This is a genomic window from Streptomyces sp. NPDC045470 (assembly GCF_040646595.1).
Lineage (GTDB): Bacteria > Actinomycetota > Actinomycetes > Streptomycetales > Streptomycetaceae > Streptomyces.
In genome coordinates this window covers 56,234-113,904 of the sequence record NZ_JBEZAN010000005.1, presented here as the reverse complement: position 1 = coordinate 113,904, position 57,671 = coordinate 56,234, and the positions used below count along the sequence as shown (strand labels likewise).

At 73.7% G+C, this 57,671-nt stretch carries 40 protein-coding genes (2 of these 40 running past the window's edge); 23 read left to right on the top strand and 17 right to left on the bottom strand.

What is annotated here, in order from left to right:
- Positions 1–1,680, bottom strand: partial view of a helix-turn-helix domain-containing protein gene (locus tag AB0A97_RS17850; protein WP_361150440.1) — the 5' portion only. Its footprint begins 300 nt before the window's first position; 1,680 of the gene's 1,980 nt are visible here — the first part of the coding sequence; the start codon lies at positions 1,678–1,680; its stop codon lies off the left edge, out of view.
- A gap of 312 nt (positions 1,681–1,992) precedes the next feature.
- Here AB0A97_RS17850 and AB0A97_RS17845 point away from each other — a divergent pair, with 312 nt between their 5' ends.
- A complete protein-coding gene (locus AB0A97_RS17845; RefSeq protein ID WP_361150438.1) occupies positions 1,993–2,340 on the top strand; it encodes a hypothetical protein in 348 nt (115 codons plus the stop codon).
- A gap of 40 nt (positions 2,341–2,380) precedes the next feature.
- Here AB0A97_RS17845 and AB0A97_RS17840 read toward each other — a convergent pair whose 3' ends face one another.
- On the bottom strand, positions 2,381–2,539 hold the full coding sequence (locus AB0A97_RS17840) for a hypothetical protein (RefSeq protein WP_167745392.1): 159 nt from the start codon (positions 2,537–2,539) through the stop codon (positions 2,381–2,383).
- A 538-nt stretch (positions 2,540–3,077) separates the two neighbouring features.
- On the opposite strand from AB0A97_RS17840, the gene AB0A97_RS17835 reads away from it, so the two are divergent.
- The 12 genes from AB0A97_RS17835 to AB0A97_RS17780 all read left to right on the top strand — a co-directional run bounded on the left by AB0A97_RS17835 (position 3,078) and on the right by AB0A97_RS17780 (position 16,593).
- Positions 3,078–3,872, top strand: coding sequence for an SDR family oxidoreductase (locus AB0A97_RS17835; protein WP_361150435.1), 795 nt, complete (start codon positions 3,078–3,080; stop codon positions 3,870–3,872).
- A 31-nt stretch (positions 3,873–3,903) separates the two neighbouring features.
- Positions 3,904–5,220, top strand: a complete 1,317-nt coding sequence (locus tag AB0A97_RS17830; protein ID WP_361150432.1) for an erythromycin esterase family protein — start codon at positions 3,904–3,906, stop codon at positions 5,218–5,220.
- Positions 5,221–5,336: 116 nt separating this feature from the next.
- Positions 5,337–6,638 (top strand): hypothetical protein, encoded by a 1,302-nt coding sequence (locus AB0A97_RS17825; protein WP_361150429.1) that lies wholly within the window; start codon positions 5,337–5,339, stop codon positions 6,636–6,638.
- A gap of 326 nt (positions 6,639–6,964) precedes the next feature.
- Positions 6,965–7,726 carry a DeoR/GlpR family DNA-binding transcription regulator gene (locus AB0A97_RS17820; protein WP_031000158.1) on the top strand — a complete coding sequence of 254 codons (762 nt, stop codon included), beginning with the start codon at positions 6,965–6,967 and terminating at the stop codon, positions 7,724–7,726.
- Between the two features lie 268 nt (positions 7,727–7,994).
- The gene (locus tag AB0A97_RS17815; RefSeq protein WP_361151071.1) at positions 7,995–9,332 is read left to right on the top strand and encodes a sugar ABC transporter substrate-binding protein; all 1,338 of its coding nucleotides are present in this window, start codon (positions 7,995–7,997) and stop codon (positions 9,330–9,332) included.
- 115 nt (positions 9,333–9,447) lie between these two features.
- Positions 9,448–10,308, top strand: a complete 861-nt coding sequence (locus AB0A97_RS17810; RefSeq protein ID WP_361151069.1) for a sugar ABC transporter permease — start codon at positions 9,448–9,450, stop codon at positions 10,306–10,308.
- Complete coding sequence (locus tag AB0A97_RS17805; protein ID WP_361150427.1) at positions 10,305–11,171, top strand: carbohydrate ABC transporter permease; 867 nt, start codon at positions 10,305–10,307, stop codon at positions 11,169–11,171. Before AB0A97_RS17810 ends, AB0A97_RS17805 begins: the two co-directional genes overlap by 4 nt.
- Positions 11,168–12,160: a zinc-dependent alcohol dehydrogenase family protein gene (locus AB0A97_RS17800; RefSeq protein ID WP_361150425.1), complete on the top strand. Its 993-nt coding sequence runs from the start codon at positions 11,168–11,170 to the stop codon at positions 12,158–12,160. Before AB0A97_RS17805 ends, AB0A97_RS17800 begins: the two co-directional genes overlap by 4 nt.
- A gap of 189 nt (positions 12,161–12,349) precedes the next feature.
- Positions 12,350–13,333: a GNAT family N-acetyltransferase gene (locus tag AB0A97_RS17795; RefSeq protein WP_361150423.1), complete on the top strand. Its 984-nt coding sequence runs from the start codon at positions 12,350–12,352 to the stop codon at positions 13,331–13,333.
- On the top strand, positions 13,330–14,649 hold the full coding sequence (locus AB0A97_RS17790) for an extracellular solute-binding protein (RefSeq protein WP_361150420.1): 1,320 nt from the start codon (positions 13,330–13,332) through the stop codon (positions 14,647–14,649). The genes AB0A97_RS17795 and AB0A97_RS17790 overlap by 4 nt, the downstream gene beginning before the upstream one ends.
- A 64-nt stretch (positions 14,650–14,713) precedes the next feature.
- Positions 14,714–15,724, top strand: coding sequence for a sugar ABC transporter permease (locus tag AB0A97_RS17785; protein WP_361150417.1), 1,011 nt, complete (start codon positions 14,714–14,716; stop codon positions 15,722–15,724).
- Positions 15,721–16,593 (top strand): carbohydrate ABC transporter permease, encoded by an 873-nt coding sequence (locus tag AB0A97_RS17780; RefSeq protein ID WP_361150414.1) that lies wholly within the window; start codon positions 15,721–15,723, stop codon positions 16,591–16,593. Before AB0A97_RS17785 ends, AB0A97_RS17780 begins: the two co-directional genes overlap by 4 nt.
- Before the next feature lie 32 nt (positions 16,594–16,625).
- Here the strand turns inward: AB0A97_RS17780 and AB0A97_RS17775 are convergent, their stop codons facing one another.
- The 4 genes from AB0A97_RS17775 to AB0A97_RS17760 all read right to left on the bottom strand — a co-directional run bounded on the left by AB0A97_RS17775 (position 16,626) and on the right by AB0A97_RS17760 (position 23,824).
- Positions 16,626–17,255, bottom strand: a complete 630-nt coding sequence (locus AB0A97_RS17775) for a ScbR family autoregulator-binding transcription factor (protein ID WP_361150412.1) — start codon at positions 17,253–17,255, stop codon at positions 16,626–16,628.
- 199 nt (positions 17,256–17,454) lie between these two features.
- Positions 17,455–18,735, bottom strand: a complete 1,281-nt coding sequence (locus AB0A97_RS17770; protein WP_361150410.1) for a hypothetical protein — start codon at positions 18,733–18,735, stop codon at positions 17,455–17,457.
- On the bottom strand, positions 18,732–19,958 hold the full coding sequence (locus tag AB0A97_RS17765; RefSeq protein WP_361150408.1) for a hypothetical protein: 1,227 nt from the start codon (positions 19,956–19,958) through the stop codon (positions 18,732–18,734). The genes AB0A97_RS17770 and AB0A97_RS17765 overlap by 4 nt, the downstream gene beginning before the upstream one ends.
- Positions 19,955–23,824, bottom strand: a complete 3,870-nt coding sequence (locus AB0A97_RS17760; protein ID WP_361150406.1) for a tetratricopeptide repeat protein — start codon at positions 23,822–23,824, stop codon at positions 19,955–19,957. Before AB0A97_RS17760 ends, AB0A97_RS17765 begins: the two co-directional genes overlap by 4 nt.
- A gap of 167 nt (positions 23,825–23,991) precedes the next feature.
- Between AB0A97_RS17760 and AB0A97_RS17755 the strand changes: the two genes are divergently transcribed.
- Together AB0A97_RS17755 and AB0A97_RS17750 are read left to right on the top strand one after the other, a co-directional pair.
- The gene (locus AB0A97_RS17755) at positions 23,992–24,336 is read left to right on the top strand and encodes a trypco2 family protein (RefSeq protein WP_361150404.1); all 345 of its coding nucleotides are present in this window, start codon (positions 23,992–23,994) and stop codon (positions 24,334–24,336) included.
- Between the two features lie 258 nt (positions 24,337–24,594).
- Entirely contained in the window at positions 24,595–24,855 is a 261-nt protein-coding gene (locus tag AB0A97_RS17750; protein WP_361150402.1) for a hypothetical protein, read from the top strand.
- A gap of 105 nt (positions 24,856–24,960) precedes the next feature.
- Here AB0A97_RS17750 and AB0A97_RS17745 read toward each other — a convergent pair whose 3' ends face one another.
- The 6 genes from AB0A97_RS17745 to AB0A97_RS17720 form a co-directional block, all read right to left on the bottom strand.
- Positions 24,961–25,785, bottom strand: coding sequence for a SigB/SigF/SigG family RNA polymerase sigma factor (locus tag AB0A97_RS17745; protein WP_361150399.1), 825 nt, complete (start codon positions 25,783–25,785; stop codon positions 24,961–24,963).
- Positions 25,786–26,052: 267 nt separating this feature from the next.
- On the bottom strand, positions 26,053–30,279 hold the full coding sequence (locus AB0A97_RS17740) for a hypothetical protein (RefSeq protein WP_361150396.1): 4,227 nt from the start codon (positions 30,277–30,279) through the stop codon (positions 26,053–26,055).
- Positions 30,280–30,282: 3 nt separating this feature from the next.
- A complete protein-coding gene (locus tag AB0A97_RS17735; protein ID WP_361150394.1) occupies positions 30,283–33,936 on the bottom strand; it encodes a hypothetical protein in 3,654 nt (1,217 codons plus the stop codon).
- 141 nt (positions 33,937–34,077) lie between these two features.
- A complete protein-coding gene (locus AB0A97_RS17730) occupies positions 34,078–37,842 on the bottom strand; it encodes a hypothetical protein (protein ID WP_361150392.1) in 3,765 nt (1,254 codons plus the stop codon).
- A 279-nt stretch (positions 37,843–38,121) separates the two neighbouring features.
- Positions 38,122–38,736 (bottom strand): hypothetical protein, encoded by a 615-nt coding sequence (locus AB0A97_RS17725; RefSeq protein WP_361150389.1) that lies wholly within the window; start codon positions 38,734–38,736, stop codon positions 38,122–38,124.
- Between the two features lie 144 nt (positions 38,737–38,880).
- Positions 38,881–39,309 carry a DUF3224 domain-containing protein gene (locus AB0A97_RS17720; RefSeq protein WP_361150387.1) on the bottom strand — a complete coding sequence of 143 codons (429 nt, stop codon included), beginning with the start codon at positions 39,307–39,309 and terminating at the stop codon, positions 38,881–38,883.
- A gap of 137 nt (positions 39,310–39,446) precedes the next feature.
- On the opposite strand from AB0A97_RS17720, the gene AB0A97_RS17715 reads away from it, so the two are divergent.
- Complete coding sequence (locus AB0A97_RS17715) at positions 39,447–40,442, top strand: YafY family protein (RefSeq protein ID WP_361150385.1); 996 nt, start codon at positions 39,447–39,449, stop codon at positions 40,440–40,442.
- A gap of 63 nt (positions 40,443–40,505) precedes the next feature.
- On the opposite strand, the gene AB0A97_RS17710 is transcribed toward AB0A97_RS17715, so the two are convergent.
- Positions 40,506–44,705 (bottom strand): amino acid adenylation domain-containing protein, encoded by a 4,200-nt coding sequence (locus AB0A97_RS17710; RefSeq protein WP_361150383.1) that lies wholly within the window; start codon positions 44,703–44,705, stop codon positions 40,506–40,508.
- A gap of 327 nt (positions 44,706–45,032) precedes the next feature.
- Entirely contained in the window at positions 45,033–46,004 is a 972-nt protein-coding gene (locus tag AB0A97_RS17705) for a threonine/serine dehydratase (RefSeq protein ID WP_361150380.1), read from the bottom strand.
- 365 nt (positions 46,005–46,369) lie between these two features.
- On the opposite strand from AB0A97_RS17705, the gene AB0A97_RS17700 reads away from it, so the two are divergent.
- A complete protein-coding gene (locus AB0A97_RS17700; RefSeq protein WP_361150377.1) occupies positions 46,370–47,347 on the top strand; it encodes a hypothetical protein in 978 nt (325 codons plus the stop codon).
- A gap of 99 nt (positions 47,348–47,446) precedes the next feature.
- Here the strand turns inward: AB0A97_RS17700 and AB0A97_RS17695 are convergent, their stop codons facing one another.
- Positions 47,447–48,310, bottom strand: coding sequence for a helix-turn-helix domain-containing protein (locus AB0A97_RS17695; protein ID WP_361150374.1), 864 nt, complete (start codon positions 48,308–48,310; stop codon positions 47,447–47,449).
- 399 nt (positions 48,311–48,709) lie between these two features.
- Here AB0A97_RS17695 and AB0A97_RS17690 point away from each other — a divergent pair, with 399 nt between their 5' ends.
- The 3 genes from AB0A97_RS17690 to AB0A97_RS17680 all read left to right on the top strand — a co-directional run bounded on the left by AB0A97_RS17690 (position 48,710) and on the right by AB0A97_RS17680 (position 51,196).
- On the top strand, positions 48,710–48,904 hold the full coding sequence (locus tag AB0A97_RS17690) for a hypothetical protein (protein WP_361150371.1): 195 nt from the start codon (positions 48,710–48,712) through the stop codon (positions 48,902–48,904).
- A complete protein-coding gene (locus AB0A97_RS17685) occupies positions 48,901–49,125 on the top strand; it encodes a hypothetical protein (protein WP_361150369.1) in 225 nt (74 codons plus the stop codon). Before AB0A97_RS17690 ends, AB0A97_RS17685 begins: the two co-directional genes overlap by 4 nt.
- 259 nt (positions 49,126–49,384) lie before the next feature.
- On the top strand, positions 49,385–51,196 hold the full coding sequence (locus tag AB0A97_RS17680; protein WP_361150367.1) for an ABC-ATPase domain-containing protein: 1,812 nt from the start codon (positions 49,385–49,387) through the stop codon (positions 51,194–51,196).
- 352 nt (positions 51,197–51,548) lie between these two features.
- Here the strand turns inward: AB0A97_RS17680 and AB0A97_RS17675 are convergent, their stop codons facing one another.
- Positions 51,549–52,964 carry an amidohydrolase family protein gene (locus tag AB0A97_RS17675; RefSeq protein ID WP_361151067.1) on the bottom strand — a complete coding sequence of 472 codons (1,416 nt, stop codon included), beginning with the start codon at positions 52,962–52,964 and terminating at the stop codon, positions 51,549–51,551.
- Positions 52,965–53,388: 424 nt separating this feature from the next.
- On the opposite strand from AB0A97_RS17675, the gene AB0A97_RS17670 reads away from it, so the two are divergent.
- The 3 genes from AB0A97_RS17670 to AB0A97_RS17660 all read left to right on the top strand — a co-directional run bounded on the left by AB0A97_RS17670 (position 53,389) and on the right by AB0A97_RS17660 (position 56,447).
- Positions 53,389–54,186, top strand: coding sequence for a GntR family transcriptional regulator (locus AB0A97_RS17670; protein WP_361150364.1), 798 nt, complete (start codon positions 53,389–53,391; stop codon positions 54,184–54,186).
- Complete coding sequence (locus tag AB0A97_RS17665) at positions 54,183–55,736, top strand: MFS transporter (protein WP_361150362.1); 1,554 nt, start codon at positions 54,183–54,185, stop codon at positions 55,734–55,736. Before AB0A97_RS17670 ends, AB0A97_RS17665 begins: the two co-directional genes overlap by 4 nt.
- 87 nt (positions 55,737–55,823) lie before the next feature.
- On the top strand, positions 55,824–56,447 hold the full coding sequence (locus AB0A97_RS17660; RefSeq protein WP_361150360.1) for a GNAT family N-acetyltransferase: 624 nt from the start codon (positions 55,824–55,826) through the stop codon (positions 56,445–56,447).
- A 64-nt stretch (positions 56,448–56,511) separates the two neighbouring features.
- On the opposite strand, the gene gcl is transcribed toward AB0A97_RS17660, so the two are convergent.
- A protein-coding gene (gcl, locus tag AB0A97_RS17655) for a glyoxylate carboligase (protein WP_361150358.1) crosses the window boundary here: on the bottom strand, positions 56,512–57,671 show its 3' portion. Its footprint extends 619 nt past the window's final position; only the last 1,160 of its 1,779 coding nucleotides appear in the window; its start codon lies beyond the right edge, outside the window; the stop codon is at positions 56,512–56,514.

Below are 57,671 nucleotides of genomic sequence, written 5' to 3'. Positions count from 1 at the left end.
GACCTGCATCGCCGCCGGGGTGCAGGACACCGTGCCACCGCGGCCGTGCCGGGCCAGCAGGGCGGGGACCAGGTCGCGGATGTCCTCGGGCCGGTAGCGCAGCGGTGCCACCGCGACCGTGCACGGGAAGACGGCACTGTCCAGCGCCGGGGGCTCGGCGCCTGTCGGGGCGACCGCCGGGACGGGCCCCTGCCCGGGGGCCGTGTACAGGCCGACGACCCACGGTCCGGTGCCACGGTTGCGCCGCGCCCCGGTGAGCAGCGTCTCCAGCCGGGACATCAGCTCCCGGTCCGCCACTTCCAGATGCTGGAGCACCACCGTACCGTCCTCGTCCCGTAACGCCTCTTCGGTGCGGGACAGGAGGTCCGTGGTGTCCTGATGGGCCGTCAGGTCCAGCACGTGCAGCCGTTTCCGGGGCCGTACCCAGTGGTGGGCGGCGCGCACCAGGGCCAGCTTGCCCACCCCGGCCTCACCCACCACACGGGTCGGCAGCCGCTGGCGGCAGGCGGACGCGACGTCCCGGCTCGCCGAACGCCAGGACGGCGAGCGGCCGGCCAGGCCCGGCAGTTGCGCCGGGAGCGGCGCCGGGGGCGGCTGCGGACCGGTCCGCGTACCGGATGTCCGGTCCGCCGGGGTGGGAACCTCCTGGCCCTCCGCCGTCGTCATGCCGACGACGCAGCCGATCGGCCGGTCGGGCGGGCCGACCAGGGTGCAGCGCACCCGTACGTCGGCGCCGGAAGCCAGTCGCAGCGACACGTCGACGCGCTGCCTGCGGCTCCCCGCCGGTGCGGCCAGCAGGTCGGCGGCGAGCGCGCCCGCCTGGCACAGGTCCTGCGGCTCCAGGAGGCGTACCGCCTCGGTGTTGGCCGTCCGCAGGGTGGGGGTCACCAGGAGCACCGGGCCGCTGGTGCGGCGGCCCGCGGCGAGGAACGCGTCCAGGGCCGCGCGCTCCTTGCCGGAGTACCGGTCCAGCAGCCGTTCCTCGATGTCGGCGGCGGCCTGCCGTACCACCGCTGCCATCAGCGGGGAGGCGTCCTGCCGCAGGCACGTCAGGTTGACGACGCCTTCCTGCCGTCCGGTGAGCGGATTGCGTACGGGGATGCCGGCGCACGCGGCGCGCCGCAGCGGCTCGGCGAAGTGTTCGGCGCCGAAGACGGTGCTCAGGCGCCGTTCGGTGAGCGCGGTACCGATCCCGTTGGTGCCGACGGCCTCCTCCGCGTAACTGAATCCCGGGAGGAGGTGCACCCGGTCCATCAGGCGCACGACCGCCGCGTCACCACCCCGGCGGGACAGGACCCGGGCCGCGGAGTCGGCGAGGACCACGCCGGCGGTGCAGTCGGTGAGGAGTTGCTCGACGCGGTCGAGGACCGGCGCCGCCGCGGACAGGAAGCGGCTGTCCCAGTCGATGTGCTGCTCCACGTGCGGGACGTGCAGCCGGTCGGCGTCCACCGCGTGCAGACGGCAGCGTCTCCAGGAGGCGAGGACCGCTTCCCGGATCCGGGGGCACGGCGCACCGGGGGCCGCGGCGCCGGGGGCGGCAGGGGCCGCGGGAGCGGGGGAACCGGCGGGGCCGGCCGTGCCACGCCCGTCCGGTCCGCGCGCCGCCGCCTCCAAGGCACCGCTCAGCATCCGCTCGCGTGCCCGCATGGCCGCCTCTTCGGGGAACTGCCGGAAATCCATGGTTGCAGACATGCCCCGGGGGCCGAACCGCGATCCCCGCGAGCGGGCTCAATCGCACCACCGTGTACGGCACTTCCCTTGCCCGGCCCGAACACCCGCCGGGAGCAGGGGCGTTGCCGCCGCACCGTCTCACACTGAGACAGCACGCCCTACTGGCGGCGTGCTGTAATTCCGAGTGCGGCCGGACGACTTCGGGCGCCGTACGAGGCGTGCCGCGGCGCCCGGCGCAGGGACCCGGCACCGGCCCGGCACGAACGGCCGGGGCGGCCGCGGCGGGCCGCACGTACCCCGACAGACACCCGAGGACCGCCCATGCCGAGCTTGCCGCAGGAGCCGACCGTGACGCCGCGCTGGAACGGACGCCCTCATCCCGCCGACGTCTCCTCCGACGCGAGCCGGTGCCCGGACCCGTACGTGCTGCGGCTGACCGAGGCGAACCGGTCCGCGCTCGCCGACCTCTTCGCGTCGCTGGACATGCTGGAGAACCTGATCGGCCAGATCCGGGACCACGCGCACGACACCGTGGCGGGCGCCCACACCTGTCTCGCCCAGTCCCTGCACCAGGTGCAGACCAGCCTGGCGACCGTGGAAGCGCTCGACCAGCTGACCCGCCGCCTGCCGCCCCGGCCGGCACCGCCGCGCGAGGGCGGCAGGGCCTGAGCGCAGCCGCCCCGGAGGCGGGCCGTCCACCGGGCGGCGGTCAGTCCCGGCCCGCGCGGAGCTCGCTCCAGTCCAGCAGTTCGTTGGCCTCGCGCTCCGTCTCCTTGGCCAGCTGGCGCACCTGGGCCAGCACGTCGCCGTGCTCCTCGATGAGGCTCTCGTAGATCGGTGGGCCGGCGGGCAGGCGGGCAGCGGTCATGTGGGGTCAGTCCTCGAACCATTCAGCCGCACCGTCCCCCGCCCGTGGCGGGAGTGCGCGTGCGGAAACTACAACGACGCCGGAACCGCGGGCGGAGCGCGTGTCAGGCGGCGAGGAGGAAATCCTCCCGTACGCCTGGGCCGGGCAACCGGTGCCCGGCCGCGACCAGTGCCGCATCAACATCCTTCGTTCCGGTGGGAAGGCACCGCGAGCGGACGCGAACGCCCGTCGTCTGCGCAGCTCAGGACTGCCGTCCTCAGCACGCAGCACCCGCGATGTCCAGTACTGCTCGACGCAGGTTACCCAACACCACCGGGTGCGCCAACAACATCCTTTTCCTCTTCCCTCACATGATCGCCTTGACGCATCGCCGCAGTTACCCGCCCTACGGGACTCCATGCCGCACGGAGGGGGGAGATACATCACACGCCGCACACCACCCCCGTGCCCCGCGCGCCCCGCACACCGGACGCGCCGCACCCGCGATGCTGGCAGCGGACGTACACGACAGCGACGCACCAGCGAAGGGAGCCCGGACATGCACATCGACCTCTCCGGCCGGACGGCCGTGGTGACGGGTTCGTCCCAGGGCATCGGCCACGCCATCGCGACCGGCCTCGCCCGGGCAGGCGCCGACGTGGTGCTGACGGGGCGCCACTCCGGACGGCTCGACGAGGCCGCCGGGCGGCTGCGCGACACGGTGCCCGGCGCCACGGTGACCGGTGTCCCGGCCGACCTCGCCACCGAGACCGGCGCGCGGGAACTCCGGTCGGCCGTACCGCACACCGACATCCTCGTGAACAACCTCGGCATCTTCGGCGCGCGCCCGGCCCTGGAGATCACGGACGACGAGTGGCGCACCTACTTCGAGACCAATGTGCTCAGCGCCGTCCGGCTGATCCGGCTGTATCTGCCGGGCATGAAGGAACGCGGCTGGGGACGCGTGCAGAACATCGCCAGTGACTCCGCGGTCGTGGTGCCCGCCGAGATGATTCATTACGGGATGTCCAAGACGTCCCTGCTGGCCGTCGCCCGGGGCTTCGCCAAGGAGGCCGCCGGGACGGGCGTCACCGTCAACTCCGTGATCGCCGGGCCGACGCACACCGGCGGCGTCGAGGACTTCGTATATCAGTTGGTCGACCGCGATCTCCCGTGGGACGCTGCGCAGCGCGAGTTCATGCGGACGCACCGCCCGCAGTCGCTGCTGCAGCGGCTCATCGAGCCCGAGGAGATCGCCAACATGGTCGTGTACCTCAGCTCGCCGCAAGCGTCGGCGACCACGGGCGGCGCGCTGCGCGTCGACGGTGGTTACGTGGACTCGATCCTGCCCTGAGACCGCCGACCGCAGAGGAATGAGCGCCGATATGCCCGACACCCACCACGGCCGTCACCAGACGGCCGACGGCGACGGCGGGAGCCGGTTCGCCGGCCGGCTCCGCGAGCGGGCGACCGCGCTCCGCACCCTCGACCCCGAGGAGCCGCTGGACGATCTGGAGCCGCTGCGGGCGCTCATCGGTGACGCCCGGGTCGTCGCGCTCGGCGAGAACTCCCATTTCGTCGAGGAGTTCGGCCTGGCCCGCGAACGCGTGCTGCGCTTCCTCGTCCAGCGCTGCGGATTCACCGCCCTGGCCTTCGAGTTCGGCTTCAGCGAAGGCTTCGCGCTGGACGCGTGGGTGCAGGGGGAGGGCGCCGAGGAGGACTTCGCGCGGCAGACCGCGGCGACCGTTCCCATCGGGCTGTCGGGCCCGCTGCACTGGCTGCGCCGCTACAACCGGACCGCGACCCTGCCCGTACGGTTCACCGGTGTCGACGTGCCCGCGGCCGGGGGCTCCCTGCTCCCGGCCCTGACGCCGCTCGCCGCATACCTCCGCGAGGTCGATCCGGACGGCCTGCCGCTCGTGCAGGACGCCATGAAGACCGCCGAGCGGTTCGGTGCCGCCTCCATGGCGCTCGCCGCACCCGCCTGGTCCCGGCTGGGCACCGACGAGCAGGACACCCTGAGCGCGATGCTGGTCCGCCTGCGTATCCGGCTGCGCGCCATGGAACCGCTGTACGTCGAGCGCGGCGGCCGGCGCGAGTACGACATCGCGCTGCGCCGCGCCGAGGCGGCGTGCCACACCGACCACCAGTTCCGCGCCATGGCCGCGCTGTACGCGGGTGGCGGTTCACCGGCCGACACCTCGTCCCGTGAGGTGTTCATGGCCGACTCGGCCCGGTGGCTCCTGGACCGCGCCGCGCCCGGGACACGTGTCGTGCTGCCCGCGCACAACGCCCACATCCAGCGGACCTCCGTCTCGTTCGACGGCCGCCTCACAGGGCTGCCGATGGGCCTGCACCTGAGCCACGCGCTGGGCGAGGACTACTTCGCCCTCGGCATGACCAGCGTGCGCGGCCGGACCGCCGAGATGCACCTGGACGAGAACACCACCTTCGGCTTCCGCGTCGAGGACACCGCCCTCGGCACACCGGAACCCGGCAGCGTCGAAGCCGCCTTCGAGGAGGCAGGGCTCGGGTCCGGCATCAGCCTCGCCGGGCTGCGGGGGCTGCGGGGCACGGACGACGCCGACGGGCCCGACCGCATCCGTATGCAGAGCGGGTATCTGCACACCCCCGTGACCGAGGCCTTCGACGGCATCCTGAGTGTCCCGGCCTCCACGGTGGTCGACGACCTCGGCCTCTGAGCGACACCCGCGGCCCGACCGCCCCGCCCTGTCCCGAAGGCGGGACAGCGGCCGGACGCGGGCGGCACAGTGGAAGCCGGTGGCCCGTGCGGGGCCCGCCGGGGAGTGAGGCCGTCATGACGTACCGGCTGGTGGTGGCACGGGAGGCGCGGAGCCGGCTGAATGCCCTGCGCCGTGACGACGCCCCGGCGGCCCGGCTTGCCGGGGAGGCGGTCACCGCGTTCCTGGAGCAGGGCCCGCGGCTGGGGCCTCCGCTGGTGGTCCCGGTCGGGGCCGCTCTGCGGGCGGGCGAGCCCCGGGAGGCCCTGGACTACTGGTACCAGCGCCAGCTCACCCTGCTGCGGAAGGTGCGGCAGGCGGTGGCCGAGGTGGCGGCGTACCGCCGTCAACTCGACCACCGCATCACCGAGTTGACGAGGCAGGCCCGGCGGATGGCCGATCTGGGGGCACAGGCCGCCGCGTCGGGCCGGGAGAATCTCGCACGGGAAGCGGCGGACCGCTGGTCGGCGGTGCGCCACCAGCAGGTGCTGCTCCGTCAGTCGCGCGCCGACGTCGGTGAGCGGGAGACCGCTCTCCTCGCGATCAGCCGACGGGTGCAGAACCAGGCCGACCTCTTCCGGTCCCGCCGGGCGGGGGTGGAGGCGGTCCAGCGGGCCGGGCGCGCCCAGCAGGGCGTCCACGAGGCGTGCGGCGCGGCGGACGGGGCGGCCGGCACGGACGCGGCGTCGTGTGCCGCCGCGGACGGCGCGGTCGCCATGGCCCGGGCCGCGGCCGGCGACATGGTCGCCGAGGCCGAGCGGCTGGAGCGTGCGGTCCGGGAGCCGCTGGGTGACCGGCCGCGGGAGACGGAGCTGTACGAGCTGCGGCTCGGCGCGCTGACGGGCCGGGACCTGCGGGTGCTGTGCACCGTCGAGGCCGGGGAGGCCGCGGAGGCCGCGGAGGCCGCGGAGGCCGCGGGGCGCACCGGAGCCGCCGAGGCCGTGGTGCTGCTCGCCGTGGCCGCGGACCGCGCTCAGTGGTGGGAGTGGTACGAGTACGCCCTGCCGCTGGCCCGCGAGCGCCTGGCCAGGCGGGAATCCGCGGGCCGGGAGCCCGGCGCGGAGGACGAGACCTTCTGCGGCAGCCGGGACTTCCTCCGCGCCTGGTACCCCGGGCGGGACGAGGACCGGCACCGCGGCGCGGCGTTGCTCATGGCGCGGAACCGGGGGCAGCGGCTGGCGTCGGTGCGCCGCCACCGGGGGCTGACGCAGGAGCAGCTCGCCGTGCGGATGGGTGTTCCGGCCGCCCGGGTGGCGGCGGTCGAGGAGGCCGCACCGGGCTCCGTCGAGCTGCCCACCCTCGCGGCCTACGTGGCGGCCCTGAGCGGCCGGCTGGAGGTCGTCGCGGATTTCGACACGGAGCGGTTGATCCTGAGCTGATGCCTTCGGGCCGTCCTGGGCAGCCCTGGAGGGTCCTGGGCGGCCCCGGGGGCGGTAGGCCGTGGACCGGAACGGGTGCGTCCGCGTACCGGGGCCGGAGTCCGCGTACCGGGGAACGGGCGCGCACAGGAGGCGAACGGGCCGGGACAGGGCGTCATGCCCCGTGACGGCGGGGCTCAAGCGGGCCGAAGCGGGCGGGTTTTGCGCCATGACGGGCATCGGAACGCGCCCTTCTGCTTGCTATAAACCTGGTGCCGGGCAGAAACGGGCAGGACGATGACCGAACGGAACGCCGTGGAACCGAGGGAACCGAGCAGGAGTGCGCCGTGAGAGCCGAGGAACGCCAGCACCGCATCCTCGTGCTGGCCCGCCAGGCCGGCCGGGTGGACGTCACGGACGTCGCCGGGGAGTTCGGGGTGGCCCGCGAGACCGTCCGGCGGGACCTGAGCGAACTGGAGCGGCGCGGCCTGGTCCGGCGTACCCACGGGGCCGCTTACCCGGTGGAGAGCGCGGGTTTCGAGACCACGCTGGCCCGGCGGGAGACCCAGCAGGTGGCGGAGAAGCGGCGGATCGCGGCGGCCGCCGCGCAGCTCGTCGGCGAGGCCGAGACCGTGTTCGTCGACGAGGGGTACACGCCGGAGCTGCTGGCCATGCTGCTGCCCACCGACCGGCCGCTGACGGTGGTGACGTCCTCGCTGCGCACCGCGTCGCTGGTCTCCGCGTCCGACACGACCACCGTGCTGCTGCTCGGCGGCCGGGTACGGTCCGGCACGCAGGCGGCGGTGGGTTCCTGGGCCCGGGACATGCTCGCCGGGTTCGTCATCGACCTGGCGTTCCTCGGTGCGAACGGGGTGTCGCGGGAACACGGCCTGACCACCCCCGACCCGGCCGTCGCCGATGTGAAGGCGCAGGCCGTGCGGTCGTCGCGGCGGCGGGTGCTGATCGGGGTGCACAGCAAGTTCGGGGCGAGCAGTTTCTGCCGGTTCGCGGCCGTACGGGATCTGGACACCATCGTCACGGACACCGGGCTGTCCGCCCCTGAGGCCCATCGGTACACCCTGCTGGGCCCGCAGGTCCTGCGGGTCTGACACCGGCACGCACCACACGCACACCCCACGCACCACGCACACCACGCGCGAGGAGCACACGCCGTCCCGTACAGGCGTGCGCTCCGGACGCGCGGTCCGTCGTGCGCGCGGACCCGCACATCACGCGTCCCGGGCCGCACCGTTCGGTGCGTCCCCGGCCTTTTCCCCACAGCCCCCAGCAGAGAGGTGTCGAGCCGTGCGAGCACGATCTCCCGGAAGGACCGGCCGGCCACGGCGGTCCGTCCCACCGACCGGACGGCGTGGTCCGCTGGGCCTGGCGGCCGTCGTGGTGGCCGTCTCCCTGGCTCTCGGGGGCTGTTACCGGGGCGCCGGCGCCCTCGGCAACGAGGGCCGCGACACGATCAACGTCCTGATGGTGAACAACCCGCAGATGGCGGACCTGCAACGGCTGACCGCCGAGCACTTCACCAAGAACACCGGCATCAAGGTGAACTACACCGTGCTGCCCGAGGACGACCTGCGCGACAAGATGAGCCAGGACTTCTCCAGCCAGGCCGGCCAGTACGACGTGGCCAGCCTCAGCAACTACGAGACGCCCATCTACGCCCGCAACGGCTGGCTGACCCCGCTCGGCGACCGGGCCGCGCGGGACACCGGGTACGACCAGGCGGACCTGCTCGCCCCCGTACGGAAGTCGCTGACCGCCGCCGACGGAAAGGTCTACGCGCAGCCGTTCTACGGGGAGTCGTCGTTCCTGATGTACCGCAAGGACGTGTTGCGGCACCTGGGCCTGACGATGCCGGCGCAACCCACCTGGAAGCAGGTCGCGGCGCTCGCCGCGAAGCTCGACGGCGCGCGCCCGGGCATGAAGGGCATCTGCCTGCGCGGCCAGCCCGGCTGGGGGCAGCTCGCGGCACCGCTGACCTCGGTGGTGAACACCTTCGGCGGCACCTGGTTCACCAAGGACTGGCAGGCCCGGGTGAACAGTCCGGAGTTCACCGCCGCCACCCGCTTCTACGTCGGCCTGCTGCGGGCGCACGGGCAGGCGGGCGCCCCGCAGGCCGGGTACGCCGAGTGCCTGAACGACATGCAGCAGGGCAAGGTCGCCATGTGGTACGACGCGACCGCCGGCGCCGGATCGCTGGAGAGCGGCGACTCCAAGGTCGCCGGGAAGGTCGGCTACGCTCCCGCGCCGGTCGAGCGGACGGCGAGTTCGGGCTGGCTCTACACCTGGGCGTGGGGCGTGCAGAAGGCGAGCACCCACCAGGACGCGGCCTGGAAGTTCATCTCCTGGGCCTCCGGCAAGGACTACGAACGGCTGGTGGGCGAGCGGCTGGGCTGGTCGAAGGTACCGGCCGGCAAGCGTGCCTCCACCTACCGCGACCCCGACTACCTGCGGCACTCCGGGGCGTTCGCCGCGGCGACGAAGAACGCGATCACCTCGGCGCGGCCCGACGACCCCGGGGTGCAGCCGCGACCCGCGCCCGGCATCCAGTTCGTCGGCATCCCCGAGTTCTCCGACCTGGGCACCAAGGTCTCGCACGAGGTCAGTTCTGCGATCGCGGGGCGGCAGAGCGTCTCCGAGGCGCTCGACAAGAGCCAGCGGCTGGCAGAGGAGATGGCCCGTGCCTACGCGGAGCGTTGAGACGCGCGACGAGCAGGGCGGCCGGGGCGGCACCCGGCGGCCCGACGGCGCGGCACGCCCCCGCGGGGGCGCGGGAACCGCCCGGCGCGCCGCGGGCTGGGCCCGCCGCGCCCCGCTGCTGCCCGCCCTGGTCTTCCTGGTCGTGGTGACCCAGCTCCCCTTCGTGGCCACCGTCGTCATCTCCTTCACCCGGTGGAACGCGCTGGCCCCCGACAACAAGGGCTTCGCGGCCCTCGACAACTACAAGGCCGTCTTCACCGACCCCGCGATGCGCTCGGCCATCTGGACCACGGTCCTGCTGACCGTGACCGTCGTCCTGGTCAGCCTCCTCCTGGGCCTCGGCCTCGCGCTGCTGCTGGACCGCAAGTTCTGGGGGCGCGGCGTCGTCCGTACGATGCTGATCACCCCGTTCCTGGTCGTACCGGTCGCTGCCGCGCTGCTGTGGAAGCACGCGCTCTACAACGCCTCGTACGGGCTGATCAACGGCACGCTGACCTGGATATGGAAACTGTTCGGCAGCGCGGACCCGCCGCAGCCGGACTGGATGACCGCCTCGCCGCTGGCGGCGGTCGAGATGGCGCTGATCTGGCAGTGGACGCCGTTCATGATGCTGATCCTGCTGGCCGGGCTGCAGAGCCGGCCCGCCGACGCGGTCGAGGCGGCCCGGGTCGACGGCGCCTCCGCCTTCGACGTGTTCCGCTACCTCACCCTCCCCCACCTGCGCCGCTACCTGGAGCTGGCCGCCCTCCTCGGCACCGTCCACGTGGTGCAGAACTTCGACGCGGTGTTCACCATCACCTCGGGCGGCCTGGGCACCGCCAACCTCCCGTACACCATCTACCAGACCTTCTACCAGGCCCACGACTACGGACGGGCCTCCGCGCAGGGCGTCGTGGTCGTCGTCTGCTCCCTGCTGGTGGCGACCTTCGCGCTGCGCAGCGTCTCGTCCCTGCTCCGTGAGGAGGTCACCCGATGAGCGCGAGTACGGTACGGGGCATCGCGCCCGCCGAACGGCGCCGGCGGCGCACCGGAAGTCTGCTGGGCCTGGCGGCCTGGCTCTGCGGCATCGCCTTCTTCCTGCCGGTGGCGTGGATGGTGCTCACCTCCTTCCACAGCGAGACGGACGCGGCCACCAATCCGCCGAGCGTCGGCGCCGGTCTGACGCTGCACGGCTACCGCGAGTTCTTCGGCGCGGGCACCGGCATCAGCCCCTGGCCACCGCTGATCAACTCGCTGACGGCGTCGGTGGTCTCCACCCTGCTGGTGCTGGTGCTCGCCGTCCCGGCGGCGTACGCGCTCTCCATCAAGCCGGTGCGCAAGTGGAGCGACGTGCTGTTCTTCTTCCTGTCCACCAAGATGCTGCCGCTGGTGGCCGGGCTGCTGCCGGTCTACCTGATCGCGCAGAACACCCGGATGCTGGACAACGTCTGGCTGCTCGTCATCCTCTACACCTCGATGAACCTGCCGATCGCGGTGTGGATGATGCGGTCCTTCCTGGCCGAGGTGCCGGTGGAGATGCTGGAGGCGGCCTCCATCGACGGTGCCGGACTGCCGACGACGCTGGTGCGCATCGTCGCGCCGGTCGCGCTGCCCGGCATCGCGGCCACCGCGCTGATCTCGTTCATCTTCAGCTGGAACGAGCTGCTGTTCGCCCGGGTGCTCACCGGCATCGTCGCCGGGACCTCACCGGTCTTCCTGACCGGGTTCGTGACCAGCCAGGGCCTGTTCCTGGCGAAGGTGTGCGCCGCCGCCACCGTGATCTCCCTGCCGGTGCTCGCCGCCGGGTTCGCCGCCCAGGACAAGCTCGTCCAGGGCCTCTCCCTAGGAGCCGTGAAATGAAGGCCGCCGTCATCAGCGCCCCGGGCCGTGTCGAGGTCACCACCGTCGGTGATCCGGCGCCCGGGCCGCGGGAAGTCGTCGTGGACGTCGCGGGCTGCGGGCTGTGCGGTACCGATCTGCACATCCTCCAGGGCGAGTTCGCGCCGACGCTGCCCGTCGTGCCCGGCCACGAGTTCGCGGGCACCGTCGTCGCCACCGGTGGCGAGGTCACCGGGCTGGCCGAGGGCGACCGGGTCGCCGTCGACCCCTCCCTGTACTGCTACGCGTGCCACTACTGCCGCATCGGCCGCAACAACCTGTGCGAACGGTGGGCCGCCATCGGGGTGACCACGGCGGGCGGCGCCGCCGAGTTCGCCGTCGCACCGGCCGCCAACTGCGTCAAGCTGCCCGAGCACGTACGGACCGAGGACGCGGCGCTCATCGAGCCGCTGTCCTGCGCCGTACGGGGCTACGACATCCTCCGCTCCCAGCAGCTCGGCACCCATGTGCTGATCTACGGGTCCGGCACGATGGGGCTGATGATGCTCGAACTCGCCAAGCGCACCGGGGCCGCGGGCGTCGACATCGTCGACGTCAACCCGCAGCGGCTGGCCACCGCGCGGCAGCTCGGGTGCGGCAACGCGGCGGCCTCCGCCGACGAGCTGGACCGGCCGCGCGGCTGGGACGTGGTCATCGACGCCACCGGCAACGAGCGCGCCATCCAGGACGCGCTGGGCCGTGTCGGCAAGGGCGGCACGTTCCTGCAGTTCGGTGTCTCCGACTACGCGGCGCGCGCCGTGATCGAGCCGTACCGGATCTACAACCAGGAGATCACCATCACCGGTTCGATGGCGGTCCTGCACAGCTACGAGCGGGCCGCCGAGCTCTTCGCCGCGGGCGTCCTGGACCCGGACGTCTTCATCAGCGACCGGCTGCCCCTGGACCGGTACGCGGAGGCGCTGGACCGCTTCAAGGCGGGCCAGGGCCGGAAGATCCTGGTCACGCCCTGACCCGGGCCCGGTCGGCGCGCGGGGCCCCTCGCCGGGGCCCCGAAGCGGGCCAACCGGGGGATTGACGGAGGTCGATCGCCGTCGGCGCGCACGTCCTGAAGCCCGGGGTGCGGAAGGTGTTGGAGCCTGGGCACGAGGCCGGGACCATGGCCCTGCCGACCCGTACGGGACGCGGACGAGAGGACGCCGATGGACCACGCGACGCCGCACGCGGCCCCGGGGCGGGTCCGCGCGTTCGCCCCCGGGGACGTCGCCCCGCTCGTCGCGGCGTGGGCCCGCGGCGCTCCGTACGACCCCGTGACGCGGGAACGTTTCCGCCTTCAGGTGCTGCTCGACCCGAACTTCGATCCGGCGGGGCTGCGCGTGGCCGTGCGGGACGGAGAGCTGGTCGGGGCCGCGTACGGAGTGCGCCGGACCGTCCCGGTGGCCGGCGGCGGCCTGGAGCCGGAGCAGGGCTGGATCCCGTTCTTCTTCGTCGACCCGGCCGCCCGCCGCGCCGGGCTCGGGCGCCGGCTGCTCACCGAGGTGCTCGACTGGCTCGCCGGGCACGGCCGCACCCGGGTGGACTTCGCCGCGTACACACCCCATTACTTCCTGCCCGGTCTGGACCGTGCCGCCTACCCGGACGCCGCCCGGCTGCTGGCGAAGCTGGACTTCCGGCCCCGGGGCGAAGCCGTCGCGATGGATCTGGGGCTGGCCGGTCACCGGATGCCCGACGCGGTGCGCGAGCGGGCCGCCGCCCTGGCCGCCGAGGGCTACCGCTTCGGCACGCCGCGGGACGGCGACCTGGTGGGGCTGCTGCGACTGGCCGGGGAGGAGTTCGGCCCCGACTGGCCGTGGGCAATCCGCCGGGCGCTGGACGGCGGAGCGCCGCTGGACCGCATCGTGACGGCTCACGATCCGTCGGGCCGGGTCGTGGGGTGGGCGATGCACGGGGCGTACGAGGGGCTGGTGGAACGGTTCGGGCCGTTCGGGGTGCGGGCGGACCAGCGCGGCACCGGTCTGGGCAAGGTGCTGCTGCACCTGACGCTGGAGCGGATGCGGGCGGCGGGCGCGCACGGCGCGTGGTTCCTGTGGACGGGCGAGCGGAGTCCGGCCGGTCAGCTCTACAGATCGGCGGGGTTCGTCACGACCCGTACGTTCGAGATCCTTCGGCGGGAGGTACGGCCATGAGGCGGCGCCGGGTGCTGGCGGGGCTGGCGGGAGCGGCGGTGACCGCGGCGGGCTGCGGTGCCCCGGGCCGGAGCGGGAGCGGCCGCCCCGGCGACCCGGTCGTGCTGACGCTGCTGTCGCACTATGCGACGGAGCCGCTGAAATCGGCACTGCAACGGGCGGTGGACGCCTGGAACGCCGGGCACGACCGGGTGCACGTGCGGACCACGGCGGTCCGTTTCCAGGATCTGCTGACCACCTTGATGGTCCGGCAGGCCGCGGGGCAGGGCGCGGACATCATCCACCCGTACAGCCTGTGGGCCGGTCAACTGGCGCAGGCCGGGGTGGTGCGGCCGGCCCCGCCCGAGGACGCCGCCCGGATCGCGCGCGGCTTCGCGGGCGCCGCGGTCCGGGCGGCTTCGGTGCACGGCCGGATCATCGGCTATCCCACGGAGGTGCAGTCCTACGCGCTGTACTACAACAAGCGGCTGCTGCGCGCGGCCGGGGTGGACGGGCCGCCGCGCACCTGGCGGGAGCTGGAGGAGACCGCGTACCGGACCGCGCGGCGCGACCGGCACGGCAACACGCTCGTGCAGGGCTTCGGGCTGTCACGGACCGACGACGCGACCGTGGTGAACCAGACGCTGGCGCTGCTGGCCTCCCGCGGCGGATCGTTTCTCCGGGCGGACGGCGCCCGCAGCGCCCTCGACTCCCCCGCCGGCCGGGCCGTCTTCGCACTGGAGCACCGGCTGATCGACCGGGGCGCGAGCGACCCCGGCATCGACCTGATGAAAGCCTTTTCGGCGGGCCGGGTGGCGATGGCGATCAGCGGCGCCTGGTGGACGGGCAGCCTGAAGCAGTCGATGGGCCGGGACTACCGCGATGTCGCGGTGGCGCCGGTCCCGGGGCCCGCGCCCGGCAACCGGGGCACGATCACCACCGGCTTCCTGCTGGGCGTCAACGCCAGGAGCCGGCATCCGCGGGAGGCGTGGGAGTTCCTGCGCTGGCTGAACGACGAGGTGGTGCCGGCCGGTCCGCAGGCGGGCCCGGCCGCCGCGGTGCGCGCCACCCGGATGAGCGTGCTGCAGATGTCGGTCGGCACGATGACCGGCCGCACCCGCGACATGCGGGGTCTGCTGGCCGCCGGCGGCGATCCGAATCTGGGCCCGTTCGTCGACGCGCTGGACCACGCCACGCCGGAGCCGAACGGACCGCGCGCGCAGAAGGCGAAAGCGCTGCTGCGCAAGAACATCGAGGAGATGTGGACCGGCCGCCTGTCACCGGACGGCGCTGTCCGCACCGCCGTACACCAGGTCGACCAGGAACTCTCCCGCTGACCGCACGCCCCGCCCCCTCGGACCCTCTCCCGTCGGTCCGCCCGTCCCGAAAGGCTGGTGCTGCATGGCGACAACGGTCGGAAGCGCGGACGAGGACGGGGGCGGGGGCCGCGGGAGAGGCGGCGCGGACGCCGTGCGCCGCGGCGACGAGGACGCACCGGCGGCCGGCAACCGGGCCCGCGCCGCCGCGCACCGGCGCCGCCGTCGGCAGACCGTCGTCGCCTACCTCTTCCTCACCCCCAGCCTGCTCTTCTTCGCGATCTTCCTCGTTCTGCCGCTGCTGTTCGCGGTGCTGCTGTCGCTGTCCCGCTGGGCGGGCTTCGACCTCGCCGACATACGGCCGGTGGGCACGGACAACTTCGCCGATCTCTTCGCCCGCGGCTCGTCCTTCCTGACACCGGTCCTGAGCAACACGCTGCTGTACGCGCTGGGCACCGTGGTCCTGGCGCTGAGCGGCGCCGTGCTGGTCGCCCACTGCATCACCAACCTGCGCTTCCAGGGCCTGTGGCGCACGCTGTACTTCCTGCCGATCGTCACCACCGTGGTCGCGGTCGGCAATGTGTGGAAGTACATGTACGAGCCGGGCGGCCTGGTCAACGGGGTGCTCAACGCGCTCGGCCTGCGTTCCGTCGCCTTCCTCCAGGACCCGGCGACGGCACTGCCCTCGATCGTGGTGGTGCAGGCGTGGGCCTCCCTCGGTTCCGCCATCCTCGTCCTCACCGCGGGCCTGAAGGCGATCCCCCGCTCCTACTACGAGGCGGCGGAGCTGGACGGGGCCGGACAGTTCACCGTCTTCACCCGCATCACGCTGCCGCTGCTGCGGCCGTCGCTGCTGTTCGTGTGCGTGACCCAGTTCATCACCGGCCTCCAGTCGTTCGCGCTGATCATCGTGATGACCGGCGAGGGCGGGCCGGGCGACGCGACCAATGTCGCCGCCCTGGAGATGTACCAGCGGGCGTTCAAGTACGGGGACTGGGGTTCGGCGAGCGCGGCAGCCCTCGTGCTGTTCGTCCTGATTCTGGTGATCACTCTGGTGCAGTTGTGGCTGTTCCGGCGGAAGGGAGAGGACGCGTGAGACGGCGCAGGCGCTTCCCGTGGCTGTCGTACCTGCTGGTGGGGGCGGGCGCGGTGGTGACGGTCGTACCGTTCCTGGACATGCTGCTGACCTCGTTCAAGGGGGCGGGCGAGTACGGCAGGCTCCCGTACCGCTTCCTGCCGGAGGCCTTCGAGCTGTCCAACTACCGGGAGGCGTTCGTCCGGCTCGACCTGCCGCTGCTGTTCCGCAACAGCGTCGTCGCCACCGCCGTGATCACCGGTTCGGTGCTGCTGACGTCCTCCCTGGCGGGGTACGCCCTGGCCAAGCTGCGCTTCCCCGGCCGCGACCTGATCTTCCGGCTGGTGCTCGCGACGATGATGTTCCCGCCGTTCGTCTTCTTCATCCCGCACTTCCTGATCCTCGTGCACTGGCCGCTGGCGGGCGGCAACGGGCTGCTCGGCGACGGCGGCGCGGGGCTGACGGTCAGCCTCGCCGCGCTGGTCATGCCGTTCCTGGTGTCCGGGTTCGGGATCTTCCTGATGCGGCAGTTCATCGTCTCCGTGCCGGACGAGATGCTGGAGGCGGCCCGGATCGACGGCGCCGGGGAGTTCACGGTGTGGTGGCGCATCGTCGTACCGCAGACCAAGCCGGTGGCCGTGACCCTCGCGCTGCTCACCTTCGTGAGCGCCTGGAACGAGTACATCTGGGCGTTGCTGGTGTCGACCGCGAATCCCCGTCTGCTGACGCTGCCCGTGGGGATCCAGACCTTGCAGAGCTACCTGGACCCCAACCGCATGGTGCCCGTCATGATGGCCGGGCTCATGCTGAGTGTGCTGCCCGTGCTGCTCCTGTTCCTCCTGCTGCAGAAGTACTACATCAGGGGTGTCATGCTCAGCGGCCTCAAATAGGACAGCGGCCGCACAGCCGCGGTGTCAGGCGGTCAGGCGACCGTGCCGTCCTGCTGCGGCTCCTCGAAGGTGAGCAGCGGCCGGAGAGCGGGGACGGCGATCCCCGGCAGCAGGTACCGCCACAGGGTGGTGATCCGCTGGTGCAGGTCGGCCCGGCCGGTCGAGATCTGCGACAGGAGCTGGGTGCCGGAGTAGGAGCTGACCAGCACCCAGGCCAGCTCGTCCACGTCCACCTCCGGCAGCAGCTCGCCCTTGTCCCGGGCGGCACGCAACTGACCGGCGAACTCCTGCACCCAGTACTGGTACGGAGCGTCGTCCTGGACACCGAACTCGCCCTGTTCGATCGCCAGCCGCACTCCGGCCCGCAGCGCCGGATTGGTCTGGAGCTGCCCGGCGAGGTACAGCGTGGTGTCGATCAGCCGTTGCAGGCCGTCCTCCCCGGACGGCAGCTCCAGTCCGTCACCCTGCTCGACCATCACGGCGTGCGCGAGGGCCACCTTGGACGGGAAGTGGAAGTACATGCCGCCCTGGGTGACCCCCGCCCGCTTCATGATCTTGCTGACACTCGCGCCGCTGAATCCGAACTCGTCGAACACCTCGGAAGCCGCCCGGAGAATAGCCTCTCGGGTCTTGACCGCCCGTTCCTGCACTGACCGCACCATTTCCCTCGGCAAACACGTGAATGGTACGAAGAAAACGCGAGCCCTGCCGCATCGGTACCGGCCCCGCCCGGGGAAGTGATCATTACGGGGGATCGCGGCCGGAGGGAAAAGTACCGCGGTCCAACTGTGCACGGCGCGCAGACGGCCACCGCCACAGCGACCACCAGCACCGCCACCACCGCCGCTGTCACCGTCACCGTCAGTCGCCGGGGTCGCCGCAGAGGTGATCCAATGCGAACGCTCCGGCCCGGTCCTGCATCAGCCGTTCGGCCTCCAACTGCTCCAGCAGCTTCTCCAGGAGGCCGGGGTCCCGCGGGTCCTGCAAGAATTCCAGCACGGCCCGCTGGAACGCGCCCCGCAAGGTCGACGGCATGGCGTCGGACGCGTCGAAACAGATCTCGTCCGCCGTGTCGAAGAGTTTCTGCACCGCGGCGGTGCTGGCCGAGAGGCGGCCCCCGCCCGTGCTCCGGTCGGGGAACAGCGGGCGCTCCTCCGGTTTCGCCATCCGGGCCCACACGGCACGGGCCGGCTGCGAGGTCAGTTCCCGCAGCAGGTCCCAGGCGGCGTCGCTCGGCCGGAAGACGGCCGCCATGTCGCCGGAGACCTCGAACGCCCGGGGCCCGGCCGGCAGCCCGGGGACGAACGTGCGGGTGGGGGCGGGCAGCACGTCGTCGCCGTAGTGCCGTCGGATGAAGGAACCCTGGTGCTCCAGGGTGCACCTGCCGCTGTTCAGGAGTCCGTACCGGCCGTCGCCCAGGTTCTCGAATTCGGTAGATATCGCCCTTTCAGCCGCTTTGGGACCGTCCTGTGCGAGCACGTCCCGCCACGCCTGCCACGCCGACCTCACCTGCGGACTGGTCCAGGGCAGCTTGCCGGTGGCCCAGTCCTCGTACACGTTCGCGCCGTACCTCTGCAGCAGCAGGTCCTCGACCCAGTCCGTACCCGGCCAGCCGGACGTGGCACCCGACGCCATGCCCAGGCACCAGCGGGGGTTCTCGGCCGCCTTGAGGTCGCCGGGGCGGCTCCAGACGATGCTCTTGAGGTCCACCCGCACCGGCACCCAGTACGAGTGCCGCCGCCGCTCCCCCGTCGCGTCCTCCAGCGTGATCTGCTGCGCCCACGGCCCCAGCGCCGATCCCGCCACGTCGTCCGCCAGCACCTCGGCGTCCCCGTCGCGCGCGTACTCGGCCAGCTCGCCCAGACCGTTGAGGATCGCCACGTCGGGCGGTGTCTTCGTGCGCAGCTGGGCCGACAGGGTCTCCCGCAGGGAGCGGGTGCCCTCGTACTCGAACGACTGTCCCGTACGCCTGCCGATCTCCTTCAGCATCCCGACGAACGGGGTCTCCTCGCCGTCCGTCCAGGGGCCCAGGACCACCACCGTCCGGTCCTGCCCGGTGGAGCAGCCCGCCGCCACCAGGGCCGTCGTGACGAGCAGGCAGCAGGCCAGGGCCGGGCGCAGCAGCCGGTGCGCGCTTCTCATGCCTTCCCCCAGTCGATCTTCCAGTGTTCCCTGCCGTACCGGCGGAGCGTGAGGCCGCAGCCCACGGCGCCCGCCGCGCCGACGGACAGAGCCAGTACGGACGCCCGCACCCACCCGTCCGGGTGGGTGCCCCGCAGCCGCTCGGCGAGTGCGGCGTCCGCCCGCTCGATCGCGGCGTCGGGTCCGCGCGACGAGCCGGCCCGCTGCGTGCCGTCGCCGGACGGGCGGGGCACGGTGATCCCCCCGATCAAGGACACGGAACGTTCCACGTCCCGCTGGGCCCGCTGCTGCGCGGCGACACCGAACGACAGCACCCCGAGCACCAGCAGGACGGGCAGGGCGTACAGCACCAGCAGCGGGCTGCGGACCCGCAGGCCGGCCCGTACGAAGTCGAGCAGGCCGACGAAGACGAAGGCGAGGACCAACACGGCCGGCAGCGCGATCCATGCCGCGACGGCCGGCACGGTGTGGCGGTCCGCCCGGTCGGCCACGGCGGCGCGCAGCTGCGTCTCCAGGACGTCGATGCGCTGGAGGACGGCGGTCGGGCCGGTGCGCAGGAGATCCGCCGCGTAGTCCATGCCCGCCCGGCGCAGCGGCGCGCTGTCGTGGTGGCCGCCTGCCCAGTCGATCCAGCCGTCATAGGCGCTCACCAGGCCCGACACCACGCGGACCACCTGCTCCTGGGCCCTGCTCAGCGCTCCGGTCTGCACGACGTTGTTGAGGCTCTGGGAGGCCTTGGTCACCAGGGACGGGTACCGCTCGCCGAGCCCGACCAGGGCGGTCTGGGGCGGCGGGCCGTCGTCGCCGGTGCCGAGCCGCTGTTCGGCCTCCTGCTGCGCGAGGACCAGCGACACCCTGGCGTGCGCCAGGTCGACCAGCGCGGGGGCGTAGCGGTCGCGCAGCTCCTCGGTACGGCGGTGGACGTCGAAGTACGCCGTCCCCGCGAGTGCGAGCACCGTGAACATCAGGGCGGGCAGCATCACCATGCGGCTGAACAGGAATTTCCCGGTGGGCCGCAGCCCGCCTCGCGCGTCGCGGCCGGCCGACCGGTGCCACAGCGCACGGACCGGTCTCCGCCACTTCCCGCGGGCCCCGGGCGCCTTGGCGGAGGCGTTTCCGCGGTGCCCGGCGGGCCGGGCGTCGGCGCGTCCGGAGCCCGCGGCTCCCGGATCGCCCGGACCGGGCCGGGCCGGGCCCGGGCGGGAGCGGTCGTCGTGGTTCATCCTCCCCCCTCGGTCGCGGTGTCCTCGTACGTCTGAAGGCCCCCGCCGTCGGCCCGGGAACGCTTCCAGCGGGCCCGCCAGCGGGGGGCTGGGTAACCACGCCGATGCCACGTACCGATGGGGCGGGTGTGGTAGGAGTTGTCGAGCAGCGCCTTGGCCAGGTCCCGGTCACGGGCCCGTTCGGCGGGCGGCATCTGCTCGAAGAGCCGCCGGTAGCAGGCGGCGAGCTGATCCCGCAGCGCGTCCTCCGTCGGCGGGACGGGGATCTTCTCGGCCTGGATGTCGGGTTCCGCGCAGAACTCTTCCAACGGGCCGGGCCGGGCACCGGCGGGCGCGGACGTCACGAGCAGGAGCAGCAGTTCCTGGAGGTCGGCGCGGAGCCGGTCCTGGGCGTGCCGGTCGGTCAGGCCCTCCTTCCGCGTGAGCCGGTGCAGGGCCACCCATGCCTGCCGGGCCGCGGCGACGGTCGGCGGACCGCCGTCGGCGGGCGGGGCGGCGAGGATGCGGACCATGGCCGTACGGGCGGCGGTGCGGTGCCGCGAGTCGGCGGGCACGGCTTCCAGGCAGTCGAGGGCCAGTTGGGGCTTTCCGGTGGCGAGGTGGATGCGGGCCAGGCCGAAGGCGGCGACGCCGAGGGCGTGGTTGCGGTGCCACACCGCTCCGTACAGGGCCACGGCCTCCTTCCGGTTCCCCCGGAACTCGTGGCAGTAGCCGAGCGCCAGCTTCGGCGCGTACTCCCCCGGGATCGCCTCGTTGACCAGGTCGAAGCAGGTCCGCGCGGCGTCCACCCGGTCGTGCACGAGGTGCAGCAGCCCCTCGTGCCAGTACAGCCGCCAGTCGAAGTCGGCCAGTTCGCCGACGGCGGTGCGGGCCCGGGCCAGCTCCGCCTCGGCGGCGGCCCGCTCCGCGGCGGCCTCCTCCGGGTGGTCGCGGGCGATCTCCAGGTGGAGCCGGCAGTGCAGCAGCGCCTTCTCCGGGGACTCCTTCCAGGCGTCGCTGAGCTGGAGCAGGCCGACCGGGTCGTCGTAGGAGGTGCGGTGCAGTTGCGTCCAGTTGCCGTCGGCCGGACTCGGTTTGGGCACCGGCAGGCCGAGGGCGACCTCGGCGGGGAACGGCGGCCGCGCCGTCAGCATCCGTTTGACGTTGCCGCCCGTCCGCCACTGGCCGAGCGGCGGGGCCTTGCCCAGTTCACCGTCGAGGGCCGCGGGCACCGGGGCGAAGAGCGTCGACGGCTCGAAGGCCGCCTCCTCGCCGAGCCGCAGCGACCGCAGCTCCCGCAGGACGCCGCGGAGCTGGACGGACATCTCCCGGGCAGTGGCGAAGCGCTCCTCCGGGAGGTCGGCCGTGGCGCGGCTCAGCACCCTGCGCAGCGACTGGGTGCCGAGCCCCGGGGGCGCCTCGGGCACCCTGGCGACCAGCTCCTCCAGCACGGCGCCGGCCGCGTACAGATCGCCCGCGACGGTCATTCCGGCGGACCCGTGCACCTCGGGCGCCGGGTACGTGACGGGGCCCGAGGTCCCGATCGGCCGGACGCCGGCCACGTCGACGAGCTTGATGCCGGCGCCGCAGTGGATCACGTTGGTGAGCGAGAGGTCGCCGTAGACGAGCCCGCGCTCCTCGTGGAGGTAGGTGAGCGCGTCCAGGACGAGCAGCCCGTAGGCCGCGATGAACTCGTACACCCGGTGGTCGTGGAAGGGCTCGACGCGCTTCTCGATCTGTTCGGCCACCCATTGCAGCGGCGCGCCGTCGGCGAACTCCATCACGATGAAGCTGAGCTTGTCCTCCGAGGCCCCCGAGCCCTTGGCGTAGTTGAAGACCTTGACGATCGACGGGTGGTTGAGGCCGACCAGGCGCAGGCGCTCCTGCACGGCGTTCTTCACCGCCTGCTCGTCGTCGGGGTCACGCACCCCTTTGAGCGCGACGGGCCGGCCGGCCAGCATCCGGTCACGGGCGAGGTGGACCTGCCCGTAGCTGCCCTGGCCGAGGCGGCCGACGACCTGGTACTGCTGGTGCAGCAGTTGGCCGCGGACGAGAGCGTTCCGCAGCGCGCGGGCGGCCACCGGGGCGGGAGCGGCATCCGGTGCGGCATCCGGCGGACGGTCCGCGCCGGGCGCCACCGGCGGGGGCGGGTCCGGCGGAGGTTCCGGTTCGACGAGGGCGTCCGGATCGCCGACGGTGACGTGCGGCAGGTCGGTCAGCCCGTCACCGGGCGGGAGGACGACGTACCCGCGTGGCGTGCGGGGCCGGTCCAGGCGCTGCAGGGCCTCCTCGACGTCGATGCCGATACGGAACAGGTGGTACGCGGCGTCCGCGCTGTTGCGCAGGGTGCCGCCCTGGCGCAGCGCCGCCAGCCGGCGGGCGAGCCGGGGCTGGACCGGTTCGTGTCCGTCGTCGGCCGTCGGCGGCCCGTTCCGCAGCCGCCGGCTCCGGCTCTCCAGGCCGGCCAGGACGTGCAGCCGCGCGGCGACGGCCTTCTCGTGGCGGTCGGCCCACCCCTCGTCGAGGAGTTCGCCGACGACGCGGGCCAGCAGCGACGAGCGCGGATCGCGGAAGACGAGCAGCAGCCGGCTGTGGCCGCGCGCCAGCAGCGCCTGCAGCAGCGCCATGACCTCGCCGTCGGACGACCGGACCCGGTCGACGGAGAGGAGGGCGGCGGACAGGGGCGGGGCCTGCTCGGCGATCCGCGCGGTCATGGCGTCGGTGGTGTCGGCCGGCGCCGTCCTCTCGGGCACCCCCGCCCGCGCCGCGGTACGGCGGACCAGCTTCTCGGCCGTCCAGCCCGTCGCGTCCAGGGCCAGGTCGATCGAGCCCGCCCGCGGCTCCGCCGCACGGCCGCGCCGCAGCGACCACGGGCCGCGCTCCCGGTCGGCCAGGACGAGCGCCGAGTGCAGGACGGACCGGGCCTCCGTGTCGCCGTCGGCGACGAAGGCCAGTTCCACGGGCTCCGCGGCCCCGTCCTGACAGCCCCGCCCCGGGGCGGGCGCGCCCCGGCTCCCTTCCGGATGCACCGACGTCCCCCACCGCGCTCCGGTGTACGGCTCCGTACCCGGGCCGGCCGGTGTGCCGGGGCCGGTGCCCGCGGCCCGTCCCGCGCCGGTCGCCCGGTACGTGCCCCTGACCGTGCCGACGCCGGTGGCCGGGCCCCCGGCCGGTCCGCCGTCGCCGAGCCAGCGGGCGATCCAGCGGCGCAGCCCGAGCGCCTGGTCCCGGCCGGCCGCGCCGGGGACGAGCCGGATGGAGCCCGACACGGCGCGGGCTCCGGTGGCGTACAGCTTGATCTTCTCGTCGGCCAGGTGCCCCAGGACCGTCTCGGTCGGGATCATGTACGCGTGGCTGGAGGGCACCGGGAACTGCACCGTGCCGTGCTGGTGCACCAGGATGCCGATGACGGCGCCGGTACGGGCGTGCACCACCCCGCTGCCGCTGAAGCCGTGCCGGACCACGTAGGGCGCCGTCTCCGGGTCGAGCTGCACCCACTCGGGGCAGCGGCCCGGCCCGCCGCGCCCCATGAGCCGGGCGGTGATGTGCTCGCCGCCCGGCAGGTCCTTCGGGTATCCGACGGTGTACACCTGCTCACCCGGCGCCGGGATCTGCCGGTGCAGCACGGCGGGTTCCACCGGCGGCTCCTCGGCCAGTTGCAGCAGCGCGATGTCGGCGCTGAACTGCGCGGTGGGCGGCCGCAGATGGCGGGTGAGCACCTCTGCGGCCACCGGCCGGTGCCCCGTCGGCAGGGCACCGGGGAATTCGGCGTGGACATCGGGCAGGGGCGCCGGACGGCCCGGCCACCGGCCGTCGGCCGCGGCGGTCCGGCGAGCGGCCAGCACGACGTGCGCGCAGGTGAGCACCAGCCCGCCGGGCAGGAGCACACCCGCACCGAGCGGCGGGGCGTCCCGGCGTCCCCCCTGGAACAACCGGGCCCGCCAACATCCGTCGCCTGAGTAGTAGTTGGAAGTTCCCCCGAGCTCCCTCATACTCCGAAACGATAGCCGCGGGCAGTGACAATCGCTCCCCGCCGTGTGACGAAAGGGCCGTGATGGGCGCGAACGGCGGGCCGGGCGGACGGAGCGGCGACGAGGGCGCGGAGGCAGCCGGTCTGGCCGACGTCATCGGCCGCATCCGTGAGGAGCTGGAAACGGCACAGCGCGAGGGTGAGCGCAGCAGGCTCCGGTTCCTGGTGGACCGTGTCACCGTGGAGTTCGCCGTGCAGGTCCGCCGCGAGGGTTCCGGCCGGGGCGGTCTGCGGATCGGCGTGGTCACCGCCGAGGCCGGCGGATCGCTGTCCCGCGAGAGCACCCACCGCATCGCGATCGAACTCACGCCGCACGACCGGGACGCCCCTCCCGAGGGCCCGGGCATCAGCGTGGGCGGGCCTTCGTAGCGCCGCCCCGCCGGAGCGTCCCCGGGAGCGGGCACCGCGAGCGGACATGGGGAGCGGACACCGGCGCAGTCGGCCGGACGGCAGGTGGCGGCCGTCGCCGTCCGGTGGCACCTGCCGACCGCCGGCCGGGCCGCGGAGCCGGCCGTCACCGTACGCGGCGGTAGTCCCGTCCGGGCAACCCGTTCGCCAGCCCCCACGTGCGGCGCGCCCCGGGCCGGGTGAGAGTCGACTCAAACACCCCCTCCCTGAGGAGAGACCATGCGTCGCACTGCGATAACCGCCGTCGGCATCATCGCTGCCGGATTCCTCGCCGCCACTCCCGCGGCAGCCGCCACCGCCGGTGGCGGGGGCAAGCACCTGCACCACCGCACCGCCAGCCACTACCAGGCCGCCTATGTGGAGGCCGTGAATGCCGGCGGGCCGGACGGCGTGACCATCGGCGAGGCCGGAGCCACCTCGCACAAGAAGGTCAGCGACCTGAAGAAGCACAAGCACTTCTACCACCACTGGGTGCGCTGACCACTCGCGCCGCCCGGCCCCACCACGTTCCCCCGCCGCACCGGCCCGCAGCCCTTCGTCGCCCGCCTGGCGCGAAGGGCTGCGCCGTGCGCACAACCCCCGCACTCAGGCGGCGGCCCGGAGCTCCTGCTCCGTGTTCCGTTCGATCTCCGCCCGTACGCGGGCCAGCGCCCGGCTGATCAGCCGGGAGACGTGCATCTGGGACAGGCCCAGTTCGGCGGCGATGGCGCTCTGCGTCATGTCCTTGAAGAACCGCAGGTAGAGGATGTGGCGTTCGCGTTCGGGCAGCCGGGCCAGGGCGGGCTTGACCGTTTCGCGGTCCTCTATGAGGCCGAAGCGGCCGTCGGCCGTGCCGAGGGTGTCCATGAGGGTGTAGTCGTCGTTGTCGCCACTGCGGTCCAGGGCGACGTCCAGCGACAGGGACCGGTAGGTCTCCAGCGCCTCCAGGCCGAGCACCACGTCGTCCTCCGGGAGCTGGGCGTGCTCGGCGATCTGCGCCACGGTCGGCGACCGGCCGTCCAGGGTGGTGCTCAGTTCCCGTACGGCCTTGCGGACCTTGTTGCGCAGTTCCTGGGTGCGCCGGGGCACGTGCACGTCCCAGGTGTGGTCACGGAAGTGCCGCTTGAGCTCCCCCGTGATGGTGGGTATGGCGAACTGCTCGAAGGCGTCGGCGCGCTCGGGGTCGAAGCGGTCGACCGCCTTGACCAGGCCGAGGGCGGCGACCTGCTTGAGGTCGTCGAGCTGTTCGCCGCGCTCGCGCAGCCGCACGGCCTGCCGGTGGGCCAGCGGCAGCCAGGCGGTGATCACGCGCTGGCGCAGCCGCTCCTTCTTGGGCCCGTCCGGCAGCGTGACGAGCAGCCGGAGTTCCTCGTTGGTGTCGGGGTCGTCGTGACGGCGCCCGTGGCGGCGCGCGATCATGGTGGTGGCCATCGCCGGCTCTCCTTAGACGCTGGTGGGCGGTTCGCAGGCAGATGAGTGGCCACTCACCGGAAAACGGCAGACTGGCCCCTCTGGGACGGGGTGCCTGCGGTTCCGAAGCACTGACGCTCTTGTGTCCCGGCGTCGGTGCCTCACACTCCGGGGCCGGAATTTTTTCGCACCGCTTCTTGCCCTGGGGGCAAGAGCGCAGACGGACGCCCCCGTTGCCCCCGGCTCGGGTACCGGGGGCAGCGGGGGCGACGGGCGGGCGGCGGGCCCTTACTCCTCCAGCACCACCCGCCCGAACACCGTCGTCGTCAGCCCGAAGAAGTCCGCGTGGACGAGGCGCCGGGACACCGGGCGGGTGACGCCGTTCGCGGTGAGGGTGCCGGTGGCCGTCGTGCGGTCGGTGAAGTAGGTCTCGGACTCCTCGACGAGGAGCCGGTACAGGCTGGGCGACGGGAACCGGGCGGGTGGCGGGGTCAGTTCGCCGGTCCAGGTGAAGCCCGTGCCGTGCGGGGTGCAGACCAGTTCGGCGGTGGCGTCGGTCGCCGTCCAGTCCAGGTCGCCGCCGGAGCGGGCCCGCTGCTGCACGGTGACGGTGACCCGGCGGCTCGCCGCCATGCCGTCGCGTCCGGGACCGGTGAACTCGCCCGTGTCGTTGGCGGCGGCCGGGCCGCTCAGTCCGACGCGGATCCGGCCGTCGGCCGTCATCGCGGCGGTGACCGTACGGTCGGGCAGCAGCTGGACGAACTCCCCGGTGACCACTTTGGACAGGTGCAGGGGATCGACGGCGTACGGCTGGTAGCGGGCGAAGACGGGCCGCAGGCAGGGGAAGTAGGCGGGGCTGTCGGCGAGGTCGCCGAGGTTCACGTCGATGTCGCACGTCCAGAGGCCCAGTTGCTCGTCGTACTGCGGCGCGAACGCGGCGACCGTGACGGCCGCGGGCGTGCCGCCGACGGTCTCCGCGAGGAGCCGGTCCGTGGCGGTCACCGCGGCGTTCGGGAAGTTGGCGGGGCGCAGGCGCGGCAGGACGGAGTCGTCCGCCCAGACGGGGTCGGTGCCGCAGCGGGTGACGAGTTCGGCCGGGAGCCTGCTGCCGGGGTCGAGGACGACGGCGAGGAGTTCGTCGTCCCCGGAACTGAACCAGGGGCGGCGGAGGTGGACGCGTACGCCCGCGCTCCGGCGGGTCCGGGTCACCCGGTGCGCCGCGGTGTCCACCGTGCGTTCCCAGGTGAAGGTGGGGACGGTGTGGCTCACTTCGGGCGGCTCGGGACGGCGGGTGGCCGGCACCGGCCAGCCCCGGCCGGTGGGCCCGGCGGCGGCCGGGCCCCGGCTGGTGATCAGTTCGGGCCGGTCGGTGATCGCCGGGTGGAAGTACTCGCGGAAGCGGGTGGTCGCGGTCGGCGTGTAGGTGACGTTGCGGTGCCGGGTGTCGCGGAACTCGTGCCGTACGTCGGAGAAGGTGCGGGTGTCCCGGAAGCGGTCCGTGGTGAGGTCGCCCACGTGGTCGCGGCCGGTCACCCGGCGGGGCGCGGACTCCTTGACGTCGTCGAGCCACTCCTCCCAGGTCGCGTCCAGGTCGATCCGGCCGGTGCTCCTGGCGTGCAGGTTCAGGTCGCCGGAGACCAGTGCGAAGGTCTCTCCGGCCGTACGGCGGAAGCGCAGCTCGGCCAGGGACGGCGGGGCCAGCGGCTTCTCGACGGCGTGCACGAGCGTGAGTTCCGTCCACGGGGTGATCATCCAGTTCTCGCCGGCCGCCGACGCGGCCGTGAGCTCCCGCTGCTTCTCCGGGGTCAGGCGCAGCGGGTCGTTCCACAGGGGCGACGCGGTCAGCAGCCGCCAGACACGGAACAGCGGGAGGTCCGCCTCCGCGACACGGCAGCTCATGCGGACGGTCACCACCTCCGCCTTCGGCACGTACACGGTCAGGACGCCGCCCACCGGCGGGTCCGGCGGGCGGTCCCCCTCCACGATCCGCAGCCGCAGCGGCCGTGCCTGGGGCCAGGTGCCGGTGAAGTCGTAGGTGCGGTGGGGTTCGGCGCCCGTGCCCGGCAGTCCGCGCAGGGCGACGCCGCGGGCGGGGACGTCGGACAGGTACGGGAGCAGGAGCCGGCCGGCGTCGTGGACGACGTACTCGCCGGTGTGCAGGCCGTCGCCGCGGGCCACCGGCAGTTCGGTCAGGGGCGAGGTGTCGTGCGGGCTGTGCTTCGCGACGTGGATCTCTCCCGCGGCCTTCAGGTCACGGGTGACGCGGGGGTCCTCGGGGAGACTGACCACCGTGTCCAGGTAGCTGCCCGCCTCGCGGGACGCCGCGGCGAAGTACTGGCGGCGTACGGCTTCCGGTGCGCCGGGGCCGAAGGCGGCGTCGTACACGCCGTGCTGCTCGGCCGTCTGGAGTGCGCTCTTGGGCGGGCTGATGTGCCGTTCGTCGAAGGCGCGGTAGCGGCGGTCGAGGCCGTCGGCGGGCGAGTTCCTCCCGTGGTCGGGGACCTGCGGGTTGCGGAGGTCGGCCCATTCGCCGGGCGTCAGCGGCCGGCCGTCCTCGTCGACGGTGCTGCGGATGACGAGGTGCGGTTCCGACTCGCCTTCCAGGAACGGCCACCTCGGCACGATCACGGGCGGTGGTACGGGCTCCCAGCGGCCGTACGTGACGGGCTCGGTGGCGGTGCCCTCCACGGCGGGCGCCCCGGGGGCGAGGCTGTTGCCCGCGAGGTCGACCAGGCGGGCGCGCAGCCGGTACGTACGGCCGTAGCGCAGGGCGGGCAGCGTGCCGGGGGTGGGCCGGAACGCGACGGCGAGCGGGAAGCGGTCGGAAACCTCGGGTGCGGGCACCTGCGGCCGGTTGTCGGCGCCGAGCGTCCGGCCGGGCGGTGCGGCGGCCAGGCTCCAGCCGTGCCAGCCGAACAGTGCCTGGTGGACGTAGAGCTGGTGGTCGGCGGCGCGGTCGCGGGTGACGGCGGACGCCTTGACGTGCCCTTCGTCAGGTGCGGCGGTGAGCGGTACGGCCGGTGCGCCGGGCCGCCTGATCGCGTACTCCCCCGTCCGCGCGCACAGCGGGTACCAGGCGGTGACGCGCCCGGTCCGCTCGTCCGCCACGCCGACGTCGACGCGCAGACCGCGGACGAGGTGGGCGGCGTCCAGGACCGCGGCGGCGACGGGCCGCCCGTCGGGACCGACGCCCGCCGTGTGCCGGGCGTCGGCCTCCATCTGGTCGGCGAGGGCCCGGTCGCGGTCGTCGTGGACGACGGTCAGGCCCGCGCCGTGCAGGGCCGGTACGGCGGTGGGGTCGGCGGCGACGGCCGTGCCCGGTTCGCCCGTACCGCTCAGGTACTGGTCGAGGACGCGGGAGAACTCGACGAACTTCATCGCGGCGCCGTCGAGGTCCAGGTCGGTGGTGCGCACGGCGTCGGCGCCCAGCTTGAGCATCCGGTGACCGTGGAAGCCGTCGTCGGCGGCGTACGGTTCGAAGCGCCGGCCGGGGACGTGGCGCAGTGCCGTCCAGGGGCGCAGCGTCTCGTCGGTGTTGAGGTGTTCCTGGGCGGCCGTGAAGGTGACCCGGGCCTGCCAGTGGTCGGCGAGTCCGGCCGGGGGTGTGACGAGCAGATCGAGGGCGAGGCCGAAACGCCGCAGGAGTTCGGGGTAGTCGGCGAGGAGGGCGCACGCGGTGTGGAAGTCGAAGTCCGGTGCTTGCGGGGGAGGTTCGGCTTCGGGTGCGGCCGGGGGCCGTACGGCGGCGGAGGCCGCCGGGCGCGCGGCCCGGTCGTAGAAGCGGTACATCTCGGCGAGTCCGAGCAGCGCGCCGTCCCGCGTGTAGTCACGCGCGGTGCGGTCCATGTGCCGGGGGCGGTACGGGTTCGGGTCGGCGGTGGCGTCCTGCCGTCCGGCGGGCGGGGCGCCGATGAGGTCGTCGAGCCGGGGGTAGACGGTACCGACGTGGCCGGAGAAGGCCCGGATGGTGCGGGTCAGTACGTCGGTGAGGTCGCTGCCCTGGGGGTGGTCCCAGTCGGCGGCGGGCCCCTGCGTCTCCACGGGCGCCGCGAGATTCAGTTCGTCGCCGCCGGCCGGCGGGTTCGCGCGGCGGCCGGCCGTCGCGCTCACCGCCGCCTCGTACAGTGCCGTGACCTGGTCGTGCACCGCCCCGGCGGGGAACGAGCGCAGCACCGGAAGCGGTGCCGCGGTGGCGGCGAAGGCCCCGGTGGGCGCGTGGACCACCGTGTCGGGCTTGAACAGCTCGGTCCACAGCGCGCTGTCGGCCGGGGGGAAGCGCCCGGCCTGAACCGTGGTGGGGACGAGGACGCCCGGCCCGGTGGTGCCGGGCGCGCGGAAGGCGACCTGGAGCGCGGGCGCGTACGTCCGCAGGGTGTCCGGCCAGTCACGGAAGCCTGGGAACGTGTCGAGGCGGGTGCCGCCGGTGAGGCGGGGGCTGACCAGCACCGTCAGCCGCAGGGTGCCGTCGGCGGCCGGGCCGTCGGGCAGTACGGTCCACCGGATCGTCTCGGGCATGGCTCAGCTCACTTCCGCGAAGGCGGTGCAGTACTCGGTGACGGGGTCGCGCCGGGCGCCGGTGGCCGGGTCGGTGTAGGGCGCCATCATCTCGGCGAACGTGGGCGGCCGTGGCGGCTCCTCCGCCGCCGCCGCGCCGCCGAGCGGGGCGGGGGCGGGCCCGCCTCCCACGAAGCGTTTCTCACACTCGATCGTGACCGACTGCGACCAGAAGCCGATGTGCACACTGACGGAGATCCTGGCGCGCCCGTGGACCGTTCCGGTCGCGGTGTCGAAGGTGAGGTCGAGGTGGATCTCGATGGAGGCGGAGACGATGCCGAGGACGTCGACCTCGCCCCGGGCCCGGAAGTAGCCGGTCAGCCGGGACTCCCCGGTCTGCAGTTCCAGACGGAAGTAGATGCCGGCCATGACGGACAGGCTGCCGCTGGCCACGCCGAAGTTGAGCGAGACGGCGGCGCCGAATTCGAGGCCCGCCTCCAGGACGGCCACCCGCTGGGGCGTGAGGACGATGCCGAAGAACCCGCCGCCGCCGAGCAGCGAGACGGTGAGCCGGAAGGGGGCCTGCCGGCTGCAGAAGGAGAAGCCGATCTCCAGTGCCCGGCCGAGGAAGGGCAGGTCGAGGTAGGCGTCCAGGCGCAGGTTCTCCAGGCTGAACACGCCGATGGCCAGGTTCGGCAGCGGCAGCCCGTACCGGGCGACGATGCCGGAGGGCGTGACCTGGATGCCCGGCGGGTCGCTGAAGCCGTCCACCGGGATGAGCTTGCGCAGCGTCTGGACGAAGGAGAGCGGGCCGATGAAGTCGACGCTCTTGAGGACGACGTCGATGTCGGGTTTGCGGCCGGCCCGGGCGACGAAGCGGACGTGTTCGAAGCTCAGCCGCAGCGCGTTGAACTTCGGCACGAGGATCAGGGCGAAGTTCTCCAGGCTGCAACTGACGTCGGCGCCGACGCTCAGGTCCGGGCGCAGGGAGCCGCGCAGGTCGACGACGAGGGACAGCCGTCCGTCGGCGTCCGGCAGGAAGACCGGCGAGCCGTCCAGGAGGACGGGCTGGATGTCCGGGTTCCACTCCAGGCGCGCGTTGACGGTCTCCGGGAGCCGGAAGCCGTTGGCGGCCTGTTGTACGGCGTCGCGCAGCGCGACGACCTCTCCGGCGGCCCGGGTCCAGGTCGCGATCTGCTGCTGGACGCGGGTGAGCAGGGTCCGTACGCCCGGGTCGGTGCCGGCGGGCAGGGTGTCCAGCAGGTTCGTCAGTGCGGCGGCGAAGGCGGCGAAGGCGGCGTCGACCTGCTGCATCGTGATCGGTCCGGTACGGCCGGCGAGTCCCTGGGCCACGAAGTCCCCGACGACGGTCACGAACTTCTCCGCCGTGTCGGCGACCTGGCGGGCAGCGGCCGGGTAGCGGTCGAGTTCGTGGCTGAGCAGTTGCCGGACGCGGCCGAGGTCGGAGAGGAAGCCGGTGACCGTGCTGACGGTCTCGGTGAAGAAGTTGGGCACCTTCAGGGCCTTGCCGAGCCCGTCCACGCCCTTGATCACTTCGGCGAGCGGTACCACGCCCAGCAGGCTCGGGCCGACCGCGTCGAGGACGTCCAGCGGGCGGAAGAACTCCTCCGGGCGGAAGGTTCCGTCGGCGATGAGCTGGAGCGGGTCCTCGCCGCCGACGGCCGGGACGCCCGAGACCGGTCCGGTCAGGCGGGACAGACCGGACACGATCATGCTGGGGGCGGTGAGGCCGCCGGACCGGTCGCTCTGCCGGCCGAAGTCCATCCGCAGCGGCTGACTCCCGGGAGTGAGCAGGCTGAGGAAGACCTGCCCCGCGTTGGCCTTGCGTACCGGGCCGCCGACGGTGTCGAAGCCGGACAGGGCGTACCGCCGCGCATAGGCGACGGGCACCGTGGCGTCCGTGCCGCCGATCCGTCCGACGGCGGGCACGGCGGCCTGTGCCCAGCGCAGTTGCGGAAGGAACTGGGCGTTCTTCGACAGGGCCGGGTCGCCCGGCGCCGGGTCGGCCAGCGCGGGCGGCGCCGCCATGCCCCACACCATCCGGGTCACGTCGAGCCGGGTGTCGTCGGGCCGGAGGGTGGGCGCGAGCGCCACCGACTGGCCGAGGAGGTCGGCGCTGGCCTCGACCGGGTGCTCCGGCGCCGCGGCGCCGGGTGCGGCCGCGGCGGTCGGCGGGTTGCGGTCCAGGGCGTTGTACTCGGCGACGGCCGCGGCGAGTCCGGCGCCGGTGGCCAGCGTCTCGTCGAGGAAGAGCAGCGGTGTACGGAACTCGACGGTGTTCCCGCCGTGGTCGACCGCGGTGACCTTGAAGTGGAACGGCCGCTCCGCGGGGGTCGCGGGGAAGAACTTGCGCCGGTCGGCGGGCGGTACGAGGTTCGGTGTCTCCACGGTGTCCAGGCGCACGCTGGTGAAGGGGAACAGCACGTTCGCCAGGTCGCTCGCGGGGTCGGGCCCGTTGGGCAGCGCGGTCTTCGGATCGTACGTGCGCAGCGGCTGCCGTACCACGACGAACTCCCGCTGGATCAGGTAGGCGGCCCGGGAGGCGTCGAACTTCCGCTCGGTGACGCGGACGTACACCGCCTTGTGTCCGAAGGGGCACAGGAATCCCTCGCGCATCACGCGGACGTAGTGGTCGCGTCCCATGGCGGCCCGATGGCGCCATTCGGACAGCGAGACGCCGCGCGGCCGTCGCGGCCAGGAGCCGAGGCCGTCCAGCCAGCCGCCGGCCGTGGAGAGCATCAGCAGCCGTACGGCCACGGGGTGCGGGACGTACGGGCTGCCGTCCGGCTCGATCAGGCCGGCGCCGGTGGTGAGGTCGACGATGTCCCGCCGGTCGTCCGGCTCCAGCGCCTGCCGGAAGGCGTACGGCGCGCCCGGGTCGCCGCCGCGTTCGCGGTTCCACACCGCGCGGACCGTCCCGGTGTCGAGCCGGGTGTGCCAGAGCGGGACGCGGGCGCCGGGCTCGGGCTCCGGAATCCTGCCCCGGTGGATCCACCTGCCCTTCTGCGAGGGAGACAGGTACAGCCGGTAGGGAAGTTCGATGCCGGTACGGGGGCGGGCCGGGTCGGCGAGCGGGTCCTGCGGCCCGGCCGCCACGGCCGGTGCTCCGGCTTCCGTCTCCTCCGCCGCCGCGCCCGCCGCTGCCGCGAGGGCGCGCGCGGTCTCGGGGCCGAAGCGGGCGGTGAGTTCGGTCGTCGTCCGCAGCAGCCGCACCAGCGCCATGGCGCGGGCCGCGGCGTCCTGCCCGCCCGGTGCCGCGGGCGGCGGCCGGAACGCCGGTGCCGCGGGGGCGGGCGTGTCCGGTTCGCGTGCCGCGTCCACGACGCGCAGCGGGAGCCTGCGCATGGCGTCGAGCAGTCCGTCCTCGGTGAACGGCACCGCGTCCCGCGGGCCCACCTCGAAGACCAGGACACTCCGGCCGCTGATCAGGGAGCCCACCGGCAAGTCGCGGGACTCCCCCGGCACTTCGTCGCTGAAGGCCTGTTCCACCGTGTGCTGCGGTCCGAAAGTGACCGCGATCCAGCCGTCCGCCTGCGCGTCCGCCCGGACCAGCCGCCGGTCCCCGCCGGTGCCTTCCACCGTCAGCCCGGCGAAGCCGAACGACAGGTCGAGCAGGTCGGTGCCGCGCAGCAGACGCAGTGCTGCCGGAGTGCTCATGACGCCCCCTAGCCCTGCGCGCCGAGCGGGGTCTGATCCCCCGTCCCTCGCGCGCAGCCCCGCCTACCTCCTATCTCCAACAGCGCCCCCGCACCAGACGGTGCGCGGCGCTCCACCAGGGCTAAATGTGTTCGGGGGGTCTCAGGATGTTCCGCACGCCTTGCGCGGCGCCTCGTCCGGCAGATATTCGGCGTGTTCCGCAGGCGTCAGCTCGCGGTTGACGGCGCGGCAGATCCGCTTGACGGACTCGGCGGGGCCGGGCAGGGCCACTTCCCGCAGGCGTACCACTCCGTCGCTGCTGCCGGTGGCCAGCGAACGGCCGTCGGGGCTGAACGTCACCGACCGTACGAGGCCGGTCTGGCCCGCGTAGGTGGCGCGGGTCCGGCCGGTGGCCACGTCCCACAGCCGTACGCTGCCGGTGTCACGTCCGCTGGCGGCCAGGGTCCGGCCGTCGGGGGTGAAGGCCACCGCGCCCAGCGCGCCGATGGAGTGGCCGGTGATGGTGGTACGGGGCTTGCCGGTGACCACATCCCACAGGCGTACCGACCCGTCGGCGCCGCCACCGGCCAGGGTCCGGCCGTCCGGGCTGAACGCCACCGCCCCGGCGTCGCCGCGGGGGCCGGTCAGGACGGTCCGGGCCCGGCCGGTGGCCACGTCCCACAGCCGTACGGGGCCGTGCCGGCTGCCGCTCGCCAGGGTCCGGCCGTCCGGGCTGAAGGCGACCGAAAGGGCCGGCGTGGTACCGGAGACGGGCAGGGCCCGGGTGCGGTGGCTGCGGGTGTCCCACAGCAGCAGCGCTCCGGACCCGTCGGTACCGGCCAGGGTCCGGCCGTCCGGACCGAAGGCCACCGCTTCCCCCGTGAAGCGCGCCAGTGTGGCGCGGAGCCGGCCGGTGGCCACGTCCCAGACGCGCAGGCCGGTGCGTCTGCCGGTGGTGGCGAGGGTGCGGCCGTCGGGGCTGAACGCCACCGCGCGGACGCGGTCGCCCGTGCCGCTGCCGGACCGGCGCCCGAGAATCCGGCTCCCGCGCGTGCCGAGATCCCAGACGCGTACGGTGCCGTCGTCGCTGCCGCTGGCCAGCGTACGGCCGCCCCGGCCGTACGCCACGGCGCCCACCGGCCCGGAGTGGCCGGTCAGGGTGGTGAGGGTATCGCCGAGGGCGGTGTTCCACAGCCGGACCGTGCCGTCGTCGCTGCCGCTGGCCATCGTGTGCCCGTCCGGGCTGAACGCCACCGAGCTGACGCGGCGCGCGTGGCCGGGGAGGGTGCCGAGGTTCGCGCCGGTGGCCACGTCCCACAGCCGTACGGTGCCGTCGTCGCTGCCGCCGCCCAGGATGCGGCCGGAGGGGCCGAAGGCCATCGCGATCACGTATCCGGCGGGTCCGGCGAGGGTGGTACGGGCTTTGCCGGTGGCCACGTCCCACAGCTTGATGGCGGCCTCGTCGCTGCCGTAGATGGCCAGCGTGCGCCCGTCCGGTCCGAACGCCACCGCCCTGTTGCTGCCCGCGGGCGTTTCGAGCCGGGCGCCGGCGGCGCCGGTGGCCGCGTCCCACAGGCGTACGGTCCCGTCCAGACTGCCGGTGGCCACCGAGCGTCCGTCGGGGGCGAAGGCCACCGAGACGACCTTCCCGGTGTGACCGCGCAGCGTCGCGGTGAGCGCGCCGGTGGCCGTGTTCCACAGGCGCACGGTGCCGTCGGTGCCGCCGGCGGCCAGGGTGCGGCCGTCCCGGCTGAAGGCCGTGGCCGCCACCGGGCCGCCGTGCCCGCCGAACGTCGCGCGGGTACGGCCGGTGGCCACGTCCCACAGCCGCCAGGCTCCCCCACCGGTGCTGCCCGCCAGCGTGCGCCCGTCGGCGCTGAAGGACAGGGCGGCGAGGTTCTCCGCAGGCGCGGGGAGGACGGCGCGGACCGTTCCGGCGGGCATGTTCCACAGGCGTACGGTGACGTCGTGCCCGCCGCCGGTCGCGAGGGTGCGCCCGTCGGGGCTGAACGCGACCGCCCGCACCCCGCCGGAGTGCGCGTCGAGCCGGCGCCGCAGCGGCACGTCCACAGCGCTGAACAGCCCCGCGACGGCTTCCTTGGTGGGGGCGGTCCGGTAGGCGTGGACCGCCAGGAGGGAGGACAGGTCCGGCCAGTCCCCCATGAGGGCGGAGGACTGGGCGGCGAGCTGCCGCGACAGGGAGATCCGCTGGGCGGCCACTGCCGCGTCGCGCTGCCGTTCACTCGTACGGAACTGGTCCCAGGCGACCAGCCCGGCGGCGAGGGCGAGGGCGAGGAGGACGGACAGGGTGGCGGCGGACTGGCGCAGCCGGCGGGTGGTCCGGGCGGCGGCGCGCCGCTCGCGGTCGCGCGCCGCGACGCTGGCGGTGAGGAAAGCGCGTTCCAGCGGGGTGAGTTCGTCGGAGGTGCCGCCGGGCGACGGCACGGAGCCGCCCGTCTCCTCCGGAAGGCTCCCCTCCTCGGGGGCGAACGCCTCCTCGGCGGCGTCCAGCCGGGTACCGCGGTACAACGCCCCCGGATCGCGGTCGAGTTCGTCCCACAGTCCGGCCGCCTCCGTCAGCCGGCGGTGCACGATCAGGCGCCCGCGGTCCTCCTCGATCCAGCCGCGCAGCCGGGGCCAGGAGGTGATCAGCGCTTCGTGGGCCAGGTCCACGGTGTCCTGGTCCACCGTGATCAGACGGGCCCTGGCCAGTTGTTCGACGACCTGCGCGGCGGCCGGGTCACCGGCGTCCAGCTCGGCCCTGGCCGCGGGCCGGCGGGTGTCCGCCGCCCCTTCGCCCGGGGTGATCAGGCGCAGCAGCATCCGGCGGGCCGTCCCGGCCTGCCGCGGCGAGAGGCGGCCGTAGAGCTGTTCGGCGGTCTGGGCGACCGCGCCGTGGACGCCGCCCGCCGCCTCGTACGCCTGGAGCGTCAGGGTACGGCCGCGGCGCCGCCGCCAGGTCTCCAGCAGGACGTGCGAGAGCAGGGGCAGGCTGCCGGGCTCCTCGGCCATCTCCTCGACGAGGCGGGCGGTCAGGGACCGTTCCACGATCAGGCCCTCGGCGGCCGCCGGCTTGACGATGGCCTCCCGCAGTTCCTGCGGTGACATCGGGCCGATGGGCAGGCTCGCCTCGTGGATCACGTCGGCCAGTTCCCGGTGCGCCAGGCACCTGCCGTAGAAGTCCGCCCGTACGCCCAGCACCACACGCAGGCGGCTCGCGGGGTCGCCGGCCGTCACAACGCGTCGGAGGAACGCGTTCCGTTCGTCGGGGTCGGCGCAGAGGGTGAAGACCTCCTCGAACTGGTCCACCACGAGCCAGGTGTCCCCCGGCGTCCCGGCCGGGGAGAACAGCCGGCCGGCGTCGCGCTCGGGGCGGGCGCCGGGGGTGAGCACCCGGATCGCGGCGGGCGGGGACAGGCCGAGCGGCGGGTCGGCGGCGGGCTGCCGCAGGCGGGCGATGAGCCCGGCACGCAGCAGGGACGACTTTCCACTGCCGGACGGCCCGAACACCGCGACGACCCGGTGTTCGCGCACCCGCCGCAGCAGTTCCTCGGTGAGCCGTCGGCGGCCGAAGTAGCGCGTGTGGTCGTCCGGTTCGAAACGGGCCAGGCCGCGGTAGGGCGCGACGGCACCGTCCTCCTCCGCTTCGAGGACCCGGGCCGCGTCCTCCCGTACGGCTTCGTGCCAGCGCCGTTGCCAGTGCCCGGTGTCCCCGCCGCACGCCGTCACGTACGCCAGCGCCACCGGGAGGGACGGCAGCTTCTCCCCCGCCGCCGCCTGGGAGAGCACGGCGGCCGAGTAGTCCGCCCGTTCCGCCATGGCCCGGTAGGTCGGACTGCCCGCCTCCAGGCGCAGCTTGCGCAGTTCGTACGCGAACCGCTGTACCGGACCCGCCCCGGGGTCCACGGGCTTTTCGCGACGCCCCATGCGGCCTCCGCGCCGAGCTGACCGGGCAACGCCACGGTACGGAGACCGGTGGGACGTCACAAGGCCGGTTTCCGGCCGTGCGGGCCATTGATTGGACGCACGGAAACGGGCTGCCAATCAATGGCCGGTGCGGTGAAGTGGGCCGTACCCGCGCCGGTCCACGGTGCCCGCGTCCGCGCCCTCCGGCGTCGACGGGGCCGGGCCGGCGCGGCACCGCACCGTGGTGCGGCCGGTGGGTGGGCGGGCATCCTCACGGGGGTGGGATGCCCGGCACCCGGATCACGTCAGCCGCATACCGGTGGCGGTGACGATCGCGTCGTAGTCGCCCTTGAGGCCGCCCTCGCCCACGTAGCAGCGGTATCCGCTGGGCTTGTCGATCGGCACCAACTGCACCGCGGGAGCCTCGTCGCAGCGCAACGAGCGGGCCGCCTTGCCCCCGTAGATCCCGTACTGCTTCCACGCCCGGGCCCGCATCCCCTCGGCGGTCAGCACGCCGCCCTTGGTCGGCGTGGCCGTGTACTGCATGAGGATGAAACCGCCCTTGGTCTCGACGCGGAAGGGCACGTCGACTCCCATGTACTTCACGGTGCAGGTGAAGGTCTGGGGCTGGTCGCCGACCTCTTTGGTGTCGCAGGTACTGCTGGTCGGCTTGGAAACCGCGCCGCCCATGGAGAGCACCCGGGTCTCCAGGTCGTACTTGATCTGCTCCAGCACCGGCGCCTCCTTGCCGGGCGCCGGGTGCTGGGGAGCGGCCTTCTCGGGCGGCGCGGCCGTCGGGCTCGGCACCGGGGTGCCCTTGGCGGACGCCGGTTCCCCGGACGCTCCGCAGGCGCTGGCCGCCGAGACCACCAGGGCCACCGTCGCCGCCGTACGTATCCATTTGTTGTGCTGCACTGCTGCTTCCCCGTTTTCCCCGTCGCGCGCGGACCGCCCGACGCGGCCTGCACACCTTGTTCCATGACCGCCCGATCTTAGGACGCGCGCGGCGTGGCGGAGGAAGGGGGTCCGCAGGGGGTGCGGGCCGTGTCCCGGTCCGCCTCAGCCGAAGTCGTAGTCGAAGGTGTACGGAACGGACGGACTGCCCTGCTCGGCCGTGAACTCCCCGGTGCCGCGCAGCCCGGCCAGCTCCCCGGTGGCCGAGCCCGGTACGACCTCGAACGCGCAGCGCACGCTTCCTCCTTCGTCGAACGAGCCGCGCTCCTCCACGGCGAAGGTCCCCCGCCGCCCGTCGACGGTGCCCGCCAGCAGCTCCATCCCCGTGAACCCACCGGTCTGCTCCGTCAGGTAGAGGACGGTGTACTCGCAGGTCGTGCGGGCTGCCTCGATGCCCCCGGCGAAGGTGTTGGTGACGGCGGCGTGGGCGAGCCGCGGAAAGGTGTCCTCCTCGCCGAGGGCGCGCTCCTGCCAGTCGGCGTAGGTGAAGTGGCCGGTGGTGCGGGTGCGTTCGGCGCTGGTTTGTGCAGACATGGCGACGGTGGTCCTTTCGTCCGGCCGCGCGGTGCGGTCCGCGCGGTGCGGTCCGCGCGGTGCGGTTCTCTTGGTGCGATCGAAGTCTGGCCGCCGTACCTGACACCTTCTGTCAGGTACGGCGCGACAATGACCCCATGCGCGCCGACCGTCTGCTCTCCCTCCTCCTGCTGCTCCAGAACCACGGCCGGATGACCGCGGCCGAACTGGCCGCCCGGCTGGAGGTGTCCCCGCGTACGGTCTACCGGGACGTCGAGGCACTGGGCGCCGCGGGCGTCCCGGTCCGCTCCGAACGCGGCCCGGAAGGCGGCTACTCGCTCATGGACGGCTACCGCACCCGGCTGACCGGGCTGAACGATGCCGAGGCGGAAGCACTGTTCCTGGCGGGCGTGCCGGGGGCCGCGCGGGAACTGGGCCTGGGCGCGGTCCTGGCGACGGCTCAACTGAAGCTCCAGGCCGCGCTACCGTCCGGCCTGGCGGCGCGGGCCCGCCGCCTCCAGGACTGCTTCCACCTGGACGCCGCCGCCTGGTTCCGGCAGGCGGACCCGGTACCCCACTTGGCGTCCGTGGCCCGCGCCGTCTGGGAACAGCGGGTGCTGCACGTCCACTACCAGGCGTGGAACGGCCGTGCGACGCACCGGGAGCTGCGCCCGCTCGGCCTCGTCCTGAAGAGCGGCATCTGGTACGTGGTGGCCTGGACGGACGGCCCGCCACCGGGCGACGGCACCCTGCGGACCAGGACCTACCGGATCTCCCGCCTGGTGCACGCCGAGGCGACGGACACGCTCTTCGAGCGGCCGGCCGGCTTCGACCTGGCCGCCTGCTGGGAGGAGTCCTCCCAGCGCTTGGAGGCCGGACTGCACCATACGACGGCACGGCTACGGATCTCCCCGCGCGCGCAACGGCTGTTGCCCATGCAGTTCGGCGCAGCCGGCAGCCAGGCTCTGGAAGGCGCCGGGCCGCCGGACCACGAGGGCTGGGTGCTGGTGGACCTCCCGGTCGAGGCCCCGGCCGTCGCGGTCGGTGACCTCCTCCGGCTGGGTGCGGAGGCCGAGGTGCTGGGCCCGCCCAACCTCCGTGCCGCCGTCGCCCGCACAGCGTCCGAACTGGCGGCACGGTACGCGGCGGCCTGAGCCCGCCACCGGGGCACGGCCCCTCGGCCCGGCAGTCGCACGCCGCGGCAGGGGCCGCCCCGCTCAGCCCCGCGCCCCCGGTCCGGGCACCGCCACCGCCGCGTCCAGATGCGCGGCCACCTCCCGCCCGATCCGGGTCAGTGGCTCCGCCTGGGTCATGGCGTGGTGGGTGCACGCGATGTCGTGGTTCTCGATGTGTCCGGTGACCAGGTGGCGCCAGGTCTCGGCGGCCGGTGCGTGGGCGGGCTTGCCTTCGGTGGCATGGAAGTACAGCAGGTCGCCGTCGAAGATGCCCTCGGAGAACGTCGGCAGCAGCTTCACCGAGTTGGTGAACACCTCGGTGACGGCGGTGAGCCGGTCCTCGCCGAGCGCCGGGTGCTGCTTGAGGGAGTCGAGCAGCTCACCGCCGCCCTGTCCGCGCAGCACCGCCGCCACGCCCGGGACGGTCAGCGGCCGCGCGAACCGGTCCGGATCGTGCCCGGCCGCCTCCAGGAGCAGGGCCAGGATGTCGTGCTCCGTGACGGCGGAGTCCGTCGTTCCGTGCGGGTCGATGGGGTGTGAGTCGAGCATGGCCAGCAGCGCCACCCGCTCGCCCCTGGCCTGGAGCCGGACCGCGATGGCGTGGGCGAGCGCGCCGCCGAGCGACCAGCCCAGCAGGTGGTACGGCCCGGCCGGCTGTACGGCGCGGAGCTGCCCGACGTAGTCCCCGACCATCTCCTCGAAGGTGGCGGGCAGTGCCGCGCGCCGCGCCAGCCCGCCGGCCTGGAGCCCGTACACCGGGACGTCCGGGTCCAGGTGGCGCAGCAGCCCGGCGTAGCACCAGCTCAGGCCGCCGGAGGGGTGGACACAGAACAGTGGGGGGCGGCTTCCCCGGGTGCGCAGCGGCAGCAGGGCCTCGAAGCCGTCCGATCCGCCGCCGGTGCGCAGCACCTTGACGAGTTCGGCGACGGTGGGGGCGTCGAACAGCGCGCGGATGGACAGCTCGGTGCCCAGGGCGGAGCGGATACGGCTGATGAGCTTGGCCGCCAGCAGGGAGTGCCCGCCCAGGGCGAAGAAGTCGTCGTCGACGTCGACCTGCCGTACACCGAGCACCTCGGCGAACAGCGTGCACAGCACCTTCTCCTGAGGGCTGCGCGGCTGCCGCCCGTTGCAGACGGCGGGGGCCTCCGGCGCGGGCAGGGCGGCGCGGTCCAGCTTGCCGTTGGCGGTCAGCGGCAGGTGCTCCAGGAGGACGAAGGCACCGGGGACCATGTACTCGGGCAGGCGGGCGGTCGCCCAGGCGCGCAGGATGTCCGCGTCGACCGGTGCGGGCGCGGCGGTGCCGGAGCCGGAGCGGCGTGAGGCGGGGACCCGGCCGGGCGCGGTGCGGCCGGCCGGGCGCTGGGGGGCGACCGGTACGACGTACGCGGCCAGGCGCCGGTCGCCGGGGGTGTCCTCCCGTACGGTGACCACCGCGTGGGCGACGCCCGGGTGGCGGGCCAGTGCCGTCTCGACCTCGCCGGGCTCGATGCGGAAGCCGCGTACCTTGACCTGTCCGTCGGCGCGGCCGAGGTATTCGAGGATGCCGTCGGGCGTCCAGCGCGCCCGGTCGCCGGTCCGGTACATGCGCGACCCCGGCGCGCCGCAGGTGCAGGGCACCCCGGGGTCGCCGCAGGTGCCGGCGGCCGAGCCGCTGCCCGCGTGGGCGAACGGGTTGGCGACGAACCGCTCCGCGGTCAGCGCGGGACGGCGGAGGTAGCCACGGGCGATCTGGTCACCGGCCAGGTACAGCTCCCCCGGTACCCCGGCCGGCACGGGGTTGAGCGCGGCGTCGAGCACGTACGCCTGCACGTTGCGTCCCGGCCGTCCGATGACGGGCTGTTCCCCTTGGTCGGCGATGCGGCAGTACACGGCGTCGACGGTGCACTCGGTCGGGCCGTAGTAGTTGTACGCGGTGGTGCCGGGCAGGGCGCGCAGCGTCTCCCAGAGGGCGGCGTCGACGGCTTCGCCGCCCACCATGAGGATGCGGGGCCGGTGCCGTGCGCCGGTGAACAGTCCGGCGGCGATCAACTGGTGCAGGTAGGTGGGGGTGAGGTCGAGGAAGTCGATGCGCCGGTCGGCGATGTAGTCGACGAGGGCGGGCGGGTCGAGGCGTACGGCGTCCTCGACGAGGTGGAGTTCGTGGCCGGCGGCCAGGAACAGCGGGCCTTCCCAGGCGGTGTCGAAGGAGAACGCGGCGGTCAGCGCGGTCCGCAGGCGGCGCCGGGCCGCGGCCGTCTCCGGGTCGATCAGCTCGGCCCGGTGGTCGAAGAACAGGTTCGTCAGCTGGCGGTGTTCCACGACGACGCCCTTGGGCTGCCCGGTGGAGCCGGAGGTGTAGCTGACGTACGCCGGGTGGCCCGGTGCCAGCGGGGCCCGCCGGTCGGCGTCCGTGGGGTCGGTGTCGGGACGGAGGTCCAGCTCCCGGGCGGCGGCCGGGGTGTCGAGGCACAGCGTGGTGGCGGTGCCGGGCAGGTGCCCGGCGGCCGCCGTCGTGGTGAGGACGCAGACCGGGCGGGTGTCGGCGAGCAGGAAGCGGATGCGTTCTGCGGGCAGCTCCGGGTCGACCGGTACGTACGCGGCGCCCGTCTTGAGGACGGCCAGCAGGCCGGCGAGGTGGTCGGCGGTGCGCGGCAGGGCCAGCGCCACGAACGTCTCGGGCCCGGCGCCGCGTTCGATCAGCGCGTGCGCCAGCCGGTTGGCGCGGACGTTCAGTGCGGCGTACGAGAGGGTGGTGGCGCCGCACACGAGAGCGGTGGCGTCGGGCGTGCGGCGGGCCTGCTCCTCGAAGAGCGCGGGCAGCGTGGTGACCGGCACCGTACGGGCGGTGTCGTTCCATCCGGTGGTCACCCGGCGGCGCTCGGCCGCGGGCAGCAGGTCGATGCCGCCGACGGGCTGTTCGGGGTCGACGCCGGCCAGGGTGTCCAGCAGGGCCAGGAAGCGGCGCTGGTGGGCGGCGGTGACCTCGGCGTCGTACAGGTCCGGGTCGGCCTGGAAGTCGATGCGCAGGCAGCCGTCGTCGGTCCGCTCGTAGACGTTGACGCCGAGGCCGGTGACCGGGCCGTTGGAGAGGTTGTGCAGGGTGGCCGGGTGCCGCCCGAAGGCCAGCTCCGGGTCGTAGCTCATGATGTTGATGCCCCAGTCGCCGAGCGGGCCGCCGGTGTGCGCGGCGCCCAGCTCCTGGACGAGGTACGGCGAGGGGTAGCGCTGGTGACGCAGCAGGCCGCGGGCCCGCTCGGAGGTGTGCCGCAGCAGTTCGCGCACGGTCGTGTACGGCTCCAGCCCGACCTGGAGCGGCAGCACGTTGGCGACCATGCACGGCGTGCTGCGCGGTACGGCGCCGACGCGGCCGGTCACGGTCAGGTCCAGCGTCACGTCGGTGGACCCGCTCATCCGGTGCACGTACAGCGCGAGCGCGGCCATCGCCACCACGGGCAGCCCCGTCCGGGTCTGCCGGGCCAGCGCGCGCAACCCGTCGGCAGCGGGTGCGGGGAGGTGGCCGGTCTCGCGTACGAAGCGGTGCGGGACGGTGGCCAGCCGGCTGGCGAGTCCGGTCCCGGCGGTCTGTCCGGCGAAGCGCTCGGCCCAGAACGCGCGGTCCCGGGCGCACCGTTCGGAGGCGTGGTAGTCGGCCTCGTCGGCCAGCAGTTGTTCCAGGGTGCCCAGGTCGCTGGGCGGGCACTCCTCGCCCGCCTCCAGGGCGCTGTAGATCTCGGCGACGCGCCGGATCAGGAGCGAGAAGCCGTAGCCGTCCAGGACGATGTGGTGCAGCGCCATGTACAGCACGCAGTGGTCGTCGGGAAGCAGCAGCACGGCGAAGCTGAACAGCGGGGCGCGGCGCAGGTCGGCGGGCTTGCGCAGGTCGGCCCACATCCACTCCTTCGCGCGGGTCCACGGGTCGGCCGGCGCGACCACCCGGGCCGGGCCGGGCCGCGGGCCTGTGGGGCGGCCCGCCGCCTCCCGCAGGTCGACGACGGGCAGCGGCCAGTCGTCCGCGAGGTCGGGTACCTGCCAGACGCCGCCGTCCTCGTCGGTCTCGAACCGGACCCGCACGGCGTCGATGCCGGCCACGGCGCGGCGCACCGCGGTGTCCAGCACGGCCAGGTCGACCGGGCCGTGGATGTCCACGTACTCCGCGGCACGGTAGATCGGGTTCTCCGCGTCCAGCTGCTGGGAGAACCACATCCCCGTCTGCGCGACGGTCAGCGGCAATCGGCGACCGCGGTGGCCTGGCTTCCTGTTCATGCTTGCCGTCTCCTGACGAAGGTGCTGGTGTACAACGGCGACCGGGCCGTGGCGGGGCCGGGCGACCGGTCGCGGCTCACGCGCCGTAAAGGGCCAACGAGCACCACACGACGGGTGTATCGGTTCGTCGGCAAATCTCTTTGGACAGGTGTACGGAGACGGAGGCGGCGCACGCGCCGCGGGCCGCCCGGGGAACCGCTGACGCGCAGCTCACAGGCGGAACAACGAGGGCGGGGCCGGGCGGTTCCGGGGCCCGGACGGCTTCCCGCCGACCGGGCCGGCAGTCAGGCGTACGTCGAATGCGTGCGCCAGAACGGACCGCCGGGGTCACTCACCGGGGCGTACGGGGCCGGGGTGTACCAGGTCCGACGGGTCGGTGTTGGCGCCGCACACGACCACGCACACCCGCTCCCCCGGCGCGGGCCGGTACGCCCCGGACCGGAGGGCGGCGAGGGCGGCCGCCGTGCCGTGCTCGACCGCCAGCCTGCGGTCGTCCCACAGGCTCCGGCGCGCGGCCACGATCGCCTCGTCCGGGACCAGCAGCGAGACCGCCCCGGCCCGCCGCGCCCAGTCCAGCGCCATCCGGCTGGCGCGGCGGGCGCCCAGCGAGTCCGCGGCTACGGAGTCCACCGGGACGTCGACGACCCGGCCCGCCTCGATCGCGGCGTTCAGCGCCCGGCAGTTCTCCGGCTCGACGGCCACGACCCGTACGCCGTGGTGGTGCGCGGCCGCGGCGACCCCGCTGAACAGTCCACCGCCGCCGACCGCGACGACGACCGTGTCCAGGCCGGGCAGCGCGGCCCGGATCTCCTCCAGCAGGGTGCCGGCCCCGGCCGCGATCAGCGGGTGGTCGTACGCGTGCGCCGCCAACGCCCCGGCCCGCGCGGCGTGTTCCTCGGACGCCTCCAGCGCGGCGGCGTACTCGGTGCCCACCTGGCGCACGTCGGCACCGAGCAGGCGCAGCCGGGCGACCTTGACCGGCGGCGCGGTCTCCGGCAGGAACACCGTCGCCCGGACGCCGTGGCGGCCCGCCGCCCAGGCGCAGGCCAGCCCGGCGTTGCCTCCGGAGGCGATGACCACCCCGGCCTCGGGCAGGGTGCCGGCCTCCCGGTGCGCGGCGATGAAGTTGGCCGCGCCACGGGCCTTGAAGGACCCGGTGTGCTGGGTGAACTCGTAGGCGAGCCAGCCCTCACCGGGGCCGAACCCGCCCGGGTCGACCGGTGCGACGGTGACCGGGCGCACGTCCCCGGCGATCCGGCCGGCCGCCGCCCGCACGTCGTCGTAGCCGATGCTGCTCATCGCGGACCACTCTCCCGGGTCGGAACGTCGGACGTCGTGTCACGGTGCCGTCGGCGCGGCGGGCGGAGCCGCCCTACCGGCCGGACCGGACCGGACCGGACCGGACCAGTTGATCACGCGCCGCGTCCGGGGCACCCGGCCGCCCCGGTCTCGGCCCCGTCCCCGGCCGTCCCGGCCCCGGCCCGGCCGCTCCGGCCTCGGCCACCCCGGCCCTGGCGCCACCCCGGCCCCTTAAGGGCGAAAGTCCCGCCCGGCCAGGACTTTCCGCCCTTGGCGCACGGGACCACCGACCGAAATGATCTTGATACGCCGAGCCGGCGGCGCGTCCGAGCCGCCGGCCGACCGAAGGAAAGTACCCGCACGTCATGACATTACGTACGCCGGCCGTGATCACGTCGAGCGCCGCGGCGGCCCTCCTCCTGGGCCTGCTCCAGGCACCCGCCGCGCACGCCGCCGACCGGCCGCAACCGTCCGGCGCCCGATCGCTGGACAACGTGCTCTGCATCTACAGCACCGAGATCACCGACCGCACCACCGGCGGTTACGTCTGGGACATCGGCAAGCGGGCCCACGCGCTGTGGAAGAGCGACGACTTCAAGAAGAAGTACGGCGAGCTGTCCTACGCCGATCAGACGAACAAGCTGCTCTACGAACTGAACGTGAGCCAGCACGTGTTCGGCCACAGCTGGCTCGTGCACTTCAACACCGGCGGAAAGCTGCACCGGAAGCTGGACAGCGGCGAAGAAGCCCGATACGACACGTATTCCTTCCAGCCGAACGACCCGGACGGCACCAACGGCGACGGTTCCCCGGTCGACGGCATGTCCGTCAACTACACCGGTTACGACATCAACGTCCCCGGCAAGCCGCTGGTCGAGTGGGACCGGCCGAGCCGCAAGCAGGACCAGGGCCAGGCGCACTCCCCGCGCGCCGCGCGCTGCACGGCGCTGACCGGTGCCCAGCAGAGCGCTTTCGAGCAGGAGATCCAGCGGCGTGCCGAACTCGATGAGAAGTACACGCTCCTGCCCAGCTGGAACTTCCTCCTGACCGGCGGCTGGGCGGGCACGTCCGCCAGGAACTGCACCACGTTCGCCCTCCAGGTCTGGGACGCGACGATGAAGGACACCCCCGCCGAACGCATCGACGCGCCCGGCGGCTACCCCGCTGCGGACATCAACAAGCTGGGCGGCAAGGTCCCCGGCGACCTGACGCAGAGCGAGTTCTCGGCCTGGATCCCCGCCCTGGCCGGCAAGTGGATCCGTGAGAAGAACGGCGGCCACGACGAGAACGCGGAGGTGCCGCGCTTCGCCGACGACACGCTCGCACCGGTCGGCGCACGGTAGACACCACGCACGCTCCCGGCCCGGCACCGGCCGGTGCCGGGAGCCGGTCCCTCACGGGCCACTCGGGGCGGCGGTACGGTCGCCCCGAGGGCCCTGTCGTCAGTCTCCCGTGGCGTCCAGGTAGGCGCCCAGCGGTTGCAGCGGCGTCCACAGTTGTTCGAAGTAGGCGGCGAAGTAGGACATGTACGTCGGGTCCTGGACGCTGAAGCCGTTCAGCTTCTGGCGGGCGCCCCCGGAGAAGGCCAGGAAGACGGTGCTGTCGTCGATCAGCGCCATGTTCAGGCCGTCGGCCGCCGCCGTCCACCGCAGGACGTTCGCCTCGTAATTGAGCAGGTGCACGGTCTCTTCCCGATGCCGCCGGGCCCAGGCGAGGACGTCCCGGTCGGGCACGCCGTCGGTCTCGGGGATGCCGATGATGCGGCGGACGCTGCGCTGGTCCTCGGTGTCCTCGCGCGCCCAGGCCAGGATGTCCGCGAAGTAGTCCGCCGAGGCCTTCGTCGTGTACTGGTCGGGCGGGTAGCGGCGGGTGTACGTCACCCTGATCTCCGTCCGGGCCGCCCGGACGCACCGGGCCGCCGCGGTGTAGAACTCCGGGTTGCTGCGGTACCAGGTCGCGGCGAGGAGCGCGGCACCGCCGACGTCCGGCAGCGCCGCCGGGCGCGCGGCCCCGTCCTGGCCGGCCGGCCCCCGGCGCAGCGCGTCGAGGCGGCGCTTCGCGTCCCGCCAGCGGTCCAGCCAGTCCGCCGGTTCCGCGCCGCACGCGGTGACGAAGGCCGAGGTCAGTTCCCAACTGGGGAAACGGCGCCCGTTGAGCATCGCGGACACCGAGCTGCGGCCGCACTTCATCTGCAGGGCGAGACGGGCCTCGGTCGGTTCGAAGCAGCGCAGCCGCAGTTCGCGCAGTTGCTCCGCGAACGCCTCGACGGGCTCCGGTACGGGTGGGGACGCCGGCCGTTCGGTCAATGGATCATCATCCCCCGGGTGCTCGGCGGCAGCGTCACGGAAGTTCCGCGCCTGTCCGTCATTGTCCGCCTGTGCCACCGGTGTTCGCCAGTGTTCCGCCGCGCTGTCGCGGTGCTCGGAATTGCCTGCGCCCGTCGCTCAGCCATAGGCGCAGGTGGACGCGGGGCCGACACTTCCGGTGTACGGGCTGCGCGGCTCCACGCGGCCGGAGAGCGGGAGGAGGACGCCATGTGACCTGACAGCCGATCACGACCGGCCAGGACGAACCGGCGGGCGGGCAGCGCCCGTACCGCCACCGGCACACGAAGAGGCCGCTCCCTGGTGCTTCTGGCGGGAAGCAGGGAACGGCCTTCTGCCGAACTCGGAAAACCTCGTGTTCTTCACCCACAAGGAGACCTCATGTCCGTCGACTGCAGGATAGCCCTTCGCTGTACGGGCATCGCCTTCGTGGCGGTGCTCATCGTCGGCGTCACCCTGGTGACGCCCTCCCACCTCGCGTTCCCCGTCCCGCAGGACTCCCTGTGGCTCCTGCTCCTGGCATCGGCGCTCGCGCCGGCCGCCGCCGTGCGGAGCGGAACGGGGCGGGGACGGTGAGCGCGACGCCGACGGCGGCGTGCCGCCGGTGCGGGGCCGCGGAGCCGCGCACCTTCACCACCCCGGTCGTCGACTGCTCCGGCCGGCTGCTCGTCGCCACGTCCGTGATCTGCGCGTGCGGCAGCACCACCCTGGTCGGTCTGCGGCCCGTCCGTACGGCTGACGGCCAGGACGCGCGGGCGGACGCGCCCCGGCAGCCCTTCCCCTTCACCGTCTACTGACGGGGCCGCCGGGTACTGACGGGCTGCCCCGGATACGGACGGGTTGCCCCGGATACGGACGGGTTGCCCCGGATACGGACAGGTTTCCCAGGTACGGGCAGGCGGGACCGGTGACCGTGACCGGCTGCGGAGGGGTGCGCCCCGCCGTGGCCGGTCACGCGTCCGCGTGCGACGGTGCGGGGCCGGTCTGGGTATCGTCGGCCGTCGGGCCGGCGGACCGCCGGTGACCGTACGACACGACGAGAAAGGTGCAGGCGCTGTGCCACGCCCTCAAGGCCGGGACCACGACCGCGGACGCGCACACGGCCGGGACCGCGGGCAGCCCCGTGGCCACGGCCGGCCACAGGACCGGCCGCGGGCCGACCGCCCGCAAGGGGTCCGGGACGGACTGGCCGGGGAGCTGCGCCGGATGGACGGCGCCTCGTACGGCAGGTACAAGGCGCTCCTCGGCGGCTGGTCCATGCCCGGCTTCACCCTGGAGGTGATCCGCGGGCAGTCCGACCCGTACGCGCCGCCCGCACGGGTCGCGCTGCGCGTGCCGGCCGAGGAGGCCGGGTTCCCCGCCGATCTGTGGGAGTCGCCGGTCCGGCGGCGGGCGCTGGCGAGCTACCTGGCGCGGCGGGCCGCCGAGGCGGCGGACCACCGGGCGCTGCGGGTGGACGCCGGCGGCCAGGAGGTGCTGGAGCGCAGTTCCTGCCTGGTGGACGCGCGCGACGGCTCGGTGACACTGCGGCTGGGCGTCGATCTGCCGGGGCACGGCCGCCGCATCGACGGGCACGCGGCGGAGCACGTGCTGTGCGGTCTGCTGCCGAGGGTCGCCGAGCGCGCGCTGCGGTACGCGGCGCTGGACGCCGACGACGTACGGGCTTTCGCGGACACCGTCGAGGACTCGGCCGCGCTGCGCGCCGCGCTGCCCGGCCTCGGCCTGGTCGCGTTCGTGGCCGACGGCGCGGTACTGCCGCGGCGCAGCGGCGTGGACGACCGCCCGGCGACCGGTGACGGAGTCGTCCCGTTCGCCTCTCCGGAGGAGCTGCGGGTCTCGGTCGACCTGCCGCACGCGGGGACGGTCACCGGCATGGGCGTACGCGAAGGCGTCACCCTGATCGTCGGTGGCGGCTTCCACGGCAAGTCGACGCTGCTGCGGGCCCTGGAGACGGGTGTGTGGGACCACGTTCCGGGGGACGGACGCGAGCGGGTGGCGGCCCGGCCCGACACCGTCAAGATCCGCTCCGAGGACGGCCGCCGGGTCGAGCGGGTGGACGTGCACGCCTTTGTGGACCACCTGCCGAGCGGCGCGGACACCACCGACTTCTGTACGGACAACGCCTCCGGCTCCACGTCGCAGGCCGCCTCCCTGTGCGAGGCCGTCGAGGCGGGCGCGCGGGCCCTGCTCATCGACGAGGACACCGCGGCCACCAACCTGATGATCCGGGATGCGCGGATGCAGGCGCTGGTCGCCAAGGAGCGGGAGCCACTGACGCCGTTCGTGGACCTCGTCCGGTCCCTGCACCGGGACCACGGGGTCTCGACCGTGCTGGTGATGGGCGGCTCCGGCGACTACATGGAGGTCGCCGACCAGGTGGTGATGATGGACGCGTACCGGCCGTCCGATGTCACCGAGCGGGCGCGCCGGCTGGCGGCGGTACCGACCGGCCGGACCGCCGAGGCGGACGCCTTCCCCGGTGTCGCCCATCGCCGCCCGGACCCCGGCTCGCTCGACACGTCCGTACGCGGCCGCTCCCGCATCCGGGCGCGCGGCGACGACGGGCTGACCTTCGGCGAGCACGACATCGACCTGCGGGCCGTCGAACAGATCGCGGACGCGCGCCAGGTGGCGGGCATCGGCCTGGCCCTCGAACTGATGGTGCGGCGCGGGTACGTGGACGGGAAGCGCACCCTGGCCGAGGCGCTCGACCTGCTCGACGGCGACCTGGAGGACGGCGCGCACCGCCTCCTCGCCGTCCGCGACGAGGACTTCGCGCTGCCGCGTCGCCACGAGGTCGCCGCGGCCCTGAACCGCCTGCGCGGCCTGCGGGTCCTGGGCCGGCCGACGGGGGCGGCGCAGGGCTGAGAGCCGGGACTCGTCCGCGTACGGGATGCGTCAGATGCGTTCGATGCGTCAGATGCGTCGCGAGATGCCACTGGCACGTACGCGGACGAGTCACCACCGGTACGTCGGGTCCCGGTCGGTCCGACGAAACGCAGCCGGTACGACGAGACGGAGCCGGCACGACGAGACACGACCGGTTCGACGAGACGGTAACGGCCCGTCGAAACGCGACCGGTTCGACGAGACGTTGCCGACACGACGAAACGCCACCGCTTCGACGCGTCCCCACCCGTACGTCCGTACGCGTACGTCCGTCCGTACGCGTACGTCCGTCCGTACGCGGACCAGCCCCGACACGCTCCAGTGGCTCGCGTCACGGACCGGAAGGCACCGGTTCGACGCGGCGGATGCCCGCCCGGCGCACGACCTCGCGCCCCGCCTCCGCGGCCCGTCGTACCAGCGCGGGGCCGTCCCAGTGGAGCGGCCGACCGTCCCACAGCCGCAGGCGGCCGCCGACCACGACCGCGCGGATCTGGTCGCGGTTCGCGAGCCGTACCAGTTCCCAGCTCAGGTCCCACGACGGCGTCAGCTCCGGTACGTCGAGGTCCACGACGAGGAAGTCCGCCGCCTTGCCGGGCGCGATCTCGCCGGTGACCCGGCCGAGGCCGAGCGCGTCGGCGCTGCGCGAGGTCGCGTGCTCCAGCCACCGCCGTCCGGCGCCGCACACCGAGTCGCCGCTCTGCAGGCCGAACGCCAGCCGCTGCGCGGTCTCCGCGGCGTCCACCAGGCGGAATCCGTCGCCGCGGGTGCCGTCCGTGCCGGTGCCGAAGCGCACGCCCATGGCGGCCATCGTCCCGGCCTGCGCGACGCCGTTGCCCTTCCACGCGCTGGCGACGGGGTTGTAGCTGACGGCGGTGCCCGTGTCGGCCAGCAGACGGAGTTCGCCGGGCGTGAGCAGGGTGGCGTGGGCGCCGAGTGTGTGCGGTCCTAGGGCGCCGACGTGGTGGAGGTGTTCCACCGGGCGCCGGCCGACGCTCTTGAGGGAGCGTTCGACGGAGGCGAGGTGCTCGTTGACGTGCACCTGGAAGACGGCGCCCGCTTCGGCGCACAGCCGTGCCGTGCGCCGCAGCACCCCGGCGTCGGCGGCGTCCTCCGGCACGGGGATCGCCAGGGACGGGTGGACCAGCCGGGAGCCGTCCCAGCGGGCGAGGTGCCGTTCGCCGCCCTTGCCGTCCGAGCACACCTGTCCCAGCACGCAGCGGACACCGGCTTCCTGGGTGGCCTGGGCCAGGACCGCGACGTCGACAGGTGCGCGGGTCCCGGCGTCGGCGACGGTGGTGAATCCGCCCCGCAGGGCTTCCAGCGCGGCCAGTTTCGCCGCCAGGTAGGCAGTCTCCTCGTCGAGCGCGCGTTCCAGGGGCTCCCAGACCGTTTTGAAGATCTCCGACGGCTGCCCGAACGCCTGCGCCTTGCCGAAACTCTGCGTCAGGTGATGGTGCGCGTCCACGAAACCCGGCATCAGCAGCGTGCGTCCGAGGTGTACCGGCGTCAGGCGGCCATGGGCACCGATCAGCTTGCGCGCCGGCCCGGCCTCCCGGAAGACTCCGCCGGCCACACGTACGGCATGGTCCCGCACCGGCCCTCCGGGCAGCAGGAGCACTTCCGGCACGAGCAGGAGCTCATCGCCTTCGAACTGCTCGGGGCGCAGCGCGGGGGCCGCCGCCGACGCGGGGCCCGCCGCCGCGGTCGCCGCCAGCAGACCGCCCGCCCCGGTCAGTCCGGCATGCATCAGGAAAGACCTGCGGCCCGTCCCCGCCTCCCGTTCCTCCCGGCGCGGCCCCTCGCCCGCCGCCCGCACGTCCTCCCGCTCGCTCTCCCCCGCGCCTTCGCCCCCGGACCGCTCCCGCCTTGCCTGGTTCGCCAACGCGCTCTCCTCCATGGTCGGTTTCCCGCCGCCCCGGCCGGGCGGGCCGACGATAAAGGAGCCCGCAACGCGGAACAACCCTTTCGACATACGGGAGATGCCTCATCGCAGCGCAATACGCCGCCCGGGGTGGCGGAACCGTCCGACACGCCGCACAACCTCCCACGTCCCAGCGTTGCCGCAGGTCAGAACGGGTGGCGTAACTTCGGGGAAACGTACGGACCCTAGGTTGGGCAGGCGCCCGGCACCGAGTCGCCCGGCGTGCCCCGAGCCGAGTTGCGGAGATCCCATGACCGCGTCGCCGTCCGACCCGACCACCACCCCGGCAGGCCCGCGCACCCGCTCCCGCGCGGACCGGGCCCGGCAGGTCGCGGAGGTGCTGCGCCGGCAGATCGCTTCCGGCGCCTTTCCCTCCGGTGTCCTGCCGGACGAGCGGAGTCTGATCGCCGACCACGGCGCCTCACGGAACACCGTCCGCGAGGCGCTGGGTGTCCTGCGCGACGAGGGCGTGGTGCAACGGCGGCAGGGCGTGGGCACGGTGATCCGGCGCCGTACGTACGAGCACACGCTGGAGCGGCTGACCGGGCTGGCCGAGACCCTGTCGGCGTACGGGCGGGTCAGCAACGAGGTGCGGGTCGCCGACGTGATCCGGCCGCCCCGGGAAGTGGCACGCAAGCTGTGCGTCCCCGACGACGGACAGGTCGTCTACATCGAGCGGCTGCGCCGCCTCGGCGACGACCCGCTGTCCCTGGACCTGACCTACCTGACCACCGACATCGGACGGCCGCTGCTGGACGCGGACCTGGCCGGCCGGGACCTGTTCCGCCTGATCGAGGAGTCGGTCGGCGGCCCGCTGGGCTCGGCAAGTGTGACCGTGCACGCGGTCAACGCGGATCCCGGCACCTCGGCCCTGCTCGGAACCCCGCCAGGGCAGGCCGTGTTCACGGTCGAGCGGCTGACCCGGCTGCCGGACGGACGCCCCGTGGACCTGGAATTCCTGCGCATCCGGGGTGACCGGCTGGCATTCCGCGCGGAACTGGGCCGGAGCGCCGGCGTATCCGACAGCCCGACAGGTGACGACCGATGACCCGCACCACACCCACCTCTCCCACCACCCCCACCCCCGCCAAAACCGCTCCTCCCCGCCTCCCGAACCCCGCCCCCACCGGCCCGAACCGCCTCACCGTCGCCGTGCTGTGTCTGTGCGTCACCCTCGTCGTCGGCATGGTCTCCGCCGTCAACCTCGCCATCCCGTCGCTGTCCCGCAGCGCGCTGCACCCCTCCGCCGAGGCGGTGGTGTGGGTCGTGGACGGGTACGTGGTGTTCTTCGCCTGCCTGCTCGTCCCGGCGGGCGCACTCGCGGACCGACTGGGCCGCAAGGGCACCCTGCTGGGCGGGATGGCACTGTTCACGGCGGGTTCCGCGCTGTGTGCCGCCGCACCCGGCATCGCGGTGGTGATCGCCGGCCGGATGCTCAGCGGGGTCGGGGCCGCCGCCGTACTGCCGACGACGCTGGCCCTGCTGGTCGCGGACGCGGCGCCGGAGCGCAGGCCCCGGCTGGTGGCGGTGTGGGCGTCGATGACGGGCCTGGCGGCGGTCCTGGGCAACGTCGGGGGCGGCGCGGCCCTTCAGACCGGTTCCTGGCGGGCCCTGTTCCTGTGTGTCGTCCCGCCGGCCCTCCTGGCCCTCGTCCTGATCGCCGTCTGCACCCCGGCCGCCGTACGCCACGACCGCCCGGTCTCCCCGCTCTCGGCGGGTCTGCTGACCGCCGGGTTCCTGGCCCTGCTCGCGGGCCTCGTCTCCGGGCCGGAGTCGGGCTGGCTGAGCGTACGGACCGTGGGCGGTTTCCTCCTCGCCGCCGTACTGCTGACCTGCTGGGTACGGTACGAACTCCAGCGGCCGCACCCGATGCTGGACCCGCGGCTCTTCGCCCTGCCGGCCGTGCGGGCGGGAGCGCTCGGTCTGGCGCTGGCCTTCGTCGGCATGTTCGGCCTGTTCTACATCAACGGGCAGTACCTCCAGTACGCGCAAGGCCATTCGCCGCTGGGGGCCGGCATACGTCTGCTGCCGATGGCTGCCGCACTGCTGGTGGCCCCACGTTGCGCGGCGGCACTGGAGCGGCGGCTGGGCGGCCGGGCCACTGTGGGTGCGGGGCTGCTGGTACTGGCGGCGGGCCTGGCCACCGTGTCGACCGTGAGCGCGCACACCCCGTACGTCCTCTACGCCGCCGGTGCCACACTGACCGCGGCCGGCTGCGGCCTGGCCACCCCCCTGCTCTCGCACGACATGATGTCGGCGCTCCCTCCGGACCGGGCGGGAACCGGCTCCGGATTGCAGAGCCTGGCCCGCGAGTTGGGCAGCGCGCTGGGCATCGCGGTCAGCGGCAGCATCGTCACCGCCTTCTTCACCGCCCACCTGCCCGCCGTACTGCGCGGTCCGCACCCGCCGACGACCGTGGCGGCGGCGGAACGGGGACTGAGCGGCGCGCCCGGCCCGGCGGGCGGCGACCTACGGGACGCGGTGCTCGGTGCCTTCACCGGCTCGCTCGACGTCGCGATGCTCGTCCTGGCCGCGGTGGTCGTGGCGGGCGGGGCGCTGGTGGTCGCGTGGTACCCGGGACGCCGTACCCGCCCCTGATCACCACCCGGCCGTACGACCAGGCACGTCCACCGGACCGCCGCCCCGCACGGCCCACGGCCCACGGCCCACTGGCAAGATCCATCCATGACTTCCGCAACGCCACCCGCCGCCCCCTCCCCGATACCCCCCGTCGTACCCACCGGCAGCATGCGGGACAGCGAGCAGCCCACCCTCACCCTCACCACGGACGCCGAGTTGCGCCCGTGGCGCCCCACCGACGCCGACGTGCTGGTCGCCGCCTGCCGGGACCCGGACATCCAGCAGTGGAACCGGCCCACGCAGGTCTCGACGGAGGGCGCGCGGACCAAGATCGCACGCTGGCACCAGCGGTGGCACGACGAGCAGGCCGCCATCTGGGCCGTCGCGGGCACGGAAGACGGTCCGGCGGTGGGGCTGGCCGGACTCGCGGACCTCGACCTCGGGGGCGGCAGCGCGGAGTTCCTCTACTGGCTGCTCCCGGCCGGGCGCGGGCGGGGGCTCGCGGTGTCGGCGACCGTACGGATCAGCCGATGGGCCCTGGAGGATCTCGGCCTGCACCGGCTGCGGCTCACCCACTCCGTCGCCAATCCGGCGTCCTGCCGGGTGGCGGTCAGGGCGGGCTTCCGGCTGGAAGGCACCATGCGCAGCGCGCTGCTGCACGCCGACGGCTGGCACGACGAGCATCTGCACGCCCGTGTAGCGGGCGACGCCTGGCCCGCGGACGCCTGAACCACCGCCGCCCCGGGGTACGGAGGCGGAACGGGCGGGGACTCCGGCCCCCGCCCGGCGCGGCTCAGCTCATCGGTACGACGGCGGTCGGCGCGTGGCCGGGCTCGGTGGCCAGGTCCTCGAACTCGTTGACGCTGCCGATGTCGGTGCCGCTCATCGCGATGTTGGTGACCCGCTCCAGGATCGCCTCGACGACCACCGGCACCCGGTGTTCGGCGGCCAGCTTCTTGGCCTCCTCGAAGGCGGGCAACAGGTGGTCCGGCTCGGTGACGCGGATCGCCTTGCAGCCCAGCCCTTCGGCGACCTTGACGTGGTCCACGCCGTAGACGCCGAGTTCGGGGGTGTTGATGTTCTCGAACTCCAGGGTGACCTGGTAGTCCATGGCGAAGTTGCGCTGGGCCTGGCGGATCAGGCCCAGGTAGGAGTTGTTCACCAGCACGTGCACGTACGGGATGCGGTGCTGGGCGCCGACCGCCAGTTCCTCCAGCATGAACTGGAAGTCGTAGTCGCCGGAGAGCGCGACGACGCTGCCGTCGGGGTCGGCGGTGGCGACACCCAGTGCGGCCGGGATGGTCCAGCCCAGCGGCCCGGCCTGGCCGCAGTTGATCCAGTGGCGCGGCTTGTAGACGTGCAGCATCTGGGCGCCGGCGATCTGCGAGAGGCCGATGGTGGTGACGTACCGGGTCTCGGGCCCGAAGGCACGGTTCATCTCCTCGTACACGCGCTGCGGCTTGAGCGGCACGTTGTCGAAGTGCGTACGGCGCTGGAGCGTGGCCTTGCGCTGCTGGGCCGAGGCGGCCCACTCACCGCGGTCGGGCAGTGCGCCCGCGGCCTTCAGCTCCTCGGCGACCTCGACGAACAGTTCCAGCGCGGCCTTGGCGTCGGAGGCGATGCCGTAGTCCGGGGCGAAGATCTTGCCGATCTGGGTGGGCTCGATGTCGACGTGCACGAAGGTGCGGCCCCGGGTGTAGACGTCCAGTGTGCCGGTGTGCCGGTTGGCCCAGCGATTGCCGATGCCGAGGACGAAGTCGGACTCCAGGAAGGTCGCGTTGCCGTAGCGGTGCGAGGTCTGCAGGCCCACCATTCCGGCGTGGAGCCGGTGGTCGTCGGGGAGGGTGCCCCAGCCCATCAGGGTGGGGATCACAGGGACGCCGGTCAGTTCGGCGAACTCGACGAGCAGGTCCGAGGCGTCGGCGTTGATGATGCCGCCGCCCGCGACGAGCA

Excerpts from the sequence above, each read along its gene's own strand:
- AB0A97_RS17795 (WP_361150423.1), top strand. The coding sequence starts at position 12,350 with ATGGACCACGCGACGCCGCACGCGGCCCCGGGGCGGGTCCGCGCGTTC.
- AB0A97_RS17690 (WP_361150371.1), top strand. The coding sequence starts at position 48,710 with ATGTCCGTCGACTGCAGGATAGCCCTTCGCTGTACGGGCATCGCCTTC.
- AB0A97_RS17705 (WP_361150380.1), bottom strand. The coding sequence starts at position 46,004 with ATGAGCAGCATCGGCTACGACGACGTGCGGGCGGCGGCCGGCCGGATC.
- AB0A97_RS17770 (WP_361150410.1), bottom strand. The coding sequence starts at position 18,735 with ATGAGAAGCGCGCACCGGCTGCTGCGCCCGGCCCTGGCCTGCTGCCTG.
- AB0A97_RS17715 (WP_361150385.1), top strand. The coding sequence starts at position 39,447 with ATGCGCGCCGACCGTCTGCTCTCCCTCCTCCTGCTGCTCCAGAACCAC.
- AB0A97_RS17720 (WP_361150387.1), bottom strand. The coding sequence starts at position 39,309 with ATGTCTGCACAAACCAGCGCCGAACGCACCCGCACCACCGGCCACTTC.
- AB0A97_RS17840 (WP_167745392.1), bottom strand. The coding sequence starts at position 2,539 with ATGACCGCTGCCCGCCTGCCCGCCGGCCCACCGATCTACGAGAGCCTC.
- AB0A97_RS17660 (WP_361150360.1), top strand. The coding sequence starts at position 55,824 with ATGACTTCCGCAACGCCACCCGCCGCCCCCTCCCCGATACCCCCCGTC.
- AB0A97_RS17740 (WP_361150396.1), bottom strand. The coding sequence starts at position 30,279 with ATGCCCGAGACGATCCGGTGGACCGTACTGCCCGACGGCCCGGCCGCC.
- AB0A97_RS17710 (WP_361150383.1), bottom strand. The coding sequence starts at position 44,705 with ATGAACAGGAAGCCAGGCCACCGCGGTCGCCGATTGCCGCTGACCGTC.
- AB0A97_RS17730 (WP_361150392.1), bottom strand. The coding sequence starts at position 37,842 with ATGGGGCGTCGCGAAAAGCCCGTGGACCCCGGGGCGGGTCCGGTACAG.
- AB0A97_RS17665 (WP_361150362.1), top strand. The coding sequence starts at position 54,183 with ATGACCCGCACCACACCCACCTCTCCCACCACCCCCACCCCCGCCAAA.
- AB0A97_RS17750 (WP_361150402.1), top strand. The coding sequence starts at position 24,595 with ATGCGTCGCACTGCGATAACCGCCGTCGGCATCATCGCTGCCGGATTC.
- AB0A97_RS17790 (WP_361150420.1), top strand. The coding sequence starts at position 13,330 with ATGAGGCGGCGCCGGGTGCTGGCGGGGCTGGCGGGAGCGGCGGTGACC.
- AB0A97_RS17675 (WP_361151067.1), bottom strand. The coding sequence starts at position 52,964 with ATGCATGCCGGACTGACCGGGGCGGGCGGTCTGCTGGCGGCGACCGCG.
- AB0A97_RS17825 (WP_361150429.1), top strand. The coding sequence starts at position 5,337 with ATGACGTACCGGCTGGTGGTGGCACGGGAGGCGCGGAGCCGGCTGAAT.
- AB0A97_RS17755 (WP_361150404.1), top strand. The coding sequence starts at position 23,992 with ATGGGCGCGAACGGCGGGCCGGGCGGACGGAGCGGCGACGAGGGCGCG.
- AB0A97_RS17700 (WP_361150377.1), top strand. The coding sequence starts at position 46,370 with ATGACATTACGTACGCCGGCCGTGATCACGTCGAGCGCCGCGGCGGCC.
- AB0A97_RS17835 (WP_361150435.1), top strand. The coding sequence starts at position 3,078 with ATGCACATCGACCTCTCCGGCCGGACGGCCGTGGTGACGGGTTCGTCC.
- AB0A97_RS17800 (WP_361150425.1), top strand. The coding sequence starts at position 11,168 with ATGAAGGCCGCCGTCATCAGCGCCCCGGGCCGTGTCGAGGTCACCACC.
- AB0A97_RS17745 (WP_361150399.1), bottom strand. The coding sequence starts at position 25,785 with ATGGCCACCACCATGATCGCGCGCCGCCACGGGCGCCGTCACGACGAC.
- AB0A97_RS17830 (WP_361150432.1), top strand. The coding sequence starts at position 3,904 with ATGCCCGACACCCACCACGGCCGTCACCAGACGGCCGACGGCGACGGC.
- AB0A97_RS17775 (WP_361150412.1), bottom strand. The coding sequence starts at position 17,255 with ATGGTGCGGTCAGTGCAGGAACGGGCGGTCAAGACCCGAGAGGCTATT.
- AB0A97_RS17670 (WP_361150364.1), top strand. The coding sequence starts at position 53,389 with ATGACCGCGTCGCCGTCCGACCCGACCACCACCCCGGCAGGCCCGCGC.
- AB0A97_RS17765 (WP_361150408.1), bottom strand. The coding sequence starts at position 19,958 with ATGAACCACGACGACCGCTCCCGCCCGGGCCCGGCCCGGCCCGGTCCG.
- AB0A97_RS17805 (WP_361150427.1), top strand. The coding sequence starts at position 10,305 with ATGAGCGCGAGTACGGTACGGGGCATCGCGCCCGCCGAACGGCGCCGG.
- AB0A97_RS17785 (WP_361150417.1), top strand. The coding sequence starts at position 14,714 with ATGGCGACAACGGTCGGAAGCGCGGACGAGGACGGGGGCGGGGGCCGC.
- AB0A97_RS17735 (WP_361150394.1), bottom strand. The coding sequence starts at position 33,936 with ATGAGCACTCCGGCAGCACTGCGTCTGCTGCGCGGCACCGACCTGCTC.
- AB0A97_RS17845 (WP_361150438.1), top strand. The coding sequence starts at position 1,993 with ATGCCGAGCTTGCCGCAGGAGCCGACCGTGACGCCGCGCTGGAACGGA.